Origin of the sequence: Devosia sp. CN2-171, assembly GCF_049354815.1 — a bacterium.
Taxonomy (GTDB): Bacteria; Pseudomonadota; Alphaproteobacteria; order Rhizobiales; family Devosiaceae; genus Devosia_A.
In genome coordinates this window covers 2977106-3030722 of record NZ_CP186479.1, presented here as the reverse complement: position 1 = coordinate 3030722, position 53617 = coordinate 2977106, and the positions used below count along the sequence as shown (strand labels likewise).

The 53617-nt window shown below is 65.1% G+C and carries 64 protein-coding genes and 2 tRNA genes (1 of these 66 only partly in view); 31 read left to right on the top strand and 35 right to left on the bottom strand.

All coding sequences use genetic code 11. From position 1 onward, the window contains the following. Window positions 1-190: 190 nt before the first annotated feature. The 3 genes from ACOYW5_RS15025 (at window position 191) to ACOYW5_RS15015 (ending at window position 1878) form a co-directional block, all read left to right on the top strand. Window positions 191-263: transfer RNA gene (locus tag ACOYW5_RS15025), tRNA-His, on the top strand. Between the two features lie 2 nt (window positions 264-265). Further along, a tRNA-Thr gene (locus tag ACOYW5_RS15020) sits at window positions 266-333 on the top strand. Window positions 334-729: 396 nt separating this feature from the next. Beyond that, window positions 730-1878, top strand: a complete 1149-nt coding sequence (locus ACOYW5_RS15015) for a slipin family protein (protein ID WP_423065697.1) — start codon at window positions 730-732, stop codon at window positions 1876-1878. A gap of 67 nt (window positions 1879-1945) precedes the next feature. Here ACOYW5_RS15015 and ACOYW5_RS15010 read toward each other — a convergent pair whose 3' ends face one another. Further along, window positions 1946-2842, bottom strand: coding sequence for a lipid kinase (locus tag ACOYW5_RS15010; protein WP_423065696.1), 897 nt, complete (start codon window positions 2840-2842; stop codon window positions 1946-1948). Window positions 2843-2965: 123 nt separating this feature from the next. Here ACOYW5_RS15010 and ACOYW5_RS15005 point away from each other — a divergent pair, with 123 nt between their 5' ends. The 3 genes from ACOYW5_RS15005 to ACOYW5_RS14995 all read left to right on the top strand — a co-directional run bounded on the left by ACOYW5_RS15005 (window position 2966) and on the right by ACOYW5_RS14995 (window position 7228). Then, the gene (locus tag ACOYW5_RS15005; RefSeq protein WP_423065695.1) at window positions 2966-3931 is read left to right on the top strand and encodes a phosphotransferase enzyme family protein; all 966 of its coding nucleotides are present in this window, start codon (window positions 2966-2968) and stop codon (window positions 3929-3931) included. Between the two features lie 192 nt (window positions 3932-4123). Further along, window positions 4124-5275, top strand: coding sequence for an FIST signal transduction protein (locus ACOYW5_RS15000; protein WP_423065694.1), 1152 nt, complete (start codon window positions 4124-4126; stop codon window positions 5273-5275). 3 nt (window positions 5276-5278) lie between these two features. Next, the gene (locus tag ACOYW5_RS14995; RefSeq protein ID WP_423065693.1) at window positions 5279-7228 is read left to right on the top strand and encodes a putative bifunctional diguanylate cyclase/phosphodiesterase; all 1950 of its coding nucleotides are present in this window, start codon (window positions 5279-5281) and stop codon (window positions 7226-7228) included. A 30-nt stretch (window positions 7229-7258) separates the two neighbouring features. Here ACOYW5_RS14995 and ACOYW5_RS14990 read toward each other — a convergent pair whose 3' ends face one another. From ACOYW5_RS14990 to hslV, 4 genes are all read right to left on the bottom strand, one after another. Further along, on the bottom strand, window positions 7259-8425 hold the full coding sequence (locus ACOYW5_RS14990) for a pyridoxal phosphate-dependent aminotransferase (protein WP_423065692.1): 1167 nt from the start codon (window positions 8423-8425) through the stop codon (window positions 7259-7261). Window positions 8426-8637: 212 nt separating this feature from the next. Further along, window positions 8638-9948: an ATP-dependent protease ATPase subunit HslU gene (gene hslU, locus ACOYW5_RS14985; RefSeq protein ID WP_423065691.1), complete on the bottom strand. Its 1311-nt coding sequence runs from the start codon at window positions 9946-9948 to the stop codon at window positions 8638-8640. 22 nt (window positions 9949-9970) lie between these two features. Next, the gene (locus ACOYW5_RS14980; protein ID WP_423065690.1) at window positions 9971-10465 is read right to left on the bottom strand and encodes a GNAT family N-acetyltransferase; all 495 of its coding nucleotides are present in this window, start codon (window positions 10463-10465) and stop codon (window positions 9971-9973) included. Window position 10466: 1 nt separating this feature from the next. Further along, complete coding sequence (hslV, locus tag ACOYW5_RS14975; protein ID WP_423065689.1) at window positions 10467-11024, bottom strand: ATP-dependent protease subunit HslV; 558 nt, start codon at window positions 11022-11024, stop codon at window positions 10467-10469. A 175-nt stretch (window positions 11025-11199) separates the two neighbouring features. Here hslV and hisB point away from each other — a divergent pair, with 175 nt between their 5' ends. After that, window positions 11200-11787 (top strand): imidazoleglycerol-phosphate dehydratase HisB, encoded by a 588-nt coding sequence (gene hisB / locus ACOYW5_RS14970; RefSeq protein ID WP_423065688.1) that lies wholly within the window; start codon window positions 11200-11202, stop codon window positions 11785-11787. Between the two features lie 59 nt (window positions 11788-11846). Here hisB and ACOYW5_RS14965 read toward each other — a convergent pair whose 3' ends face one another. After that, window positions 11847-11987 (bottom strand): hypothetical protein, encoded by a 141-nt coding sequence (locus tag ACOYW5_RS14965; RefSeq protein ID WP_423065687.1) that lies wholly within the window; start codon window positions 11985-11987, stop codon window positions 11847-11849. A 117-nt stretch (window positions 11988-12104) separates the two neighbouring features. On the opposite strand from ACOYW5_RS14965, the gene ACOYW5_RS14960 reads away from it, so the two are divergent. From ACOYW5_RS14960 to coaA, 9 genes are all read left to right on the top strand, one after another. Then, complete coding sequence (locus ACOYW5_RS14960) at window positions 12105-12455, top strand: DUF2628 domain-containing protein (RefSeq protein WP_423065686.1); 351 nt, start codon at window positions 12105-12107, stop codon at window positions 12453-12455. Further along, entirely contained in the window at window positions 12452-13102 is a 651-nt protein-coding gene (gene hisH / locus ACOYW5_RS14955) for an imidazole glycerol phosphate synthase subunit HisH (RefSeq protein ID WP_423065685.1), read from the top strand. Before ACOYW5_RS14960 ends, hisH begins: the two co-directional genes overlap by 4 nt. A 166-nt stretch (window positions 13103-13268) precedes the next feature. Beyond that, entirely contained in the window at window positions 13269-14006 is a 738-nt protein-coding gene (gene hisA / locus ACOYW5_RS14950) for a 1-(5-phosphoribosyl)-5-[(5-phosphoribosylamino)methylideneamino]imidazole-4-carboxamide isomerase (protein WP_423065684.1), read from the top strand. Beyond that, a complete protein-coding gene (locus tag ACOYW5_RS14945; protein WP_423065683.1) occupies window positions 14003-14311 on the top strand; it encodes a hypothetical protein in 309 nt (102 codons plus the stop codon). The genes hisA and ACOYW5_RS14945 overlap by 4 nt, the downstream gene beginning before the upstream one ends. After that, window positions 14308-14625: a hypothetical protein gene (locus tag ACOYW5_RS14940; protein WP_423065682.1), complete on the top strand. Its 318-nt coding sequence runs from the start codon at window positions 14308-14310 to the stop codon at window positions 14623-14625. Before ACOYW5_RS14945 ends, ACOYW5_RS14940 begins: the two co-directional genes overlap by 4 nt. After that, window positions 14618-14842: a hypothetical protein gene (locus ACOYW5_RS14935; RefSeq protein WP_423065681.1), complete on the top strand. Its 225-nt coding sequence runs from the start codon at window positions 14618-14620 to the stop codon at window positions 14840-14842. The genes ACOYW5_RS14940 and ACOYW5_RS14935 overlap by 8 nt, the downstream gene beginning before the upstream one ends. After that, the gene (gene hisF, locus ACOYW5_RS14930; protein ID WP_423065680.1) at window positions 14839-15645 is read left to right on the top strand and encodes an imidazole glycerol phosphate synthase subunit HisF; all 807 of its coding nucleotides are present in this window, start codon (window positions 14839-14841) and stop codon (window positions 15643-15645) included. Before ACOYW5_RS14935 ends, hisF begins: the two co-directional genes overlap by 4 nt. Then, window positions 15642-15968, top strand: a complete 327-nt coding sequence (locus ACOYW5_RS14925) for a phosphoribosyl-ATP diphosphatase (protein WP_423065679.1) — start codon at window positions 15642-15644, stop codon at window positions 15966-15968. The genes hisF and ACOYW5_RS14925 overlap by 4 nt, the downstream gene beginning before the upstream one ends. Then, window positions 15965-16915 carry a type I pantothenate kinase gene (gene coaA / locus ACOYW5_RS14920; protein WP_423065678.1) on the top strand — a complete coding sequence of 317 codons (951 nt, stop codon included), beginning with the start codon at window positions 15965-15967 and terminating at the stop codon, window positions 16913-16915. Before ACOYW5_RS14925 ends, coaA begins: the two co-directional genes overlap by 4 nt. Before the next feature lie 16 nt (window positions 16916-16931). Here coaA and ACOYW5_RS14915 read toward each other — a convergent pair whose 3' ends face one another. Beyond that, entirely contained in the window at window positions 16932-17933 is a 1002-nt protein-coding gene (locus ACOYW5_RS14915; RefSeq protein ID WP_423065677.1) for an adenosine kinase, read from the bottom strand. 75 nt (window positions 17934-18008) lie between these two features. After that, window positions 18009-18608: a TetR/AcrR family transcriptional regulator gene (locus tag ACOYW5_RS14910; RefSeq protein WP_423065676.1), complete on the bottom strand. Its 600-nt coding sequence runs from the start codon at window positions 18606-18608 to the stop codon at window positions 18009-18011. 82 nt (window positions 18609-18690) lie between these two features. Here ACOYW5_RS14910 and ACOYW5_RS14905 point away from each other — a divergent pair, with 82 nt between their 5' ends. After that, a complete protein-coding gene (locus ACOYW5_RS14905) occupies window positions 18691-19140 on the top strand; it encodes a DUF2214 family protein (RefSeq protein WP_423065675.1) in 450 nt (149 codons plus the stop codon). Between the two features lie 106 nt (window positions 19141-19246). Here the strand turns inward: ACOYW5_RS14905 and nth are convergent, their stop codons facing one another. After that, window positions 19247-19930 (bottom strand): endonuclease III, encoded by a 684-nt coding sequence (nth, locus tag ACOYW5_RS14900; RefSeq protein ID WP_423069476.1) that lies wholly within the window; start codon window positions 19928-19930, stop codon window positions 19247-19249. Between the two features lie 99 nt (window positions 19931-20029). Here nth and ACOYW5_RS14895 point away from each other — a divergent pair, with 99 nt between their 5' ends. Then, on the top strand, window positions 20030-20449 hold the full coding sequence (locus ACOYW5_RS14895; protein ID WP_423065674.1) for a DUF2244 domain-containing protein: 420 nt from the start codon (window positions 20030-20032) through the stop codon (window positions 20447-20449). Between the two features lie 58 nt (window positions 20450-20507). After that, a complete protein-coding gene (locus ACOYW5_RS14890) occupies window positions 20508-21371 on the top strand; it encodes a methylated-DNA--[protein]-cysteine S-methyltransferase (RefSeq protein WP_423065673.1) in 864 nt (287 codons plus the stop codon). A 121-nt stretch (window positions 21372-21492) separates the two neighbouring features. On the opposite strand, the gene ACOYW5_RS14885 is transcribed toward ACOYW5_RS14890, so the two are convergent. Genes ACOYW5_RS14885 through pyrF form a run of 4 tightly spaced genes read right to left on the bottom strand, consistent with a single transcriptional unit; the run spans window position 21493 to window position 24042 of the window. Then, a complete protein-coding gene (locus ACOYW5_RS14885; RefSeq protein WP_423069475.1) occupies window positions 21493-21837 on the bottom strand; it encodes an Imm52 family immunity protein in 345 nt (114 codons plus the stop codon). Window positions 21838-21858: 21 nt separating this feature from the next. Further along, on the bottom strand, window positions 21859-22473 hold the full coding sequence (locus ACOYW5_RS14880) for a 2,3-bisphosphoglycerate-dependent phosphoglycerate mutase (protein ID WP_423065672.1): 615 nt from the start codon (window positions 22471-22473) through the stop codon (window positions 21859-21861). 10 nt (window positions 22474-22483) lie between these two features. Continuing rightward, window positions 22484-23293: a 4-hydroxy-tetrahydrodipicolinate reductase gene (dapB, locus tag ACOYW5_RS14875; RefSeq protein WP_423065671.1), complete on the bottom strand. Its 810-nt coding sequence runs from the start codon at window positions 23291-23293 to the stop codon at window positions 22484-22486. Between the two features lie 50 nt (window positions 23294-23343). Beyond that, window positions 23344-24042 carry an orotidine-5'-phosphate decarboxylase gene (pyrF, locus tag ACOYW5_RS14870; RefSeq protein ID WP_423065670.1) on the bottom strand — a complete coding sequence of 233 codons (699 nt, stop codon included), beginning with the start codon at window positions 24040-24042 and terminating at the stop codon, window positions 23344-23346. Between the two features lie 117 nt (window positions 24043-24159). Here pyrF and ACOYW5_RS14865 point away from each other — a divergent pair, with 117 nt between their 5' ends. Then, a complete protein-coding gene (locus tag ACOYW5_RS14865) occupies window positions 24160-24600 on the top strand; it encodes a MarR family winged helix-turn-helix transcriptional regulator (protein ID WP_423065669.1) in 441 nt (146 codons plus the stop codon). On the opposite strand, the gene ACOYW5_RS14860 is transcribed toward ACOYW5_RS14865, so the two are convergent. The 5 genes from ACOYW5_RS14860 to ACOYW5_RS14840 form a co-directional block, all read right to left on the bottom strand. Beyond that, window positions 24597-25208 carry a histidine phosphatase family protein gene (locus tag ACOYW5_RS14860; RefSeq protein WP_423065668.1) on the bottom strand — a complete coding sequence of 204 codons (612 nt, stop codon included), beginning with the start codon at window positions 25206-25208 and terminating at the stop codon, window positions 24597-24599. The genes ACOYW5_RS14865 and ACOYW5_RS14860 overlap by 4 nt on opposite strands. Window positions 25209-25210: 2 nt before the next feature. Continuing rightward, the gene (locus ACOYW5_RS14855) at window positions 25211-25780 is read right to left on the bottom strand and encodes an NADPH-dependent FMN reductase (protein WP_423065667.1); all 570 of its coding nucleotides are present in this window, start codon (window positions 25778-25780) and stop codon (window positions 25211-25213) included. A gap of 49 nt (window positions 25781-25829) precedes the next feature. Further along, on the bottom strand, window positions 25830-26207 hold the full coding sequence (locus ACOYW5_RS14850) for a VOC family protein (RefSeq protein WP_423065666.1): 378 nt from the start codon (window positions 26205-26207) through the stop codon (window positions 25830-25832). A gap of 97 nt (window positions 26208-26304) precedes the next feature. Beyond that, window positions 26305-27432, bottom strand: coding sequence for a molecular chaperone DnaJ (gene dnaJ, locus ACOYW5_RS14845; protein ID WP_423065665.1), 1128 nt, complete (start codon window positions 27430-27432; stop codon window positions 26305-26307). Between the two features lie 177 nt (window positions 27433-27609). Next, complete coding sequence (locus ACOYW5_RS14840) at window positions 27610-28548, bottom strand: alpha/beta hydrolase (protein ID WP_423065664.1); 939 nt, start codon at window positions 28546-28548, stop codon at window positions 27610-27612. A 450-nt stretch (window positions 28549-28998) separates the two neighbouring features. Here ACOYW5_RS14840 and ACOYW5_RS14835 point away from each other — a divergent pair, with 450 nt between their 5' ends. After that, window positions 28999-29718, top strand: coding sequence for an outer membrane protein (locus ACOYW5_RS14835; protein ID WP_423065663.1), 720 nt, complete (start codon window positions 28999-29001; stop codon window positions 29716-29718). Between the two features lie 101 nt (window positions 29719-29819). Here the strand turns inward: ACOYW5_RS14835 and ACOYW5_RS14830 are convergent, their stop codons facing one another. The 3 genes from ACOYW5_RS14830 to ACOYW5_RS14820 all read right to left on the bottom strand — a co-directional run bounded on the left by ACOYW5_RS14830 (window position 29820) and on the right by ACOYW5_RS14820 (window position 32830). Continuing rightward, on the bottom strand, window positions 29820-30251 hold the full coding sequence (locus tag ACOYW5_RS14830; RefSeq protein WP_423065662.1) for a hypothetical protein: 432 nt from the start codon (window positions 30249-30251) through the stop codon (window positions 29820-29822). Between the two features lie 96 nt (window positions 30252-30347). Then, on the bottom strand, window positions 30348-32255 hold the full coding sequence (gene dnaK / locus ACOYW5_RS14825; RefSeq protein ID WP_423065661.1) for a molecular chaperone DnaK: 1908 nt from the start codon (window positions 32253-32255) through the stop codon (window positions 30348-30350). Between the two features lie 239 nt (window positions 32256-32494). Beyond that, entirely contained in the window at window positions 32495-32830 is a 336-nt protein-coding gene (locus ACOYW5_RS14820; RefSeq protein ID WP_423065660.1) for a hypothetical protein, read from the bottom strand. Between the two features lie 193 nt (window positions 32831-33023). Here ACOYW5_RS14820 and ACOYW5_RS14815 point away from each other — a divergent pair, with 193 nt between their 5' ends. The 3 genes from ACOYW5_RS14815 to ACOYW5_RS14805 are packed head-to-tail and all read left to right on the top strand — an operon-like array spanning window position 33024 to window position 34385. Beyond that, complete coding sequence (locus ACOYW5_RS14815) at window positions 33024-33386, top strand: hypothetical protein (RefSeq protein ID WP_423065659.1); 363 nt, start codon at window positions 33024-33026, stop codon at window positions 33384-33386. Window positions 33387-33400: 14 nt separating this feature from the next. Then, a complete protein-coding gene (pncA, locus tag ACOYW5_RS14810; protein WP_423065658.1) occupies window positions 33401-34033 on the top strand; it encodes a bifunctional nicotinamidase/pyrazinamidase in 633 nt (210 codons plus the stop codon). A 7-nt stretch (window positions 34034-34040) separates the two neighbouring features. Continuing rightward, on the top strand, window positions 34041-34385 hold the full coding sequence (locus ACOYW5_RS14805; protein ID WP_423065657.1) for a hypothetical protein: 345 nt from the start codon (window positions 34041-34043) through the stop codon (window positions 34383-34385). Here the strand turns inward: ACOYW5_RS14805 and ACOYW5_RS14800 are convergent. The 3 genes from ACOYW5_RS14800 to hrcA all read right to left on the bottom strand — a co-directional run bounded on the left by ACOYW5_RS14800 (window position 34382) and on the right by hrcA (window position 36991). Then, on the bottom strand, window positions 34382-35119 hold the full coding sequence (locus tag ACOYW5_RS14800; protein WP_423065656.1) for a class I SAM-dependent methyltransferase: 738 nt from the start codon (window positions 35117-35119) through the stop codon (window positions 34382-34384). The genes ACOYW5_RS14805 and ACOYW5_RS14800 overlap by 4 nt on opposite strands. Window positions 35120-35193: 74 nt before the next feature. Continuing rightward, entirely contained in the window at window positions 35194-35814 is a 621-nt protein-coding gene (grpE, locus tag ACOYW5_RS14795) for a nucleotide exchange factor GrpE (protein WP_423065655.1), read from the bottom strand. 91 nt (window positions 35815-35905) lie between these two features. After that, window positions 35906-36991 (bottom strand): heat-inducible transcriptional repressor HrcA, encoded by a 1086-nt coding sequence (hrcA, locus tag ACOYW5_RS14790; protein ID WP_423065654.1) that lies wholly within the window; start codon window positions 36989-36991, stop codon window positions 35906-35908. Window positions 36992-37102: 111 nt separating this feature from the next. Here hrcA and rph point away from each other — a divergent pair, with 111 nt between their 5' ends. The 7 genes from rph to ACOYW5_RS14755 all read left to right on the top strand — a co-directional run bounded on the left by rph (window position 37103) and on the right by ACOYW5_RS14755 (window position 44836). Continuing rightward, complete coding sequence (rph, locus tag ACOYW5_RS14785; protein ID WP_423065653.1) at window positions 37103-37816, top strand: ribonuclease PH; 714 nt, start codon at window positions 37103-37105, stop codon at window positions 37814-37816. After that, entirely contained in the window at window positions 37816-38478 is a 663-nt protein-coding gene (locus tag ACOYW5_RS14780; protein ID WP_423065652.1) for a non-canonical purine NTP pyrophosphatase, read from the top strand. The genes rph and ACOYW5_RS14780 overlap by 1 nt, the downstream gene beginning before the upstream one ends. Beyond that, window positions 38450-39658: a radical SAM family heme chaperone HemW gene (hemW, locus tag ACOYW5_RS14775; protein WP_423065651.1), complete on the top strand. Its 1209-nt coding sequence runs from the start codon at window positions 38450-38452 to the stop codon at window positions 39656-39658. Before ACOYW5_RS14780 ends, hemW begins: the two co-directional genes overlap by 29 nt. A 56-nt stretch (window positions 39659-39714) precedes the next feature. Further along, window positions 39715-41574, top strand: coding sequence for an adenine deaminase (locus tag ACOYW5_RS14770; RefSeq protein WP_423065650.1), 1860 nt, complete (start codon window positions 39715-39717; stop codon window positions 41572-41574). Next, complete coding sequence (gene guaD / locus ACOYW5_RS14765; RefSeq protein ID WP_423065649.1) at window positions 41571-42926, top strand: guanine deaminase; 1356 nt, start codon at window positions 41571-41573, stop codon at window positions 42924-42926. The genes ACOYW5_RS14770 and guaD overlap by 4 nt, the downstream gene beginning before the upstream one ends. Before the next feature lie 90 nt (window positions 42927-43016). Beyond that, window positions 43017-43586, top strand: coding sequence for a nucleoside 2-deoxyribosyltransferase (locus ACOYW5_RS14760; protein WP_423065648.1), 570 nt, complete (start codon window positions 43017-43019; stop codon window positions 43584-43586). 197 nt (window positions 43587-43783) lie between these two features. Then, on the top strand, window positions 43784-44836 hold the full coding sequence (locus tag ACOYW5_RS14755) for a serine hydrolase domain-containing protein (RefSeq protein ID WP_423065647.1): 1053 nt from the start codon (window positions 43784-43786) through the stop codon (window positions 44834-44836). A gap of 9 nt (window positions 44837-44845) precedes the next feature. Here the strand turns inward: ACOYW5_RS14755 and ACOYW5_RS14750 are convergent, their stop codons facing one another. The 11 genes from ACOYW5_RS14750 to trpS form a co-directional block, all read right to left on the bottom strand. After that, complete coding sequence (locus ACOYW5_RS14750; RefSeq protein ID WP_423065646.1) at window positions 44846-45892, bottom strand: hemolysin family protein; 1047 nt, start codon at window positions 45890-45892, stop codon at window positions 44846-44848. 44 nt (window positions 45893-45936) lie between these two features. Continuing rightward, on the bottom strand, window positions 45937-46416 hold the full coding sequence (gene ybeY / locus ACOYW5_RS14745; RefSeq protein ID WP_423065645.1) for an rRNA maturation RNase YbeY: 480 nt from the start codon (window positions 46414-46416) through the stop codon (window positions 45937-45939). Window positions 46417-46418: 2 nt separating this feature from the next. Beyond that, complete coding sequence (locus ACOYW5_RS14740; protein WP_423065644.1) at window positions 46419-47438, bottom strand: PhoH family protein; 1020 nt, start codon at window positions 47436-47438, stop codon at window positions 46419-46421. Window positions 47439-47513: 75 nt separating this feature from the next. After that, window positions 47514-48938 (bottom strand): tRNA (N6-isopentenyl adenosine(37)-C2)-methylthiotransferase MiaB, encoded by a 1425-nt coding sequence (gene miaB, locus ACOYW5_RS14735; RefSeq protein WP_423069474.1) that lies wholly within the window; start codon window positions 48936-48938, stop codon window positions 47514-47516. Window positions 48939-48991: 53 nt separating this feature from the next. After that, entirely contained in the window at window positions 48992-49792 is an 801-nt protein-coding gene (locus ACOYW5_RS14730) for a lysophospholipid acyltransferase family protein (RefSeq protein ID WP_423065643.1), read from the bottom strand. Then, on the bottom strand, window positions 49789-50238 hold the full coding sequence (locus ACOYW5_RS14725) for a Fur family transcriptional regulator (protein ID WP_423065642.1): 450 nt from the start codon (window positions 50236-50238) through the stop codon (window positions 49789-49791). The genes ACOYW5_RS14730 and ACOYW5_RS14725 overlap by 4 nt, the downstream gene beginning before the upstream one ends. A gap of 34 nt (window positions 50239-50272) precedes the next feature. Beyond that, window positions 50273-50749 carry a ribosomal protein S18-alanine N-acetyltransferase gene (gene rimI / locus ACOYW5_RS14720; protein ID WP_423065641.1) on the bottom strand — a complete coding sequence of 159 codons (477 nt, stop codon included), beginning with the start codon at window positions 50747-50749 and terminating at the stop codon, window positions 50273-50275. Further along, window positions 50746-51351, bottom strand: a complete 606-nt coding sequence (gene tsaB, locus ACOYW5_RS14715; protein ID WP_423065640.1) for a tRNA (adenosine(37)-N6)-threonylcarbamoyltransferase complex dimerization subunit type 1 TsaB — start codon at window positions 51349-51351, stop codon at window positions 50746-50748. The genes rimI and tsaB overlap by 4 nt, the downstream gene beginning before the upstream one ends. Before the next feature lie 143 nt (window positions 51352-51494). Next, window positions 51495-52052 (bottom strand): NifU family protein, encoded by a 558-nt coding sequence (locus ACOYW5_RS14710; protein ID WP_423065639.1) that lies wholly within the window; start codon window positions 52050-52052, stop codon window positions 51495-51497. A 70-nt stretch (window positions 52053-52122) separates the two neighbouring features. After that, window positions 52123-52611, bottom strand: coding sequence for a universal stress protein (locus tag ACOYW5_RS14705; protein WP_423065638.1), 489 nt, complete (start codon window positions 52609-52611; stop codon window positions 52123-52125). Between the two features lie 57 nt (window positions 52612-52668). Next, on the bottom strand, window positions 52669-53617 hold the 3' portion of the coding sequence (gene trpS, locus ACOYW5_RS14700) for a tryptophan--tRNA ligase (RefSeq protein WP_423065637.1). It continues 95 nt past the right edge of the window; only the last 949 of its 1044 coding nucleotides appear in the window; the start codon falls outside the window, past its right edge; it ends in the stop codon at window positions 52669-52671.

Sequence of the window (53617 nt, the reverse complement as noted above, 5' to 3'; positions counted from 1 at the left end):
TGCAAGGCAACAGTGATTTGCCGTACCCAAAAGTACTGCAAAGTAATCGCTTGCAGATGCGCGAACAAAGGCCTAGACGCCCGCTCCCGGCGACTTGCCGGTGATTGGCAAAGGGTCGAGCTCGTGAGCTCTCGCCTGGCGCGGATGGCGTTGCCTCCCCGTGTACCGCCCGTCACAGGAAACCGGGATTGCGCACCTAGCTCAGTGGCAGAGCGCCGGAGATGATCCGGAGGTCGCGGGTTCGATCCCTGCTGTGTGCTCCATGGATGTAGCTCATTGGGTAAGAGCATCAGATTTGTAATCTGACTGTAGAGGGTTCGAATCCCTCCATCACGGCCCTGTAAACGGCCGCCAGCTTCAGGTGCTGGTTATTGAGACTTAGGGTTTCGGGGCCGGTCCTGTGGGACCGGTCGCGGCAGCGAGGCGGCTTCGGCCTCCGAACTGCCAAAGCCGGAACCGCCCTCCGGGGGCCGCCAGGCTCCGGCTGAAGGATGAACGTGGTTCTGGCCCGGTCCGCGCACGCGTTTGCGCCATGGCTTCGCCATTCCATCGCCATCCCGCTCGCCGTGGTCCGCGACTCCGGTCGGTCGGCCGCCCCGAAGCTTGATCTGCAGAATTCGACCGGTCCCGCATGGTGCGGGCTGGCGAACCACCGGGCCAATCGGCCCAAACGAGTGAAGGACGAGCTCAGGGCATGACCTAGAGGCTTGAGACGCAGGAGGTACGACCATGGTGATCGAAATTCTGGATCGCGTGCGCGGTGTGCAGCGCGTGATAGTCAAGGAAAACCAGCGCGCGATCGCGCTGTACAAGGGCAAGTTCCGTGGGGTCCTCACCCCGGGCGAGCACGTGCTGCGGGCTGACCGCGGCCGGCTCGAGATCGAATGGCACGATCTCGCGCGTCCGGAGTTCGTCTCGATCTTCGACAAGGCGCTGTTCCGCGACCAGGCTTCGGTGGTGGCGCAGCACCTGACCGAGATTCGCGCCGGTGCCGACGAGGTGGTTGTCGTCTCGCGCGACAAGCGCCTCCATGCGGTGCTGAAGCCGGAGGAACGAGCAGTCTTCTGGACCGAAGCCGGTCCGTGGACTACCGAGCACCTTGCGGTCGACGGTGACCTGGCGGTGCCGGACAAGGTGCAGAAGCGCCTCAGCGGTCTCGCCAAGCTCGCCCTCGTCACCTCCGTCGACGTCGCCGAAGGCCATGTCGGCCTGATGTTCGTCGACGGCAAGTTCGTCCGCGAGCTCGAGGCGGGCGCGCACATGTTCTGGGCAGTGACGAAGAAGGTGGCGGTGAAGGTCATCGACCTCCGCCGGCAGTCGCTCGATGTGACCGGCCAGGAGATCCTGACGCGTGACCGTGTCACGCTGCGGGTGAACCTCGGCGCCGACTACCAGGTGATCGACGCGATCAAGGCCGCGACCACGGTCAAGGATTTCGCCGATGCGCTCTACCGTGCCCTGCAGTTTGCGTTCCGCAAGTCGCTCGGTACCAAGAGCCTCGACGAAATCCTCGCCGACAAGGTAACGGCCGAGGCCGAGGCGATTGCCGAGGTCCGGACGCAGATGGCCGCGATCGGTGTCTCGGTCGGTGAGATCGCCATCAAGGACGTGATCCTGCCCGGTGAGATGCGCGACATCCTCAACAAGGTTGTCGCGGCCGAGAAGGAGGCCGAGGCCAACGTCATCCGTCGCCGCGAGGAGACGAACGCGACCCGTTCGCTGCTCAACACGGCGCGCGTAATGGCGGAGAACCCGGTGATGCTGCGGCTCAAGGAGCTCGAAGCCCTGAGCGATATCGCCGGCAAGGTCGAGCGCCTGACCATCCACAATGGTACGGCGGGCCTGATGAACGATCTGGTCAAGCTCCGCGAGGAGTAACCACTCAAGCCGCCGGGGGGAGCGATCTCCCGGCGGTGTTCGCTCTGGATTCACGTGAAACGGTGGGTCAGCTGCCGGCCGGCACCGGCGCGAACACTTCGATCGCGGCGGGGCGGATCAGGAAATGTGCCGGCGTCGAAGTGACGATGTCGCCATCGGTGTTGACCGCCATCGGCTCCCTGGTGCGGATGTCGAACTCCACCGATTTGTCGGTGCGCACCTCTTCCCAGGCGCCGTGGGTGCCGCGGCGGAAGTGGCCGAACAGCAGCAAGAGCTTGAACACATTATCCTGCTCGAGGCTGTAGAGATCGAGATGGCCGTCGTCGATCGCGGCATTAGCCTCGATCACCGTGCCGCCGCCATAGTGCCGGCCGTTGCCGACGGCGATCTGCAGCGTCTTCACCTTCTCCTCGCCGCGGGCGGAGATGATCGTCGCCTTGAACGGCTTGGCGCGGGCGAGGACCTTGAGCGCGGCGAGTGCGTAGCCGAGCTTACCCCAGCGGCGCTTGGCTTCGCGGCTCAGTCCGTTGGCGAGCGCGACGCTGAGCCCGATGCTGGCGACATTGAAGAACGGGTGCTCGTTCACTTCGCCGAGGTCGACCCGCCGCGTCTTGCCGGCAATGATCACGTCCGCGGCCAGCAGCAAGTTGTCGGAGATCTCCAGCGTCCGGGCGAGGTCGTTGGCCGTGCCCATCGGCAGGATACCCATGGGCAACCCGGTTGCGAGCACGCCGCGCGCCGCCGAGTTGAGCGTGCCGTCACCGCCGCAGACGATGACGAGATCGAATTCTCCGCCGCGCCGGATGATGTCGGCGCTGACTTCGTCCGGCGAATCGAAGCGCTCGATGCTGACCTCGATGTCGCCCGCCTTCAGGCGGTCGATCACCGGTTCGAGCGCTGCCGTGCCGCGGCGGGCGTTCGGATTGACCAGCATGAGGGCGCGGCGCGGGGTGTTCGTGGGCATCGTTCTCGGGGGGTTCGAAAGTTCGCCTCACATGGGCGAGGCCGGGAGTTTGCGCAACCGGGAAAACCTAAACTCTTGGCAATCCGATGGCCGGCATGCCCTATGCCTGCCCTGGGGGGCGTGATGCTCAAGCTCAGACACCTGTTCGACAATCGCGCGCTGGCCGAAACGCTGGCGGCCGAGTGGGTGCCCGACCCGGAGCCCTTTCCCTGGTACCGGATTTCATCCAACGCCATCTATGTCTTCCTCCGCGGCGGCGAACCGCACTTCCTGCGCTTCGCGCCACAGGCCGAGAAGGATCCGCAGAGTGTGGCGGCGGAACTCGCCTTCATCGCCTACCTGCGCGATCGCGGCTTTGGCGCACCCGAGGCGATAAGCAGCCGCAGCGGCGAACAGATGGTTGTGTCCGAGACCGAATGGGGACCGTTCGTCGCCACCGCATTTCGCCGGGTTCCCGGCCAGCAGCTCGGTCGGACTGGCCTCGCAGACGAGATCGTCGCAGCGCATGGGCGTGCATTGGCGGAGTTGCACACGCTGTCGCGCGACTACGCTCCACCCGGCACGCAGCGCTGGTCCCATGTCGAGGCGCTCGACTGGATGGCGCCGTGGTTCGAGACCGACGCTGCTCGGGCCGAAGCGAAGCTGGTGGCCGGCGCGCTGGCGGCACTGCCGCGGGACGCCGACGCCTACGGGCTCTGCCACTACGATCTCGAGTGTGACAATGTCTTCTTCGATGCCGCGTCCGGCCGCTGCCATGCCATCGATTTCGACGATGCGATGTACCACTGGTTCGCCATGGACATTGAGCAGGCGGTGGCGAGCGTTCGCGAGGAGATCGATCCGGAGCGGGCCGACGCCGGCGAGGCGGCATTTCTCGCCGGCTACGCTTCGGCACGGCCCCTGCCACCCGATCTCGACCGCGCACGGGGCATTTGCCGACGCTTCGCCGATCTCTACTGGTACGCCCGGGTGCGCCGCTCGCTGGCCGAAACCTTTGCCGACGAGCCGTACTGGATGGTGGACCTGCGCAGCCGGCTCGCCGAGGGGCTAGCTGAGCGCGAAGCCCGGTTCGGTGCGCCGAACGGTTAGTGCCCGGGGAGGGCGCGGAGCGGCGTGTTGCCGCCGGCATGTTCGTGTCGGCAAATCGTCGCGGCACCGTAAACGGCGGCATACGTAGTTGCGGGCGATGCCTTGCAAGCAAACTGGCGAGGACTCTACGTTGAAGCGTTAAGGTTTGTTCTGTCACAATTTGGTGGTGAGGCCGGATAGTGGGAGGGACCGATGCGCGCGGCGCAGATGTTCTGGGACAAGGCAGGCCACTGGTCGGGCACCGACGGCGCGCCCGCCGATGCAGGGCTTGTTTTCTACTTCGGCCGCCGGCAGATGCTTGCCGACGGTGCACCCTACGAGCAGTTGCGGGAGCGCTTTCCGCGCGCGCACGTACTCGGCTGCTCGACCGGCGGGCAAGTCACCGGCACCGATGTCAGCGATGATGTCGTCTCGGCTGTCGCCTTGGACTTCTCCAGCACCAGGGTGCGGGTCGCGAGCGCTCGCATCGCTCGCCCCACCGACTCGAGGAGCGTCGGCGCAACCCTCGGGGCCGAACTCAACGACAAGGATCTGGCCGGCATCTTCGTTCTCTCCGACGGCTTGGGAGTTAACGGCAGCGCGCTGGTCGAAGGTATTGCCAGCCGGATCGGAGCGTCCGTCCCGGTGAGCGGCGGCCTTGCCGGCGACGGCCCCGATTTCGCCCAGACCATTGTCGGCTGCGACGCGCCGCCCGAGCCCAACACCATCGCGGCGGTTGGCTTCTACGGCGACGCTATCCGGATCGGGCATGGTAGCGCTGGCGGCTGGAACGTATTCGGCCCTCTGCGGCAAATCACGCGCTCGGCCGGCAACGTCCTGTTCGAGGTCGACGGCAAGCCGGCCCTCGATCTCTACAAGCTCTATCTGGGCCCCGAGGAAAGTCAGAAGCTGCCGGGCTCAGCCCTGCTGTTTCCCATGCGCATCTTCGATCCCAAACACCCCGACCAAAGCGTCGTGCGTACCATCCTGGGCGTCGACCATGTCGTCGGCTCCATGACCTTTGCTGGCGACATGCCGGAGGGCTGGTCGGCCCAGCTGATGCGCGGCAGCTTCGATAGGCTATGCGCCGGTGCCGCCGAAGCAACGCATCGTGCCGTGGAACGGGCCGCGCCTGGACCGGATGCGCAGAGCGTCGCCATCCTCGTCAGCTGCATCGGCCGACGCCTGCTCATGGGCCAGCGCATTGACGAGGAGCTGGAGGCGGCGGCTGCCGAGCTCGGGCCCAACTGCCTGCCGGTCGGGTTCTACTCCTATGGCGAGATCTCCCCGCATGAGCAGTCGGGCTTCTGCCAGCTGCATAACCAGACCATGACCGTGACCTTGCTGACGGAACAGGCGGCCTGACGCGTGCGTAAACTGTTCGACCGGCAGCTCGAAAAAGCCACTGACGACACCGGCCATGTCGACCTCGACACCCTCGGACGGCTGGTCGCAGCCGCCTATGAGGAAGTCGAGCAGGATCGCGCCCGCACCGACCGCTCGATCGAGCTGATGGTCGGCGAGCTGATGGAGTTCCAGGTCGGGCTGCAGGCCGAGATCAAGAGGCAAACCGGCAAGCTGCGGCTCAGCCAGGAGCGGCTGCGGACCCAGAACACCCGGTTCGCCACCGCGCTGGAGAACATGGCGCAAGGCCTCGCCATGTTCGACAGGCACGAGCGCCTCGTGGTGTGCAACCAGCAGTATCTCGAAATGTACAGCCTGCCGCGCCGTTTCGGCCGGCGCGGCACCTCGCTCACCGCCATCATCAAGGCCCGCATCGTCGCCGGGACCTCGGCCGGCAACGATCCCAAGGCCTATCTCGAGGAGCGGCTGGCGGCGGCACGCGATGGATTGAGCTCATCGGCGACGCACCATCTCAACAATGGCCGCGTCGTCTCGGTCAGCCACCGCGCCATGCCGGATGGCGGCTGGGTGACGATGCACAAGGACATCACCGAACTCCACAACATGCAGGCCGAGCTCGCCTTCCAAGCCTATCACGACCCGCTGACCGAGCTGCCCAACCGCAACCTGTTCTACCAGCGCCTCGGCCTCGCCTTCGAAACGCTGCCGCCGGGCGGCAGCTTTGCCGTGCTTTGCCTCGATCTCGACGGCTTCAAGGCGATCAACGATTCCATGGGCCATGCGGCCGGCGACAACCTGTTGCGCCAGGTCGCGGCGCGGCTGCGCCATTGCCTCGGCGACGGCGGCACTGTGGGCCGTATGGGTGGCGACGAGTTCGCTGTTCTGCTGCCGGGCGCCACCGATGACAGTGCAACGGCGCTGGCCAAGCAGATCCTCGAGGAAATCCGCCGGCCCTTCGAGATCGACGCGCATGCGGTGCTGGTCGGGGTCAGCATCGGCATCGCCATGGCGCCGCGCGACGGCGGCGGTCCGGATCGGCTGCTGCAGAACGGCGACCTCGCGCTCTATTCGATCAAGCGCGGGCGGCGCGGCGGGCAGCGCTTCTTTGCCCCAGATCTCGCCGGCGCTATTTCCGACCGCAGCCGGCTGGAGCGCGACCTGCGGCATGCGCTGGCGGGCGACGAGCTGGAGCTGCACTACCAGCCGGTGCTCGACCTCACCTCGCGCACCATCACCGGCTTCGAGGCGCTGCTACGCTGGCACCATCCGACCGCCGGCATGATCCTGCCGGCCGATTTCATCCCGCTGGCCGAAGAGTTGGGCCTTATCGCCCCGATCGGCGAATGGGCGATCCACGAAGCGCTGGCCGAGGCGGCGCAATGGCCCAGTGGGCAGCGCATCGCCATCAATGTGTCACCTGTGCAGTTCGAACGTGGCAATCTCGTCGGCGTGGTGGTCGACGCGCTGGCCGCGAGCGGCATCGCCCATGAGCGTGTCGAGCTCGAAATCACCGAGAGCGCGTTGCTCGCCGCCACGGGCACCAACATCGAGATCCTCAAACAGCTGCGCGGACTTGGCCTGGGGATCGCGCTGGACGATTTCGGCACCGGCTTCTCGGCGCTGAGCTACCTGCTCGATTTCCCCTTCGACAAGCTCAAGATCGGCGGGCCGTTCGTTGCTGGCGACGACGGCAGCCGGGCTGCGATCGTTCTGGGCGCCGTCGCCGATATCGGCCGCCGCATGGGCATACGCACCACGGTCGAGGGGATCGAGACCGCGGCGCAGCTCGATCGGGTCTGCGACATGGGCTTTGCCGAAGCGCAGGGGTTCCTCATCGCCAACCCGATGCCGCGCGAGGCGGTGCATCGGTTGCTGCGCATGTCGGATGCCGCGCCGGCAGCCCCGCGCCGCGGGCCCGAGCGCCGGGCCACGGGAGCGATGCGCGGGACGTGAGCTGTTCCGCGGATTCACGTGGAACAACCCTCAGCTGAGAAAAGCGCGGAGGCGCCTGATCCCCTCGTGGAGTTTCTGCGGTTCTGTCGCGTGGCACCAGCGCAGCCAGCCATTACCTTCCGGCCCGAACGCACCGCCCGGGGCAAGCCCGAGGCCCGCCTCCTCGACGAGGCGCTTCGCCAGCGCCAGCGTGTCGTCCTGGCCTTCGATGCGGAAGAACACATACATCGCCCCGCCCGCCTCCGGCACGACCACGCCCGGGAGTGACCGAAGCTCATCGACTAGGAGGTTTCGCGTTGCCGTGAGGTGGGCGCGGAGCTTTGCCACTTCCGGTTCGCCGTGGGTGACGGCGGCGGTGGCGGCGCGCTGGATCGGCTCGAGGATGCATGAGGTGTTGTATTCGATGATCTTGCCGAGATCGTTGGTCAGCGTCTCGGGCGTGACGAGCCAGCCGATGCGCCAGCCGGTCATCGACCAGGCCTTCGAGAAGCTGTTGACCGAGATGATCCGGTCGCCCGGCTGATAGCGGCGGAGGAACGACGGCGCGGATTTGCGGGCAGGGTCGTGCACCAGCCGCTCGTATACATCGTCGCTGAGAATCCAGATGCCATGCTTGCGGCAATGGCTGAGGATCGCGTCGACCTCGGCTTCCTCGATGGTCCAGCCGGTCGGATTGTTCGGTGAGTTGATGATCACCATGCGGGTGTCGGGGGTCAGCGCGGCCAGCAGCCCGTCGAGATCGAGCGACCACTTGCCGTTGGCGACGGTGAGCGGGACGCGGTCGACGGTGGCGCCCAGGATCTTTGGGATCTCGACGATATTGGGCCAGAGCGGCGTGACGGCGACGACACGATCGCCGGGCGAGACCACCATCTGCGCGGCGAGCATCAGGCCGGAGACGCCGGACCCGACCGCGGCGATGCGGCCGGCATCGACCGGCGTGCCGTGAAGGTTGGTGAGGTAGGTGCCGATCGCTTCGCGCAGGTACGGCCGGCCGAGATTCTGCGAGTAGAAGGTCTCGCCGCTGCCGAGCGAGGCCATCGCGGCTTCGCGGATGAATTGCGGGGTCGGCTGGTCGGATTCGCCGAACCAGAACGGGAGGACGTCGGTCCGGCCCATCGCGGCATTGGCGACGTCGCGGATGAGGGAGGATTGCAGGGACTGGACGGCGGGGCGGGCGGCGGCGAAGAGGGTCATGCGATGGGTATCGCCGAAGGGGAGGATTTCGACAAGCTGGTGGGTGGTTGCGGCATCGCGTTGCAGCCATTCGCAGACGGCCCCCTCCCGGCCTCCCCATAAAGGGGGAGGTGAAGAGTCGAGTTTCGGTCTTCGATTTGTGCCAAACACACCGGCGGGACACCTCCCCCTTTAGGGGGGAGGATGGGGGGGCCGTCTCGGCCGCAGTCAGTCTACAGCACGAACCGGCTCAGGTCCGTGTCCGCCGCCATCTTGCCGATGCGGTCGTCGACATAGGCCTTGTCGATGCGAATTGTCTCGCCTGACTTGTCCGGCGCATCGAACGAGATGTCCTCGACCAGCCGCTCAAGGATGGTGGCGAGGCGGCGGGCGCCGATGTTCTCGACCGTCGAGTTCACATGCACCGCGGCATCGGCGATGGCCTCGATCGAGTCCGGCGTGAAATCGAGGGTGAGGCCCTCGGTCTTCATCAGCGCCACATACTGCTTGATGAGGCTGGCGTCGGTGTCGTTGAGGATGCCCACCAGGTCGTCGCGGGTCAGCGCCTTGAGCTCGACGCGGATGGGGAGGCGGCCCTGCAGCTCGGGCAGGAGGTCCGAGGGCTTGGCAACGTGGAAGGCGCCCGAAGCGATGAAGAGGATGTGGTCGGTCTTCACCGGGCCGTACTTGGTCGAAACGGTCGTGCCTTCGATCAGCGGTAACAGGTCGCGCTGCACGCCTTCGCGGCTGACGCCACCACCGTAGCCGCCCTCGCGATTCACGATCTTGTCGATCTCGTCGATGAAGGCGATGCCGTGGTTCTCGACGAGGTCGACGGCTTCCTTGTTGAGCGCATCCTGGTCGAGCAGCTTGTCGGCTTCCTCGGCGATCAGCGGCTGGTGCGCGTCCTTCACCTTGACCTTCCGCTTGACGCCGCGGCCGCCAAAGGCCTTGCCGAGCATGTCCTGGATGTTGATGACGCCGATATTGGCGCCCGGCATGCCGGGAATCTCGAAGCCGCCGGAATTGCCCGAGGGCTGCATCTCGACCTCGATTTCCTTGTCGTCGAGCTCGTTGTTGCGGAGTTTTGCGCGGAAGGCGTCGCGGGTCGAGGGGGAGGCGGATGAGCCGACCAGCGCATCGAGGACGCGCTCCTCGGCATTGTGATGGGCCTGCGCCTGGACTTCGGCGCGCTTCTTGTCGCGCAGGAGCGAAATGCCGGCCTCTACTAGGTCGCGCACGATCTGCTCGACATCGCGGCCGACATAGCCGACCTCGGTGAACTTGGTGGCCTCGACCTTGATGAACGGCGCCTGGGCGAGCTTGGCCAGCCGACGCGAAATCTCGGTCTTGCCGACGCCGGTCGGCCCGATCATCAGGATGTTCTTGGGCGTCACCTCGGCGCGGAGATCTTCCGGCAGCTGCTGGCGGCGCCAGCGATTGCGCAGCGCCACGGCGACGGCGCGCTTCGCATCGTGCTGGCCGACGATGTAGCGGTCGAGTTCGGCGACGATTTCGCGCGGGGAGAAATTGGTGTCACTCATTCATCATCACTTTCCGCTGCCCTCACGCGAGGCGCAGCATCATCAGGTAGTCCTCGTGCATGACCCCGTCGACCATCAGGCCGCCCGGGTCCTTGCCGTAGACAACAAAGCCCATGCGCTCATAGAGCCGTACGGCCGGTGTGTTGGCTTGCGTCACCTGCAGGTAGAGAAACTGCACGTGCTCGCGGGCCGCGCCGATTACTGCATCGAGCAGCAGCCGCGACGCGCCGGTAGCGCGGAACGCCGGGCGCATATAGACGCCGACGAGGTGTCCGCGATGCCTGGTTTTGGCGCCGCCTTCGGCGAAGAACCCGGCGATGCCGCCAAGTTCACTGCCGTCGAAGACGCCATAGGCGAAATTCCGCGTGAGCCGGGCCTTCCACTCCTCGTCAGGCAGCGCGGTGTCTTCCGCGAGAGAGGCACCGAACGCCGCCGGCGCATCCTCCAGCCCATCGAGCCGGATGGTCCGATAGGCCAGGGAATCGTCGGCGCTGAGGCGGCGGACGGTGTAGCTCACATCAACGCTCGATCGACTCGAGCGTGACGTTTTCGTTGGTGTAGATGCAGACCTCGGCCGCGATCTTCATCGCCTTGCGCGCGATGTCCTCGGCGTCGAGATCGGTATTTTCGCTCAAGGCCAGCGCGGCCGAGTAGGCGTAGTTGCCGCCCGAGCCGATGGCGATGGTGTCGTGATCGGGGGTGAGGACGTCACCTGTGCCGGTGAGCACCAGGGTCGTGTCCTTGTCGGCGACGATCATCATGGCTTCGAGGCGGCGCAGGTACCGATCGGTGCGCCAGTCCTTGGCGAGTTCGACGGACGCGCGCATCAGCTGGTCCGGGTACTGGATCAGCTTGGCTTCGAGCCGCTCGAACAGCGTGAAGGCGTCGGCCGTGGCGCCGGCGAAGCCGCCGATCACCTTGCCGTCGGCGAGGCGCCGGACCTTCTTGGCATTGTGCTTCATCACGGTGTTGCCGACCGAGACCTGTCCGTCACCGGCGACCACCACCTTGTTGCCCTTGCGGACGGCGACGATCGTCGTGCCGTGCCAGCCGGGGAACTCGTTGTCTTTCGACATGGGGAAATAACTCCAGAACTGTTCCGCCTTATTTAGGCGCGGGGCGGGGGAATGCAAACCGGGCTAGACGGTTGGGTAGTTCCCCGGAGGTTACCGAGGGAGAGCGGGCCTTCACCGCATCTTCACCGCTCCGGCGCTATCTGCTAGAGCCGCCGCGACAACCGGAAATTCTGCCATGCGTACCGCTGAAATCGCCCGCAAGACCAATGAGACCGAGATCACCGTCTCGGTGAACCTCGACGGTACCGGCAAGCACGATATGCAGACCGGCATCGGTTTCCTCGACCACATGCTGGACCAGCTGAGCAAGCACTCGCTGATCGACATGACCGTACGCGCCAAGGGCGACCTCCATATCGACTTCCACCACACGGCCGAGGATGTCGGGATCGCGCTGGGCGAAGCCGTGAAGAAAGCGCTCGGCGACAAGAAGGGCATCCGCCGCTATGCCTCGTCGGACCTGCCGATGGACGGCACACTGACCCGCGTCGCGCTCGATGTGTCGGGGCGGCCGTTCCTTGTCTGGAAGGTCGAGTTCACCCGCGACAAGGTGGGTGAGATGGACACCGAGCTTTTCCGCGAGTGGTTCCAGGCCTTCGCCATGAATGCCGGCATCACGCTCCATGTCGAGACCTTCTACGGCGACAACAACCACCATATCGCCGAGAGCGCCTTCAAGGCGCTGGCCCGGGCATTGCGAAGTGCCGTGGAGATCGATCCGCGCACCGCCGACGTGATCCCGTCGACCAAGGGCACGCTCTAGGGCTTAACTGGTCGCGCCTTCAGGAAAAGCCTGCAGCTTTTCCTGAAGGCGCTCCGCGCTTAGCTGAAGCCGTACATGGCCGCGGCGCCGAGGACGCCGAGGGTGAACACACCCATGAACACCAGCAGGCCGACGGCGCACCAGCCGAGAAATGTTGCCTGGGCATGCTCGCCATGGCTGTCGTGAGCGTCGTGTGTCATCAGGCTCTCCTCGTGCTTCAGACCAATGCCGGGCGTAGCGGCTGGTTCCCTCATCTTCCAACCGCGGCGGTTTTGCTCTAAGGCGAACCGCATAGCCCGATCCCCAGAGGTTAGCCTGTGTCGCTCTATTCCGTCTATGCGCGTAAAAGCGATGGCCCGGTTGCGGTCGCCGATCGCTTTTCATGGTCCGCCGCCCTCGTGCCGCCGGTCCATGCGCTCGTCCATGGACTGTGGCTGCTGCTCGCCGGCTGGGTGTTCGCCACCGTCGTGATCGTGGCGCTATCCTTCGTGATCGGCGGCGAGGCGGCGTTCTGGCTCTACGTGCTGCTGGCGATCCTGATTGGCTTCGAGGCGCCGGCCTTCCGCCGGGTGAAGACGGCAAAGACCGGCGGCGACTACCAGGGCGACTTTGTCGCCCAGGGCGAAGATTTCGCCCTCGTCGAATACCTGAAGCGGCAGGGCAAATGAGCACCGTCACCATTATCGACTACGGCTCGGGTAACCTCCGCTCGGCCGCCAAGGCCTTCGAACGCGCCGCGCGCGAGACGGGAACCGGCGACGAAATTCTCGTCACCGACGACGTCGAGGCCGTCCGCCGAGCCGACCGGATCGTGCTGCCGGGCGTCGGCGCCTTCGCCGATTGCCGCGCCGGGCTCGATGCCGTGACCGGCATGGTCGAGGTGCTCGAGGAGCGCGTCATCAAGGGTGGGGTACCGTTCCTCGGTATCTGCGTCGGCATGCAGCTGATGGCGACCGAGGGGCGCGAGAAGGCGATCACCAAGGGGCTCGGCTGGATTCCCGGTGCGGTGGTGCGGCTGGAGCCCAAAGGTGCACTCAAGGTGCCCCACATGGGCTGGAACACGCTGCGCTTCGGCGCGCCGCATGTGCTGCTCGACGGCATCCCGGATGGCGAGAATGGGCTGCACGCCTATTTCGTCCACTCCTATCACCTCGCGACGGACGGGCCCGAGACGCTGGTGGCGTCGGCTGACTACGGCCAGACCGTCACCGCCATCGTCGGTCGCGACAATATGCTGGGCACCCAGTTCCATCCTGAGAAGAGCCAGACCCTCGGCCTGACGCTCATTGGGAATTTTCTGCGGTGGAAGCCGTGAGTTTCGTGATCGCCGCTCCCCCCCTCCCAACCTCCCCCGCGAGGGGGGAGGTGTCTGCCGGTGCTTTTGGCAGGATCGAGGGTCAGCCACTGAACGGCACCTCCCCCTTGACGGGGGAGGTTGGGAGGGGGTGTGCCCCACGCTCGATGCAGGCAGGAGCCTCCGCATGATCCTTTTCCCCGCCATCGACCTGAAGGATGGCCAGTGCGTCCGGCTGAAGCTGGGCGACATGGCGCAGGCGACCGTGTTCAATGACGATCCCGCCGCGCAGGCGAAATCGTTCGAGGACCAGGGGTTCGAGTACCTGCATGTCGTCGATCTCAACGGCGCGTTCGCCGGCGAGAGTGTGAATGGCGTCGCGGTCGAGGCTATCCTCGGCGCGGTGAAATTTCCGGTACAGCTCGGTGGTGGTATCCGGACCATCGCGCATATCGAGAGCTGGCTGGGCAAGGGTCTCGCCCGCGTCATCCTCGGCACGGTCGCGGTGCGTGATCCGGGGCTGGTGCGGGAAGCGGCGCGGCTGTTTCCGGGGCAAGTCGCGGTCGGCATCGATGCGCGTGGCGGCAAGGTGGCGGTCGAGGGTTGGGCGGAAACGTCCGAGCTGACGGCGATTGAGCTCGGCCAGCGTTTCGAGGGGGCCGGGGTCGCGGCGATAATCTACACCGATATCGACCGTGACGGCGTGCTCAAGGGCATCAACTGGCCCTCGACGCTGGAGCTTGCGACGGCGGTGTCTATCCCGGTGATCGCCTCGGGCGGGCTTGCCTCGATGGATGATATCCGGACCATGACCGAACCGCAGTACCAGGTGCTCGAAGGCGCGATCTCAGGTCGTGCGCTTTACGACGGGCGCATTGATTCACGTGAAGCGCTGGCGCTGCTCAAGCAGGTGAGGGCGGCGTGAGTGACCCACGCTTCCCAATGCGTCGGTATTGGTGGTGGCTGGCTGTAATTCTGGTGCCGTTTCTCGTGCCGTTGGCACTGTCCGTCGGTGCCGACTGGATACTGCAACTCAATGGCTGCACCTTCGATTTGAAGGGGGGCACAACCTGTGTGATCGGCCGGACGGAATTGGGACCAATTCTCGGCAGTACCCTTCTCTGGTCCAGAGCCGTCGCGTTCACTTGGATGTGGTTTGCCTTCATCGCGTTGCCCATATGGCTGACGGTGCTGCTGGTTCATCGACGCCGGTGGAGGAATGCCGCATGACAGCCCCGCGCTTTCCGTGGTGGCCCTATCTGATCGCACTGGTGCTTATCTTTGTCGGCGCCATGGCGCCGATCGCGCTGACGGTCTATGCGGCCAATGTCGCGCAAAGCCATGGCTGCACGGTCAGCAATGGCGTGCTCGATCCCTGCATCGTCGATGGTGTCGACAAGGCGGGCGAGCTGCAGGCGATGGCCAATACCTTCTGGTATGCGCTGGTGACCTGGCCGGCCGGGATCCTGCTGATCTTTGCCTGGCTTGGGGTGCTCTACTGGCATCGCGGGCGGTGGAAGCGGAAGGCGGGTTTCGATGCCTAGGCTGCGCAACAAGCCGGTGCTGATTGGCAAGGTCGACCTGTGGTGGTACGGCATCGCCATCCTGCCGATCCTCCTGCTCGTCTATCTCGGCTTCACGGGGATCCTGTCGCCTCTCATCGGCCTGATGGGCCTCTTCGCCTTCTTCTTCTGGCTGTTCAGCTTCATCGGCGCGATCTGGAGCAAGCTGAAGAAACGCCCCAAGGACCTGCCTCGATGACCCTCAAGACCCGGATCATTCCCTGCCTCGACGTCAAGGACGGCCGCGTCGTCAAGGGCGTGCAGTTCGTCGACCTGATCGATGCCGGCGATCCGGTGGAGGCGGCGATCGCCTATAACGCTGCCGGCGCGGACGAGTTGACCTTCCTCGACATCACCGCGAGCTCGGACAATCGCGAAACCATCTACGACGTGGTGGCGCGCACCGCCGAGCACTGCTTCATGCCGGTGACGGTGGGTGGCGGGGTGCGGCGGATTGAGGATATCCGCAAGCTCCTGCTCGCCGGTGCCGACAAGGTGGCGATCAACACGTCGGCCGTGAACGACCCCGATTTCATCGCCCGCGCCGCCGACAAATTCGGCGACCAGTGCATCGTCGTTTCGGTCGATGCCCGCCAGCGCCAGAACCGCGCGCCGGGCCAGCACAACATGGACGAGTGGGAAATCTACACCCATGGCGGCCGCAACCCGACCGGGCTCGATGCCGTGGAATTCGCCGCGAAGATGGTCGAGCTTGGCGCCGGCGAGCTGCTGGTGACCTCGATGGATCGCGACGGCACCAAGTCCGGCTTCGATCTGAAGCTGACCCGCGCCATCGCCGACAGCGTGCATGTGCCGGTGATCGCTTCCGGCGGCGTCGGCACACTCAACGATCTCGTCGACGGGGTGAAGGAGGGGCACGCCTCGGCGGTGCTCGCTGCCTCGATCTTCCACTTCGGCACTTTTACGGTGGGCGAGGCCAAGGACTACATGGAGCGCCACGGCATCCCGATGCGGCGCGATACCAACGCGGGAGAGATTTGATGAGCTTCACACTTGAAGACCTGGACCAGCGCATCGCCGCCCGCGCGAGTGCGTCGCCGGACGAGAGCTATACGGCCAAGCTCCTCAAGGACGGTGTCGAGCGCTGCGCCAAGAAGTTCGGCGAGGAAGCGGCCGAGATCATCATCTCGTCCGTCACCAAGGACAGGAAGGGCACCGAAAGCGAAGCCTCGGACGTGCTCTACCACCTGCTCGTGCTATTGCGCGCCGCCGGGGTGCCGCTCAGCGACGTAATGGCACAGCTCGAGCGCCGCACTGCGCAGTCGGGCCTCCAGGAAAAGGCGTCGCGGGGGCAGGGCAAGTGACTGCTGACGACAGGAAGCTCGAGCCCTACCACTATTTCACCAAGGCCGAATGGAGCCGCTTCCGCGCCGACGAGCCGATGACACTGGAGCCGGCTGATATCGAGCGGCTGCGCGCGCTGACCGACCCGATCTCGTTTGTCGAGGCCGAGGAAATCTACCTGCCGCTGAGCCGGCTGATCTCGCTCTATGTCGAGGCGACGCAGCAGTTGCACGACGCATCGACGAAGTTCCTCGGCGCCGATGGACGGAAGGTCCCGTACATTATCGGTGTTGCGGGTTCGGTTGCGGTGGGGAAATCCACCACCTCGCGCATCCTGCGGGCGCTGCTCAGCCGCTGGCCGAGTTCGCCCAAGGTCGATCTCGTGACGACGGACGGGTTCCTGTTCTCGAATGCCAAACTGGACGAACTGAAGCTCGCCGACCGCAAGGGTTTTCCAGAGAGCTATGATCGCACCGCGCTGATCCGGTTCCTCAGCGACATCAAGTCCGGAAAACCTGATGTGAAGGTGCCGGTCTACTCGCATCTCGTCTACGACGTCGTGCCGGGGCAGTTCACCACCATCGATCGGCCAGACATCCTGATCGTCGAGGGGTTGAATATCCTGCAGCCGGGCGAGTTGCCAAAATCCGGCCGCCCGATCCTCTTCGCTTCCGACTTCCTTGATTTCTCGATCTTTATCGATGCCGCCGAGGCGGACCTGAGGGCTTGGTTCATGGAGCGCTTCCGGCGCTTGCGTCAGACCGCCTTTGCCGACCCCAAGAGCTTCTTCCACCGCTTCACCCAGATGAGCGCCGAGGAAGCGGAAAAGTTCGGCATGTGGGCGTGGACCGAGATCAACCTGCCGAACCTGCGGGACAATATCCAGCCGACGCGGAGCAGGGCTGACCTGGTGCTGACCAAGGGGCGCAGTCACACGATCGAGCGGGTGGCGTTGCGGAAGGTGTGAGTTTCACCTGCCCAGCCTAAACTCCGACCCCATGCTCGGCGGCCATTGCCTGCAGATCCGCCACCGGTCGTGCGCCGATATGCGAGATCACTTCGCTGGCCGCGAGGCAGCCGGCCTGGAGCGCCGTGCGGAGGTCGCGTTCACGCGCCAGCGCCAGCAGGAAGCCTGACGCGAAGAGGTCACCGGCGCCGGTGACATCGACCACTTCGGGCACGGCGTAAGCCGGCACGGTGATGATCTCGCCATTGTGGATGGCCATGGCGCCCTGGGCGCCCATGGTGATGGCGGCAAACTCGGCATCCTGGGCGATGGCCTGCACCGCGCCGTGGAAATCGGTCTGGTACAGCGACTTCAGCTCTTCGATATTGCCGAAGACGATATCCATGGTCTTACTTCGGATGAGGTCGAGGAACTCGTCGCGGTAGCGGTTGACGCAGAACGGGTCGGAGAGGGTGAAGGAGGCGGCCTTCTCGTGCTTGTGCGCATAGTGCGCGGCCATCACGAAGGCCTTCTTGGCTTCGGTCGGATCCCACAGGAACCCTTCCATGTAGGTGATGGTGGCGCCGCCGATCTCGTCTTCCTTGATGTCGGCTGTGGTGAGCTGGTGGCAGGCGCCGAGATAAGTGTTCATCGTCCGCTCGCCATGCGGCGAGACGAGGATCATGCAGCGCGCCGTGGCCGGACCGTCGACGAGGCGGGAAACGCCGTAGTGGACGCCGATGCGCTTGAGGTCGTCTTCGAACACATCACCAAGCGCGTCGTCGGCCACCTTGCCCACGAAGGCGGCGCGCCCACCGAGCGACGCAACGCCGGCAGCCGTATTGCCCGAGCTGCCACCCGAGATCTGCTGCTTCTCCGCAGGCATGCGCTGGTAGAGGTATTCGCTGCGCTCCGCGTCGACGAGATGCATGATGCCTTCGGAAAGGCCTTCACGCTCGAGGAAGCCGGGTTCGAGGGGTGCAATGACGTCGACGATGGCATTGCCGATGGTCAATACGTCGAACCGGGCCTCGGCCATCGGTAATCCTTGTCTCAAACGGAGAAAACGAGCCGGCGCCGGACTTAGAGGAGATTTGCGCGAGGCGCAACGGACTCAGGGACTTCGGCCTCGCCTAAGCTGGTCGGCGCTGCGGCGGGTGAGCTTGCGGATCAACGGATCGGCGGTCTCCGGGGTGACCCCGAGCAGCTGCCCGTCGAGCAGCAGCATGGAGAGCCCGTGGACGAAGGCCCAGGCGCTGATCGCCGCTTCACCCGGTGCGTCGGGATCCTCCCTCGCCGCGGCGACAGCGAGACTCGCATAGGCGGCGTCCGCGGCGCGGCGCAGTTCGGGGTCCTCGAACTTGCCCAGCTCGGACGAAAACATCAGCCGGTACAGCCTGGGATTCGCCAGTGCGAAATGCACATAGGCCTCGGCCATGGTGGCGAACTGGTCCTCGGGCGCCACGCCGTCCTTGGCGCCGCAGACTTCGGCATCGAACTTCTCGAACCCCGCCGCCGCCACGGCCTGGATCAGTGCCTGCCGGTCGCGGAAGTGCCGATAGGGCGCGGCCGCGGACACGCCGACCCGGCGCGCCAGCTCACGCAGGCCGAGGGCCTCGGTGCCGCCCTCGGCGAGCAGGTCGAGCGCGGCCTCGACCAGGGCGCGGCGCAGGTCGCCGTGATGGTAGCGGTCGGATTCTGTGGATGTTGACATTGATCACATATGGGACTATCTCGATGCGTACAGTGTTAACATGCTGCCTCGGCTGGGTCGAGGCGGAAGGGACGCGACACAAATGCTCGACCTGATCCTCGCCATCCTCCACCACCTCGCCGTGTTCAGCCTGGTCGGCATATTCGCCGGCGAGTTCGCGCTCTTGCGTCCGGGTATCGAAGGCCGGCGGCTTGGCCAGCTCGGCTCCCTCGACGCCGCCTATGGCGCGGCGGCTGGTCTCGTCATCATCGTCGGCATCGTCAGAGTGATCTTCGGCGCCGCCGGTTGGGAATATTACGTCGGCAACTGGGTGTTCTGGGCCAAGATGCTCGCCTTCGTCGCCATGGGCATCGCCTCGGTGCCGGCGACGATAGCGATAGCCCGCTGGCGGCGGACGGCACAGGCAGACCCCGGGTTCGTCCCGCCGCCCCCGGAGGTAGCAAGGGCCCGCCAGTTCCTGTGGCTGCAGGTGGCGATCTTTGTCTTCATCCCCAGCTTCGCCGCAGCGATGGCGCGGGGGTATGGGGTGTAGATTGCAACCATCGTAGAATCCTCCAGCACGCCTCACTTCAAGCACTGGTGGGATTTCACCCGACCGGAGAAGGGGCAATCTTTCGGAGTTCAAGCGCGGGGTGGGGTTAGGTCCCCTTCGGGGCCGGCGTCTTCGGCTCGAACCGGCACCATTCGCGAATGATGCAGCGCCAGCAATCGGGTTTGCGGGCCTTGCAGATGTAGCGGCCGTGGAGGATCAGCCAGTGATGCGCGTGCAGCATGTACTGGTCGGGGGTGACCTTCATGAGGCCCGTCTCCACCTCGAGCGGAGTGTTGCCGGGGGCGAGCCCCGTGCGGTTGGAGACGCGGAACAGGTGCGTGTCGACCGCGATGGTCGGCTGCCGGAACGCGATGTTGAGGACGACATTGGCTGTCTTTCGTCCGACGCCCGGCAGACTTTCGAGCGCCTCGCGGTGCTCGGGCACCTTGGAATTGAACTTTTCGATCAGCTGCTGGCTGAGCGCGAAGGTGTTCTTGGCCTTGTTGCGGAAGAGCCCGATCGTTTTGATCCGCTCCTCGATCCCGGCGACGCCGAGGGCGACCATTTTCTCGGGCGTATCGGCGAGCTGGAACAGTGTTTTGGTCGCTTTGTTGACGCCGGCGTCCGTTGCCTGGGCAGAAAGGACCACCGCGACCAGCAGCGTGAACGGGTTGACGTAGTCGAGTTCACCCTTCGGTTCGGGGTTGCTCGCCGCAAGAGCGCCGAAAATCGCTTCGACATCTGCCTTTGGAAGCCTTTTGGGCGACCGTTTCACTTTTTGCTGCGCCATTTCCGCCAACCCGATTCTCGGCTTATAGTGATGCCCAGGATGACGACGCAAACGCAAGCGAGGCCGCTCTTTGCGGCAAAGCTGACGCCCCATCGTTCGATGGGGCGCCGGGGCTTTCGCGCGGTCATCGTCATGGTCGCCGTGCTCGCGACCATTCCCGGCATCATCTTTTTCTCGATGGGCGCCTGGCCGATTGTCGGCTTCATGGGGCTCGATGTCGGGCTGATCGCCTGGGCCCTCTTGGCGCATCAGCGCGACGGCAAGCGCTATGAGCAGGTGACGCTCTGGCCCGACCAGCTCGAGCTGAAGCAGGTCGACGGCACCGGCAAGGAGACGCTGACGCGGTTCAACCCGTTCTATGTGAAGCTGGTGATCGACCGCGATTTCAACGAGCGGACCACCGGGCTGCACCTTAGGACCGGCGAGCGGGACATCGAGGTGGGGACGTTCCTCAATACCGACGAGAAATCGAGCTTTGCCAAAGCCTTTGGCACTGCGCTGAAGCGAGCGCGGGTTTAGTCCCGCAACCCGTCAAAACCGGGTCGCATCGGATACCTCGGGTGCCTATGTTCAGCCCATGAGCAAGCACGAAACCATCATCGCCAATTCGGACTACGAGACCGTGCAGGCGGCCATCGCTTATCTCAGCGAGACCCTGCCCGATGAAACCGACCTGCCGCGCTTTGCCCGCGCACTCGGGCTGACCGAGCGGCAGCTCACCGACCTCTTCCGCCGCTGGTGCGGGCTGAGCCCCAAGAGCTTCGCCCAATGCGTGGCGCTGAACCACGCCAAGAAGCTATTGGCCGACAAGCAGAGCGTCTTGGATACGACCTACGAGGTCGGCTTCTCCTCGACCTCGCGGTTACACGACCTGTTCGTGACGCACGAAGCCATGCCGCCCGGCGCCTATCGCAACAAGGGCGAGGGGCTGGAGATGACCTGGGGCATCGCGCCTTCCCCCTTCGGCACGGCCGTGCTGACCATGACCGAATACGGACTCTCTGGCATCGGCTTTGCCGATGAGCACACCAGCGTCGAGGCGGCCTTCGAGGACCTCGCCAACCGCTGGCCGAACGCGAGCTATCGACGCGATGACGCGGCTGTGCGGCCGGTGGCGGCGCGGGTGTTCGACCCCCAGCGCTGGAATGCCGAGGAGCCGGTGCGGGTCGTGCTGATCGGCACCGATTTCGAGATCAAGGTCTGGCAGACGCTGCTGAAAATCCCGGTGGGGAAGGCCACGACCTACCAGACCGTCGCCCAGCATATCGGCAAGCCGACCGCGGCTCGGGCCGTGGGGGCGGCCGTGGGCAAGAACCCGATCAGCTTCGTCGTGCCGTGCCACCGGGTGGTGGGTTCGACCGGGGCGCTCACCGGGTACCACTGGGGCGTGCCGCGGAAGCGGGCGATTCTGGGATGGGAGAGTGGGGTGGTGGGGGCTTAGTTCGGCAGGGGGCTCACTTCGGTGTTATTGACCCACGCGTGTGCCGTCCCGGCGGTCCAGATTTCTTTTAGCCCAGAAACGGTGGGCAGTATCACTGCCGGGTCGAATGAACCTTCGAGGGTTAGCGTCGCGTAGTTTCCAACCCAGACGGAATAGCATCCGCAATGAACGTCCGTCTGGCACGGGTTGCCGCTTGATAGCCGTTCCAGAGATGAAGCTGCCAGCCAAGGTCGACGATGGGCTCCCGGTTGTCGTCTCGCCTGTTCACTCCTCGCCCGAGTAAACGAACGAGATCATTGTGGCTGGCAAGCGAAGTTGGCACGCTCCCCTTTCGTACCGAGTTCGGCCGACGGTACCAAACGCGCGTCCACTCAGACAATTCACTGAGCAGATCGAAATGCCTGCGTAGACGTTCCGCGCACGCGTCAAGTGACTCCTGCCGCGCTGCCCAGTAGACGCCGACCATGATCCGCATGGTTGGTTGCCCTCAGACCGCCACCGTCCCCGCCAGCTTCCCATCAGCCCCGATCTTGTAGACCACCGGTTCCCCCGTCGCGAGTTCGCGCTTGAGGATCTGTTCGGGGGTCAGCCCCTCGATGGCCATGACGATCGAGCGCAGCGAGTTGCCGTGCGCGGCGACGAGGACGGTCTTGCGGGCCTTGAGCAGCGGCAGGATTTCGGCGTCGAAATAGGGCAGCGTGCGGGCCGCCGTGTCCTTGAGGCTTTCGCCGCCCGGCGGGGGGACATCGAACGAGCGGCGCCAGATCAGCACCTGCTCTTCGCCCCACTTCTTCCGCGCATCGTCCTTGTTGAGGCCCGAGAGGTCGCCATAGTCGCGCTCGTTGAGGAGCTTGGAACGGGTGATCGTCACCTCGGTGATGCCCTGGGTCTCGAGGATCAGGTCGAGCGTGTGCTGGGCCCGGCGCAGTGCGGAGGTAAAGTAGGCGTCGGGCTTGAAGCCGGCCGTCTTGAGGCGCTCGCCGGCGGCTTTGGCCTCGCTGATCCCCTTCTCGGTGAGGTCCGGGTTGCGCCAGCCGGTGAAGAGGTTTTTCAGGTTCCACTCGCTCTCGCCATGGCGCACGAGGATCAGCGTACCGGTCATCGATCAGTTCCTATGAGTTGAAGCCGAGCACGTCGGCCATGGAATAGAGGCCGGGCCGCTGGTCGCGGGCCCAGAGCGCCGCCCGCACCGCGCCTTCTGCAAAGAGCGCGCGGTTGTCGGCGATGTGGTTGAGTTCGATCCGCTCGGACGGGCCGGCGAGGATCACCTTGTGCTCGCCGACGACATTGCCGCCGCGTAGCGTGGCAAAGCCGATGCTGCCAGCCTCGCGCGGGCCGGTATGGCCGTCGCGGACACGCACCGAATGGGTCTTGAGATCGAGATTGCGGCCGCGCGCGGCGGCTTCGCCGAGCATCAGCGCTGTGCCCGAGGGCGCGTCCACCTTCTTGTTGTGGTGCATCTCGAGGATTTCGATGTCGAAGCCCGGCAGCGCCGCGGCCGCCTGCTTGACGAGGCCGAGCAGCACGTTGACGCCGAGCGAGAAATTCCCGGCCTTGACGATGCGGGCGCCGTTTGCGGCGGCATCTGTGATGGCCGCATCATCGGCCTCGATGCAGCCGGTGGTGCCGATGATGTGGATGAGGCCGCGTCTGGCCGCCTCCTTCGCCAGCGCCACAGAATTGGCGGGGGCGGTGAAATCGATGATTGCTTCGGCGCCGGTAAGGGCGGCGTCGACATTGTCGGTGATGGCGACGCCGAGCGCATCCACGCCGGCCAGCTCGCCCGCATCCCGGCCGATGGCGGGGCCGCTGCGATCAAAAGCCGAAAAGACCGCGAGCCCCGGTGTCGCCGCGATCGCGCGGATATTGGCGCCGCCCATGCGTCCGCCGGCTCCCGCGATTGCGACCTTGAGATCAGACATGCCCGGCTCCCGACTAACGCTTGCGATGGGCTATAGCGCAGCGGCCGGCGTCATGCCAACCGCGTCCCGCCACCCATTTCGGCGAGGATGGCCTTCGCCGCCGCGACCGGATCGGGTGCCGCGGTGATCGGGCGGCCGACGACGAGGTGGCTGGCGCCGGCCTTCAGGGCTTCACCCGGGCCGGTAACGCGCTTCTGGTCGCCGTGCGTGCTCCCGGTCGGACGGATGCCGGGGGTGACGATGGCGAGCCTGGGCCCGACGATCGAGCGCACCATCTCGGCTTCATTGGGCGAGCAGACGATGCCGCCTATCCCGGCCGCCGTGGCCTGTTCGGCGCGGAGCGCCACGAGCCCGGCCGCATCGCGCGAATAGCCGGCCTCGATGAGGTCGGCATCGTCCATCGAGGTGAGGACCGTGACGCCGAGCACTGTGAGGCCGGAACCTTCGGCCGCCCTGGCCGCAGCGCGCATGGTCTTGGGGTAGGCGTGGACCGTCGTCATTGTGGCACCGGTCCGGGCGATCGCACTGACGCCTTTTTCGACCGTGTTGTCGATATCGAGCATCTTGAGGTCGAAGAACACCCGCTTGCCGGCGGCGAGGAGGGCCTTGCCGAGGTTCAGCCCGTCGCCGCCATAGAACAGCTGGTAGCCGATCTTGTAGAAATCGACGGTGTCGCCGAGTTCCGCGACCAAGCGTTCGGCCTCGTCTCGCGTGTCGAGATCGAGCGCCACGATGAGCGTTCCTGCCATCAGATGTCTCCGGATTTTCTGGCTAGTGCCACGCGTCGCGGTCCGAGGTCAAGGCTTGCGCCGCTCTGGCGTGACACTCAGTATGCCGCCATAGCAAGTCAGATTCGGTTGGGTTTCATGCAGCAGCAGGCGCTTTCCGCCACCGTCGCCTGGGTGCGGCTCGAACGCGCCATGGCGGCATTCGAGGCGGACTTGCGCAAGCGCTTCGGCATTACCGGGCTGCAGCTGCAGGTGCTGCGCATCTGTGCCGAGCGCCCGCAATTGCCCTTGGCCGCGCTGCGCAAGGCGCTGGTGATGCATCCGGCGACGCTGGGTCAATCGATCGACGAGCTGCGCCGGCTGGACCTTGTGACGGTGCGGACCGATCCGAATGATCGCCGGGCCCGGCTGGTGGGCCTGACAGAAAAGGGCACTACGCTGGTCGGCGAGGCTCCCTCGGCGGGGCCGGTGCGGCTGCGCGAGGTGGATCATGACATCGCCCGCCTCGACCGGCTGAAGGCGGCGCTGGAAGATGCGATCGACCTGTTCGGCGTCGGCGAGTGGGCGCCCGGCCGCTAGAGGCCGGGGATCGTCTCGGGCAGAGCTTCCATCGCCGTCCACCCGGTGAGCAGCGCCATATCGCTCAGCCGGAAGACGAAGACGTTGCCGCCACCGGGGTCGCCATGCCGGCTCTGGTCTTCGCTGCGAGCGATGTCACGCTTGCCGAGGTGGCACTTGAGCAGCGTGCCGACGGCGCCGTGGCCGGCGAAGGCGATTGGCCGGCTTGCATCGTGCTCGTGGAGCACGGCCTCGACCGCGCCGACGACGCGCCCCTGTGCGGACCGGGCTGTCTCCCAGCCCTCGACCGATGTGTCGGGGTGCGCGAAGAACGAATCGGCCAGCGCTTCGAACCGCTCGCGCGGAACAAAACCAGTACTGCTGCGATCGTTCTCGCCGAAGTTTTCCCCGCTCTCCACAGGCGCCTTACACAGCGCTGCAAGAATTGCCGCGAGCTCGAGGGCCTTGGTTTCGCGGCTGGATACGATGCGTATGACAGCACGCATCAATACGTGGTTCGCGAATCGTTCTGCGCGCCGACGGCCGAGCTCAGAAAGCCCCCATCTGGGGACCGGAATCGCCGGGTCCTGCACCACCTGTGGGTGGGTGACGTAAAGTGCGTAGGTCACGCTCAGATGCCGCCGCGCGAGAAGTGGGTCAGTTCGCGCACCATCTGCCCGACCTTCCACTGGATGTTGCCTTCGTTGGGCGCGCCATTCTCGTCGAACACGTCCGGATAGGGCCCGATCCCGAGCAGTGTCGGCACCACCAGCGCGCCAACCTTGCTGAGGCTGTCGCGCAGGTGCGAGAGGGCGAAGATCGTCGCGTACTTGCCGTCGCTGACCCCGCCGATACCGAAAATGGCGTGCCGGAACGGGCTCGGCTTCTGCCGGCTGATCCACGAGATCACGTTGGCGATCAGCGGGGTGATGCCGCCATTATACTCGGGCGAGATGATGAGGACGATGTCGTGCGAGCGGAACAGGTCCGCGAGGCGCTTCGCGGCCTCGGGCGTGTGTTCGGCCTCGAAATCCTGGTTGAAGATCGGCATCTCGAAATCAGCGAGATCGAGATCGGTGACGATGACACCGGCCTCGCGGAGCTTTGCCGACATGTGCCGGCGGAGCGGTTCGTTGATGGAATCCTTGCGGAGCGAGCCGCAGATGGTGATGGCGGTCTTGGGGGCGGTAATATCGGTCATGAAGCAGTGCTAGCGGCACGACGGCGCCGCTGGCAAGTGCGGGCACTTCTCAGCTGTTGGGTCGGGAGAAAATGTTGACGATTGCTCCGTCAGGGTCGCGGAGCAGCATCGAACGATTGCCCCACGGCATGGTGGTTGGCTGCTGGACGACCTGAGCCAGCGACGTCGCACGCTCGAGCAGGTCGTCGACGTTGTCGACTTCGAACTCGAGCATCAAGGAACGGTTGGCGTTGGGCACGACGGCGCCGCCGTTCACGCGCTCGATGATCTCGCGCGACGAGATGGCCAAGGTGCAGCCTTCGAGGCGGATCTCCCCAAAACCGGGAGCGAGGCGCGTCGGCCGCACGCCGGTGAGCCTAGCGTAGAAATCGACCAGGGCGTCGAAGTCGAACTGGTCGGTGACAACACGGACTGAGGCGAACTTCATTTGGGGCCTGGAGCTGGTGGACAATGCCGCCACGCTAGTCCGGGCCACGACCAGTTTTTGTCAGCAGGCTGCGCGCCGGACGCCGGCCGATCCCGTCTCAGCCCTCGAAAATGCTCTTCAGCTTGGCGAAGAAGCCCTCGCTGGTCGGCGAGTTCTCGCGCGTCGATTCCTTCTCGAACTCTTCGAGCAACTCGCGCTGGCGCTTCGACAGGCTCTGCGGCGTCTCGACGTCGAGCTGGACGTAGAGATCGCCAAAGTCCTTCGAGCGGAGGATCGGCATGCCCTTGCCCTTGAGGCGGACGCGCTGGCCCGGCTGCGTACCGGAGGCGACTTTCACCCGGGCGCGGGCGGCGTCGAGCGTCGGTACTTCGAACTCGCCACCCAGCGCTGCCGTGGTCATGGCGATGGGGACCCGGGCATAGAGGTCAGCGCCGTCGCGCTGGAACAGGTCGTGCGGCTTGATCGAGATGAAGATGTAGAGATCGCCCGGCGGTCCACCGCGCAGGCCCGCTTCACCCTCGTTGGCGAGGCGGATGCGGGTGCCGTCCTCGATCCCCTTGGGGATATCGACGCTGAGCGTGCGGTTCTGCTGGCGACGGCCCTGGCCACCGCAATCGGTGCAGGCCTGCTCGAGGATCTGGCCGCGGCCGTTGCAGATCGGGCAGGTGCGCTCGATGGTGAAGAAGCCCTGCGCCGCGCGGACCTTGCCCTGGCCGTTGCAGTGCCGGCAGGTCGACATGCCGGTGCCGGGCTTGGCGCCCGAACCGTCGCAGGTATCGCAGGTGGCGAGTGTCGGCACGTCGATATCGACGGTGCGGCCGGTAAATGCCTCCTCGAGCGAAATCTCGAGATTGTAGCGCAGGTCCGAGCCGCGGAGGCGCGACTGGCCGGAGCGGCCGCGCTGACCGCCCATGAAGTCCCCGAAGATATCCTCGAAGATATCGGACATCGACGAGGTGAATTCCGGCCCGAAGCCGCCCGGACCGCGTCCGCCGCCATTCTCGAAGGCGGCATGCCCGAACCGGTCGTAGGCCGCGCGCTTCTGCGGGTCCTTCAACGTGTCGTAGGCTTCGGAGATTTCCTTGAACTTGTGCTCGGCATCGGCGTTGCCCGGATTGCGGTCCGGATGGAACTGCATCGCAAGCTTGCGGTAGGCGCCCTTCAGCACCCCTTCGTCGGCGCCCTTGGGCACTCCGAGCACTTCATAAAAGTCGCGTTTGGCCAATCCGTCTCGATCCCAGCTGCCCAGTGCCCCGTCCCAGGCATTCCGGCTAGATAAGTACTGCTGTGCGCTCTTACCATAGGTGCGGACCGCTTCAATGGTATCCAACGCATACCGTTCGACGAAGAGCCGCGGTGTGGCTTATCCACCGCGGCGCGCGAGGCGGTAACCCCGAAGCGATCAGCGATCGAAGGCGGCGGCGAGGTTCCGGCTCAGCTGGCCATGCGCGAACATCGCCTTGTTGACCACCCGGTAGAGCCCGAAGAAGCCGTGCGTCACGCCCTCGTAGAGCGTGGCGTCGACCCAAACGCCTGAGCGGCGGATGGCGTCGGCGAGCGCCTCGCCTTCCGATCGCAGCGGATCGGCTTCGGCGAGGATCACCGTCACCGGCGGCAAGCCGTCGAGATCGAACCGGCCGGCGATGTTCATGCGCGCGTCGTGCGCCTCGTCCTTGTGGCGGAAGAGTTTTCGTGCCGCCCATTCGAGCGTGGCGGTGGAATAGGGGAAGGTCGTGGCGTTCTGCTGATGCGAGGGCAGGTCGAACAGCATCGCCGCCATGGGGGTGACGAGCCCGAGGTGGATCGGGGCCTGCTTGCCTTCGACCTTGGCGCGGAGCGCCGTGTTGACCGCGAGATTGGCGCCCGAGCCTTCGCCGACGATCGCGGCACGCTTCGGATCGCCACCGAGCGACTGGGCATGTTCGATCAGCCATTGCCAGGCCGACCAGGCATCCTCGTGCGCGGCCGGAAAACGGTGCTCCGGCGCCTGCCGGTAATGCGCCGAGACCACCACCGCACCGGTGCGCGCCGCGAGGGCTCGCGGGCTCGCATCGTAATTGTCCACGTCGCCGAGCACGAATCCGCCGCCATGGAGGAAGAGAATCATCGGCCGCGGGCCGGCGACGATATCGTTCTGCGGCACGTAGATGCGGGCCCGCACATCGCCGGTATGGCCGGTGATGAGCCGCATCTCCATGCTGACATCCATGTCGTCGACCTGATCGCGGAGGATCCGGCGCAGGGCCATGTCGAGCGTCGGCAGAGCGCGCGCTTCGGGCGACTTGCAGGCCTCGATGCGCTTGCCGCCCATCTGCTCGAGCACGCCGAGGACGTGACGCATGTCCGCGTCCAGCCGTTCGGCCGGCGGCTCAAGGGAAGCCGTTGCATCCGGTCCGCTGTTCTGAGCGTACCGCCGCACCTCTACCGATGACATCCAATACCCTTTCGAAGTCGCCGCCCCGGCATCAGGTCCGTGGCCTGGACCCCTTTGCCCTCTCTGGATGCACCGCTGCTGACGGTTCCCGCATCCACTTCTCAACACGTCCCACCTTAGCGCGCGATGTGAAGACATTTGGGCCGCCTTGCGGCGAGATTGGGAAGAGTCCGCAGTTGCATCGGCTCTCATCCCTCGTTGCCGCCCGCTGATTCACGTGAAACCGCCTGAAGTCCCAAGAATCGGCTGGGTCAGGCGCCTTCTGCACATCTGCTCGGCCCGGCGAGCTTGTAAAGCGCACCGCGTTGGCAGACGCTGCGACCTATTATTTGATCCATTCGTTCGTAGGGGCCCATAGTGAGAATTCTAAGCAGTGCTCTCGCACTGGCGCTGATGACAACGGCCGCCAGTGCCGCTGACCTGATCAGCGCCGGTGTCGTCGAGGTTGCGATGACCGATGAGGTCGCGTCCTGGTCCGGTTGCTACGTCGGCGCGAGCCTCGGATATGCCGCGCAGACGACAGCCACGGTGCTGGCGGCCGGCTATTACGATGGCGGCAGCCACGTCGCCGAAGGCTTCAACGTGGGCGGGCGCGTCGGCTGTGACGTGCAGCTCGGCGAGATGGTGCTGGGTGTCGTCGGCACGATCGAGTTGACGGACCTGTCGGGGAGCAATGCCTTTTACCCCGTCGGTCCGGGCTTCCCGGAGTACACAACGACCGAAACGAGCGCGATCGCGACCATCAAGGGGCGGCTCGGCTACCTGGTCGATCCGGCACTGCTGCTCTACGGCACGGGAGGCCTCGCCGTCATTCGCAACCGGCACACCGACTACGACACAACGCCGGTGATGAGCTTCAACGGCTCGGTCGAGGATACGCGCGTCGGCTATGTCGTGGGGCTGGGCGCTGAATATGCCGTGGCGGATGGATGGTCGGTCTTTGCCGAGTACAACTACGTGGATTTCGGCCAGAAGGACCTGACGCTGGTCGACGGCGTGATTTACCCCGGCAACTGGGTCAACCGATACGACAACACGGCTCACGCGTTTGCCGTCGGCCTCAACTTCCGCTTCTGAGCGAATCACAGCGCAAATGCCAAGGGGCTCGGATCATTCCGGGCCCCTCGCACATTCAGGTGTCGAGCTTGGCGGCGGTGGCCACGTGGAACAGCCTAGCTTCAGCTTGCGGCCGTTTCGACGCCGTTGGCGGCAAGTTTAACCCGCGCGCTGGCGAGGGCCTCGGCGGAAAAGACGTCGGGATGACGGAGCACGATGGCTTCGCCGGTCAGGTCCGGCCGGCCGGCGGCGAGCAGAATGCCGAATCCGTCGGTGACATCGGGATCCAGCGCCCAATCGGAGAGGCATTGCACGGCGCCGACGCGCTTGTGCTTCTGGCGGGTGCGGGACAGGCGGGTGGTCTTGCCGTTCTCCGCGGTCTTGAATTCCTCGGCGCAGGCGACTGCGGTCCAGAATTCACGCTCGATCGGATCGGAAAAAGAAAGTCCGGCCAGTTCGGCGATCCTGAGCTGTATTTCAACCGCGTATTCGGCGTGGCCGAGCCGCTTGGCATTTATCATCAGCTTGCGGAGCTTTTCCGGGTCGCTGAACAATTTAAGGTCTGGAAACATAGGGCACGCTATCAGAACGCGGCGCAAACAAATAGGCCCGGCATTTCTGCCGGGCCTATTGTTTCGATTTAACGGGGATCAGGCCGACTTCTTGTCGTCCGGAACTTCCTCGAACTCGGCGTCGACGACATCGTCGTCCTGCGACTGGTCCGAGCCGGACGCCTTGGCTTCAGCCTCGGCCTGCGATGCCTTGTACATGGCTTCGCCCAGCTTCATCGAAGCCTCGGCCAGCGTCGCGGACTTTTCCTTGATCGCCTCGGCGTCGTCGCCTTCGAGCACGCCCTTGAGGTCGGTGATCGCCGTCTCGATGGCGCCCTTCTCCTCGGCGGAGACTTTGTCGCCGTAATCCTTCAGCGACTTCTCGGTCGAGTGGATCAGCGATTCGGCCTGGTTCTTGGCCTCGACGGCGTCGCGCTTCTTCTTGTCGGCCTCGGCATTGGCCTCGGCTTCCTTGACCATGCGCTCGATATCGGCGTCCGACAGGCCACCCGAGGCCTGGATGCGGATCTGCTGCTCCTTGCCGGTACCCTTGTCCTTGGCCGAAACCTGCACGATGCCGTTGGCATCGATGTCGAAGGTCACTTCGATCTGCGGCACGCCGCGCGGGGCCGGCGGAATGCCGGCGAGGTCGAAGTTGCCGAGCAGCTTGTTGTTGGCTGCCATTTCGCGCTCGCCCTGGAACACGCGGATGGTCACCGCGCTCTGGTTGTCCTCTGCGGTCGAGAAAGTCTGGCTCTTCTTGGTCGGGATCGTGGTGTTGCGGTCGATCAGGCGGGTGAACACTCCACCCAGCGTCTCGATGCCGAGCGACAGAGGGGTCACGTCGAGCAGCAGCACGTCCTTGACGTCGCCCTGCAGCACGCCGGCCTGGATGGCGGCGCCCATGGCGACCACTTCATCCGGGTTGACGCCCTTGTGCGGCTCCTTGCCGAACAGCTGCTTGACGACTTCCTGGACCTTGGGCATGCGGCTCATGCCGCCGACCAGCACCACTTCGTCGATCTGCGCGGCGGTGACGCCGGCATCCTTGAGCGCCTGCTTGCAAGGCTCGATGGTCTTCTGCACGAGGTCGTCCACCAGCTGCTCGAACTTCGAGCGGGTGAGCTTCAGCGTCAGGTGCTTCGGACCCGAAGCGTCGGCGGTGATGAATGGCAGGTTGATCTCGGTCTGGGTCGCGCTCGAGAGCTCGATCTTGGCCTTTTCCGCCGCTTCCTTCAGCCGCTGCAGCGCGAGCTTGTCGTTGCGGAGGTCGATCCCCTGGTCCTTCTTGAACTCGTCGGCGAGGTAGTCGACGAGGCGCATGTCGAAGTCTTCACCGCCGAGGAACGTGTCGCCGTTGGTGGACTTCACCTCGAACACGCCGTCGCCGATCTCGAGCACCGAGATATCGAAAGTGCCGCCGCCGAGGTCATAGACCGCGATGGTGCCGGTGTTCTTCTTGTCGAGCCCGTAGGCCAGAGCGGCGGCCGTCGGCTCATTGATGATGCGCAGCACTTCGAGGCCGGCGATCTTGCCGGCGTCCTTGGTGGCCTGGCGCTGCGAATCGTTGAAATACGCGGGAACCGTGATCACCGCCTGGGTGACCGGCTCGCCGAGATACGATTCGGCGGTTTCCTTCATCTTGGTCAGGATCATCGCCGAGATTTCGGACGGCGAGGACTTCTTGCCGTCGACCTCGACCCAGGCGTCGCCATTGTCGGCGTTGACGATCTTGAAGGGCACGAGGCCCTTGTCCTTTTCGACCATCGGGTCGTTGTAGCGGCGGCCGATGAGGCGCTTCACCGCGAACAGCGTCCCTTCCGGATTGGTGACGGCCTGGCGCTTGGCCGGCTGGCCGACGAGCCGCTCGCCATCCTTGCTGAACGCGACCATGGAGGGCGTGGTGCGCGCGCCTTCCGCATTCTCGATGACCTTGGGCGTGCTGCCGTCCATGACTGCGACGCAGCTATTGGTCGTACCGAGATCGATACCGATGACTTTACCCATACCTACTGCCTCTTTGTTGGCGAACCCGAATGAAACCCCTCACGGCAGTTTCTTCACGTCCCTCACTGGGGTTCGGATTCCCGTGTTTGAAATTGACCCGTCGCCGGGCCTTGAGCGCTATATAGGAGGGGGTGTTTGGGCCTGCAAGCGCCGTGCGAGACAAACTCACGAAGGCGCGTGGCACAAAGGCCGAAAGCGCCGGCCCGAGGCCAGCGCTTCCAAGAGGCAAAACGGGAGTGTTACTGCGCGTCCGAGAGCGTGTATTCGCCCAGTTCACACAGGTCGACGCCCTTCTCGATGAACTCGGAATCGTCTTCCATGATGAACTTCATGTCGTAGGTGCACTGCTCGCGCCCGTCGCCGATGGTGACGGTGACGTAGTTGCCGGCCGGCAGGTAGTTCTCGCCGAACACGTCTTCTTCCCAGGTGTCGACATCGGCCGGCGAGGTGAAGAAGCTCTTCACCGCAAAGGACGAATTGTTGGTGAGGACGAAATCGAGGTCCTCGGCCAGCACCGGCGTGCAAAGCACCGCCAGTGCAAGGGCGATCGCGCCGCCCGCTACTGCACGTTTCATTTCTGTAGCCCCCAAAAGCGCCCGCTTCTGCTGGCGCTGAGGATTTGGATAGCATTTTAGGTGCATAAGCCTCAAAGGCCGGCTGTCGGTGTAGTTATCCAATTCTTCCCGGTTCGGATGGCCGCAGTCGCGGCTTGTCGCCGGCACCCGGGTCATGGTCTAAAGAGCGCGTTTGCCTCCCCAAGGAACGACAATGCCGAGGTTCCTCGTCTTCGCCCTGGTGCTTCTGCCGGCCGCCGCGCTGGCGCAGGAAGTGCCGGAAGAGGCGCGGCGGGACCTCTGGTGCGGCACCGCGTTCGAGCTGATGACGCGTGACACGCCGGCCGACGCCACCCCGCAGAAGCTCGCCTCCACCGCCGCCTTCGCCGAGGGTGGCCAGCGCCTCATCGACCGGGCCTTGCCGATTTTTCTCGAGCAGGGCTATTCCGACACTGCCCTTGCCGAATATCGCAGCAAACTCGAAGACTCCGTCGGTCGCATCGTCAATGGCTCCGCCCGGGCCGGCGAGGATGTCGCCTATTCTTTTCAGGATTGTTCGGCCTTGATCGGCCAGTGAGACAAAAGACCCGCATGGCCTTCACCCCCCGCTCCGACGACCTGCTCCTCGTGGTCGACCTGCAGTATGATTTCCTGCCCGGCGGCAACCTTGCCGTAACCAATGGCGACGAGATCATCATCCCGATCAACCGGCTCGGACGGCAGTTCAAGCATGTGATCATGACCCAGGACTGGCACCCCGACGGGCACATTTCCTTTGCCTCGAGCCATCCGGGCACCAGGCCATTCGAGGTGATCGAACTGCCTTATGGGCCGCAGGTGCTGTGGCCCGACCATTGCGTTCAGGGCACTCATGGCGCCGAGTTCTCATCGGAGATCGAGTTGCCGCATGCCGAGATGGTGATCCGCAAGGGCTACCACGACGTGGTCGATTCCTATTCCGGCTTCCGCGAGGCCGACCGCAAGACCCGCACCGGGCTCGAGGGCTACCTCAGGGAACGCGGCTTCAAGCGGCTGTTCATCGCCGGACTCGCCACCGATTTCTGCGTCAACTGGACGGCGGTGGACGCGGCCAGCGCGGGCTTTGACACCTATGTGATCGAGGATGCCTGCCGCGCCATCGATACGGGTGGCTCGCTGGCCCAGGCCTGGGCCGACATGAACGCGGCTGGGGTCAAGCGGATCGCCGCCGGGGAGATCGCCTGAGGGAGCCATGCGCGGGGTCGTATTGGGGCTGATGCTGATCGGGGCGCTGGCCGGCAAGGCCGGGGCGGAGGAACTTTCACCCGCCGCCGACCGCCTGCTCTGGTGCGGCAGCGCCTTCTACTGGCTCTCGACCGACGCCTACGATGCCGGCAACGATGCCGAGGGCGACCAGTACGAAGCCTGGTCCGAGGACCTCGCCAGCCGCGCCGACATGATGCTCGAGGCCGAGGGCAAGGACGAAGCCGCCATCACCCTCATCCGCGAGGACTACGACAGCCGCGTGGTCGCCGAACTGGGCCGGCCGGGTGCGAAATACGACGTGACCATGTGCCCGGATTTGGTGGCGCACTAGGCGGCGACGGCCACGCAGACCTGGCGGCGGCTCTGTGGTGTGAGCGGTGAGCGATCGAACCCGCCGTATCGGGCTTCGAGCCGCAGCCCGCCGAGCTCCAGCAGCAGCGGCAGTTCCTGCGGGAAGACCTGGCGCATCTCGAGTTGCGTATGCCGGAAATCCGGGGCGGCGGCGGTCGACCAGTACCAGTCGGCACGGCTGACCTGGGTGATCGGATCGTAGGCGATCGTCTCTTCGATCGCGACCTCGCCCCGTTCCGGATGGCCGAAGACGCCCAGTAGCTGGCGCTCGTTCTGCCGCAGGCTCAGCAGCCGAGGGCTCGGAACGAAGATGTCGAACGCCAGCCGTCCGCCCGACGCGAGGTGCCGCCGAACCGCCGAGAAGGCGCGGACGAAATCTTCGCGTGTGTGGAGGTGGAGGAGCGAGTTGGCCGCGACGACGACGGTGTCGAACCGACGTCCGAGATCGAGTTCACGCATGTCGGCCTCCACCAGCTCAGCCGCGGACCCGGCCAGCACCGCCCGGGCGCGATCCAGCATGGTGGCGGAAATGTCGACGCCGGTGACCTCTGCTCCGCTCCTTGCGAGAGGCGCGGTGATCCGGCCCGAGCCGCAGGCAAGTTCGAGGACAGTACGGCCGGGTCCACCTGCCGCCTCGACATAGAAGCGCTCCATCTCGTCGTCGCGCGGGGCGACGAGGTCATAGAGGTCGGCATCGTCGTAGAGGCTGTCCATCGGGCTCCTCCCAGTCTCGCGGACAACGAAAAGGGCGCCGCAGCGCCCTTTGAAATCACATCTTTCCAGATGTGTCAGGCGCTCTTGTCGATACTGCCTTCGGCCGGCTGGCCCTTGGCCCCGCCGCCCTTGGCGACGCCGACCATGGCCGGTCGCAACACGCGGTCGCCGATGGCAAAACCGGCCTGGACCACCTGGACCACGGTGCCTTCCGGCCGCGACGGATCCGGGACCTCGAACATTGCCTGGTGCTTGTGCGGGTCGAACTTCTGGCCCTCGGCCTCGATCGGCTTGACGCCGTGCTTGGCGAGGAGCCGCTGCATCTCCCGCTCGGTCATCTCGATGCCCTCGATCAGCGACTTCATCGCCCCATCGGCATTTTCGCGTGCCTCGGCTGGCAGCACGAGCAGGGCGCGGCTGAGCGAATCGGTCGCCGTCAGCATGTCGCGGGCGAAACCGGCGATGGCATAGGAGCGGGTGTCGGACACCTCGCGCTCGGTGCGCTTCCGGAGATTTTCCATCTCGGCGACGGTGCGCAGCAGCTTGTCGCGCAACTCGGAGTTCTCCGCCTTGAGCGTCTCGGTGGGATCGACCGCTGCTGCTTCCTCGGTCGGAGTATTGGTTTCGGCGCCCTGAGTTTCGGTAGCCGCGGCAGCAGCCTTGTCGTCCTCGGGCTTGGTCGTTTCGTCGTTCATGCGTGACCTTGATGCTTGTCGCTGGTGCGTTGCCCCGCATATCGGCCAATGGGACATAAGATTCAAGCCTCGGGAAAGGTTCCCGGCGGCTTCAACCCTTCCGCGCCATCATCGCCGAGACGACATTGGCGGTATAGTCGACCACTGGCACGATGCGCGCGTAATTGAGCCGTGTCGGCCCGATGACGCCGAGCACGCCCACCACCTTTTGGTTGGCGTCCTTGTAGGGCGAAAGAATCACTGAGGAGCCGGAGAGCGAGAACAGCTTGTTCTCAGAGCCGATGAAGATCTTCACGCCCTGCGCCTGCTCGGTATCGCCGAGCAGCTCGATCAGGCCGTCGCGGCTTTCGAGCTCCTCGAACAGTTGCCGGATCCGCTGCAGCTCTTCGGACGCCATGGTGTCGTTGATGAGATTGGCGCGTCCGCGCACGATCACCGTCGGCGCGGCGGCGGCGCCGCTGTTCGAGAGCGTCGCGAGGCCGGCTTCGACAAGCTTGCGGGTCAGTTCGTCGAGTTCGTGCTGCGTCTCGATGCGTTGCGCGCGCAGGGCCTTCAGCGTTTCGCCGATGGTTTTTCCAACAGCGAAATGGGCGAGGTAGTTCGAGGCCTGGGTCAAGGCGCTCGCCGTCAGCCCCGGCGGCAGTGGCATGATGCGGTTTTCGACCGAGCCGTCCTCGCCTACCAGCACCACCATGGCGCGTTCGGCATCGAGCCGGACGAACTCGATATGCTTGAGCACGAGGTCCGACTTCGTTGCGATGACGACGCCGGCGCCGTGGCTCAACCCGCTGAGCAGCTGGCTGGCTTCGGTCAGGAGATCCTCGACCTGCCCGTAGGCGGCGGGCCCCTCGATCTGCTTGGCGATCTGGGTCTTTTCGTCCTCGTTGACCGCGCCCACTTCGAGCATGGCATCGACGAAGAAGCGCAGCCCCTGCTGCGTCGGCAGCCGGCCGGCCGAGGTGTGCGGAGCGGCGATCAGGCCGAGATCCTCGAGATCGGCCATGACGTTGCGCACCGAAGCCGGCGACAGACCGACGCTCAGCATGCGGGCGAGATCGCGCGACGCCACCGGCGTACCGGTGTCGAGATAGCGCTCGACGAGCTTTCTGAAAATGTCCTGGCTGCGGGAGTTCAGCACCGCGAGCACGTCTTCGGGGGCTTTGGTGCGATCGGCCATGTTCACCATTTAGGGCGAAAGCGGTGTGCCGCCAAGCCGGGCTGCCTTGTTCCGGACTGCCGCGAGGGTTAAGAGGCGGTTAACAAGTACTTTCCTAGGTGATTTGACCATATGCGCCCTTCCGGACGCCAGCCAGACCAGATGCGGGCCGTGACGCTCGAACGCAATGTTTCCCCCAAGGCCGAAGGCAGCTGCCTCGTCAGCTTTGGCGGCACCCGCGTCTACGTGACGGCGACGGTCGAGACGACGCTGCCGAGCTGGCGGCGCGGTTCGGGCCTCGGCTGGGTCACGGCCGAATACGGCATGCTGCCGCGCGCCACCGACTCCCGCACCCGGCGCGAAGCCGCTGCGGGCAAGCAGTCGGGCCGCACGCAGGAAATCCAGCGGCTGATCGGCCGCTCGCTCCGCGCCGTGGTCGACATGCAGGCGCTCGGCGAGAACCAGATCACGCTGGATTGCGACGTGCTTGAAGCCGATGGCGGCACCCGCACCGCCTCGATCACCGGCGCTTACGTGGCGATGGCCGATGCCATCACCTGGCTCAAGGAGCGCAAGCTGACCAAAGGCGAACCGCTGCGCGATTCGGTGGCGGCGATCAGCTGCGGCATCTATCGCGGTACCCCGGTGCTCGACCTCGACTATCTCGAGGACGTCGAGGCGCATACTGACGCCAATTTTGTCCTAACCGGCAGCGGCAAGTTCGTCGAAATCCAGGGCACGGCAGAGCAGGAGCCGTTCAGCCGTGACGAGCTGAACCAGCTGATGGGGCTGGCGGAAAAGGGCATCGCCGATCTGACTCTCATCCAGAAGGCGGCGCTCGCGTAATGGCCGACAAGCTCACATTGCGGCGTGGCGACCGGCTGGTGCTGGCGACCCACAATGCGGGCAAGCTTATGGAGTTCAAGGAGCTCCTCGCCGGCTTCGGGCTGGACATCGTCTCGGCTGCCGAACTCGGACTGCCCGAGCCGGAAGAGACCGGCACCACCTTTGTCGAGAACGCCCGTATCAAGGCCCATGCCGCGGCCAAGGCCGCCAACGGTATCGCCTTGGCCGACGACTCCGGTCTCGCCGTCGATGCGCTCGGTGGTGATCCCGGCGTCTACACGGCGAACTGGGCCGAGACGGCCAACGGCCGCGACTTCAAGATCGGCATGCGCCGCGTCGAGGATGCGCTGCAGGCGGCTGGCGCCCAGGGCCCGTCGGAGCGGCACGGCTCGTTCAACGCTACGCTCTGCCTCGCCCATCCGGACGGGCGCGATCAGCTCTATATCGGCAAGGTCGAGGGCACCATCGTCTGGCCGCCGCGCGGCGACCAGGGGCACGGGTTCGATCCGGTGTTCATGCCGCAGGGTTTTGACATCACCTTCGGCGAGATGCCGCCGGAGATGAAGCACTCCTGGGCGCCCGGCAAGGTCGGCCTCTCCCATCGCGCCAAGGCTTTTTCCAAATTCGTCGACGATGTCCTGGGAGGCGGCGTTGAGCACTGAAACGCTCGGTCACAACTCGGTCGATCCGCGCTCCAACGGGCTGTTCGGGGTCTACGTCCACTGGCCCTTCTGCGCCGCCAAGTGCCCCTATTGCGACTTCAACTCGCACGTCCATCGCGGCGAGTTCGATGAGCCGGCCTATGTCGAGGCTTACGCCAGGGAACTGGCGCATTTCGCCCGGCAAACGCAGGGCCGGACCGTGCAATCGATCTTTTTCGGCGGCGGCACGCCCTCGCTGATGGATCCGCGCTCGGTCGAGGGCATTCTCGATGCCATTGCCCAGCACTGGACCATCGATTCGCGTGCCGAGATCACGCTCGAGGCCAACCCCACCTCGGTTGAGGCAGAGCGCTTCCGCGGCTATCGCAGCGCCGGGGTGAACCGGGTGTCGCTCGGCGTGCAGAGCCTGCGCGAGGGGCCGCTGGCCGAACTCGGCCGCCGGCATACGGTCGACGAGGCGATCGCCGCGGTGCGGCTGGCGCAGTCGATCTTCCCGCGCTCGAGCTTCGATTTGATTTATTCGCGGCCCAAGCAGACTTTGGCTGACTGGGAAGACGAGCTGACGGAGGCCCTGTGGCTGGCCGAGGCCGGGCACCTGTCGCTCTACCAGCTCACCATCGAGATGGGCACGCGCTACTATGACCTGTTCAACGCCGGCAAACTGAAGATGCCGGACGAGGACCTCAGCGCCGACTTCTACGAGCTGACGCAGGAACTGACGCAGAAGGCCGGCCTGCCGGCTTACGAGATTTCGAACCACGCCCGTCCCGGCCAGGAAAGCCGGCACAACATGATCTACTGGCGCTACGGCGAATATGTCGGCGTCGGTCCCGGCGCGCACGGGCGGCTGCTGATCAACAACCAGCGTCACGCCACCGCGACCGAAAAGATGCCGTTCGACTGGCACAAGAAGGTGCTGGCCCGCGGCCACGGCCTCGTCACCGACGACATCCTCACCTGGGAGGAAGAGGGGGACGAGATGCTGGTAATGGGGCTCAGGCTCCGCGAGGGCATCGATCCGCGCCGCTTCCACCGTATCGCCGGCCGCGCCATTTCTGAGCGCCAGATCAACGAGCTCAAGGCCATCGGCTTCGTCGAAACCCTGCCCAACGGCTTTATCAGGGTGACCGACAAGGGCTGGCCGGTGCTGGATGCGGTCGTGGCGGACTTGGCGGCCTAGTTGCACTCCGGTTCGTAAACCGCTTTACTAAAGCCGTTTAGCCACCGGACCTGCCGATGACCCTGCCCGACGATCTGATCCTCTCGCCCGAGGATGAAGTCTCCATTCGCCAGCATCTGCTGCTGGTGGCGCTGGCCAAGCGACCGGCGGACCTGGCGATCGAAGTCGGGCGGCTGCTGTCGGTGCATTCGCGGCACTGGCTCGAGGACCAGGAGATCGTCATCTCCGGCCGCCGCATCGCCTATATCGGGCCGCGCGGCAGCTATCGCGGCGAGGTGAAGGCGCGGGTGAGCTATCCGAACCTGAGCGCCGTGCCTGGCTTCGGCGAAGTGCACAAGCATATCGAATCGACCCACATCACCCCGGAATATGAAGCCGCCCTGGTCATCCCGCGTGGTAACACCTGGACCTGCGAGGCGAGCCACGAGTTCGCCAATGTCAACGGGCCGAAGAACCAGGAGTTTTGGCAGAAATCGCGCCTCGCCGGCTCGCCGCTGAAGATCTTCATCCAGCCCGGCTCGGCCGTGCCGCCAAGCGCCTGGGAAGAATCGGGCGGGTACTACGGCTATGAGGAACAGGCCGATTTCCTCGAGCACGACATGGGGACGGTCAGCCTCGACGAGGTGATGGACTGGCCAGCGGTGTGGAACCCGGACAACCCGGGCTATAGCCGCATGTGGGGCATGATCGGCGCCACTTTCGAGAAGCGCGGCGTGGTCGAGGGGCATGGCTCGGGGCTGATCGACCCGCATGACCTCTCGGCTTTTGCGGCCGCCGGCATCTCTTCGGACCACGAGGTCTGGGCCTTCCAGGAGGCCTGGGAGCGGCTGAGCCACGGCATCTTCACGGAGCTCCGGCCGTTCTCCTATGACGTCATAATGCCCCAGCTGATCGAGAAGCTCGAGGATTGGCAGAACGTCGCCTTCACCACCGACGATCGCTCCGCCACCGAGACGCTGGAGAAGGGCGCGTCGGACTACAATGTGCGGCTCGCCATCGAATATGGGCTGGCGCCCGAGATCGCTATCCAGTGTGCGACCATCAATCCGGCCCGGCATATGCGCATCGACCAATGGGTCGGCTCGATCTCGCCGGGGCGCTATGCCGACATAGTATTGCTCGAAGACGTGAAGACCCTGTCGATCCGGCATGTCTATGCCGACGGCCAGCTCATGTCGGAGGGGAAGACATTCCTCGGCCCGCTGGCCCCCATCGACTGGCCCGAGTGGACGACCAAGACCATGAATGTCGGCCGGACGTTGAGCGCCGCGGACTTCGCCATCAAGGCCGAGCCGGAGCGCGAGACCATGCAGGCGGCGGTGCTCAGGCCCTTCCATTGGAACGAGGATTTCTGGGTCCGCACCCTGCCGGTCGAGGGTGGCGAAGTGCAGCGCGACACCAAGGCGCTGATCACCAAATGGGCGCTGGTCGACCGATATCGCGGCGATGGTGCGGTGGCGAAGATGTTCTGGGCCGGCTGTGGACCGGTGGACGAGGACACGGCGCTCTGCTCCTCGGTGGCGCATGACAGCCACAATGTCTGGTGCGTCGGCTCGTCCGATGCGGCGATGGCCAAGGCCGTGAACCGGCTGCAGCAGATCGATGGCGGCTGGGTGCTGGTGCATAAGGGCGAGGTCGCCGCCGAGATGCGCTTCGAGGTCGGCGGGCTGATGACGGCGCGCTCGGCCGAGGCCTATGATGTTGATATGCAGGCGTTTTATGCTGCGGCAGCGAAGGTTGAATGGATGTATCTGGCGGGCGGCGACAACCTGTGGAAGCCCGGTTTTCCCGAGCACCTGAAATTCGCGACGCTCACCTGCTCGCCGTGGCGCTGGGTGCTGGTGGCGCCGTCGGAAGCGTGTCCGGAGGGGTTCGTCAACGTCCAGACCGGCGAGCAGCACAAGGTGGTCTGGTGACGGGGGTTCGCGGGCGGGCCATCCGCGGGACTTTCGTCCATGCGCCGAAGCGCGGCGCGGTGGAGGTGCTTGAGGATGCGTTGATCTTCGTCGGCGAAGATGGCCGCATCGAGCGCATCGCGCCGGCTGCCGGCGGGGTGCCGGAGGGAACGCTGGAGCTGCCGGCTGCGCAGATCGTGATTCCTGGTTTCGTCGATCTGCATGTGCACGCGCCGCAATATCCACAGCTTGGGCTGGCGCTCGACGAGCCGCTGGAAGTGTGGCTGGGCAAATACACCTTCCCGCTCGAGGCGCGCTATGCCGACCTCGATTTCGCCCGCGAGGCCTATGGCACGCTGGTGCGCGACCTGCTGGCGGGCGGTACGACCACGGCGCTGTATTTCGCCACGGTGCATAGGCAAGCGACTGAACTGCTTGCGGAAATGTGCCTCGCGGAGGGTCAGCGGGCCCTGGTCGGCAAGGTGGTGATGGACCTCGCCGAGAGCTGCCCGGACTACTATCGCGATGCCTCGCCCGAGGCAGCGATTGCCGACAGCCGCTCCGTGATCGAAGCGATTCGCGCCCTGCCGGACAATGACCGGGTTCTGCCGGTGATCACACCGCGCTTTATCCCCTCATGCACCGACGAGGCGCTGGCGGGGCTTGGTGCGCTTGCCGCGGAGTGCGCTTGCCACGTGCAGACCCATTGCTCGGAGAGCGATTGGGCCCATGGCTATGCGCTTGAAAGATATGGAAAAACGGACGCCGAGGCGCTGGACGGTTTTGGGCTTTTGACCCGTAAGACCGTGCTGGCGCACTCGGTGTTCCTCACTGATGCCGACATGGACCGGGTCAAGTCGCGTGGCGCCGGTGTGGCGCATTGCGCTCTCTCCAACGCCTATTTCGGCAATGCCGTGTTCCCGCTGCGCCGGGCGCTGGAGAAGGGCGTGCATGTCGGCCTCGGGACCGATATTTCGGGTGGCCCGTCTGCCTCGATGCTCGACGCGGCGCGGATGACGGTTGCCGTGTCGCGTATGCTGCAGGATGGCGTCGACGCGACGGATTCACGTGAAACGCGTGGCGTGGCGAACTCGCGGGTCGACCTGCTGACGGCGTTCCATCTCGCCACCGCGGGTGGTGGTGTTGCGCTCGACCTCGATATCGGCCTTTTCCGTCCCGGTTATCACTTCGATGCCCTGATCATAGACGCCACGGCGGAGGCGGGGACTATTCGGTTGTTCGGGGCGCAAGCAGCTGATCGGATTGAGCAAATTCTCTACACTGCGAGCAAGCCGAACATCGCGGCGACCTTTGTCGGCGGCGATCTCGTGAGCGGTCGCCCCGAAAGCACCACCGCTTCGCCGCCGAGCTGAACGGGTCCTGTCAGTTCGATCAGGTCAGTTGAGCTGACCTGCTGAAACAGCCAATCTGAACCGATCATCAACGTCACCTGAACGGGAAAAATGCCCAGATCCGTCTATCTCGCCGGCCCGGAAGTCTTCCTGCCCAATGCGCGCGAAATCCTCGATTTGAAGATCGCGCTGACGCGTGAGGCGGGGCTGGTGCCGATTTCGCCCGGCGACCTCGAATTTCCCAAAACCGATAGCAAGTGGGAGCTCGGGCTGGCGATCAGCCGGATCGACGAGCAGCTGATGAACTCGGCCGACGCGATCATCGCCAACCTGACACCGTTCCGCGGCATCGCGGCGGACACGGGCACGTGCTTCGAGCTCGGCTTCATGTGCGCCCAGGGCAAGCCCGCCTTTGCCTATACCAATGTGCGGGCCGACCATGGCGAGCGCACGCGGCATCACTTTGGCGGCGAGTGGTACGCCGATGCGGAGGGCAAGCCGCGCGGACCGGATCATCTGCTGATCGAGGATCTGGGGTTCGCCGACAACCTGATGTTGCATGGCGGGGTCGTGAACCGCGGTGGCGAGATGGTGGTGGGCGATGCGCCGGTGGGGCAGGAACTGACCGATATGACCGCGTTCCGGCGCGTGCTCGCGGTGGTGGCGGCGCGGCTGGCGTAAGCCGCGAGCACCAGGAAGACGGCGGGAAAGCGCGCCCCGACCAGGATCAGGCACCGCCGTCAGCCATGGCTCAGCATCACGGTCTGGGCGAGCCGGGTCATGCAGTGCTCGAATCGAGGGGCATGTGGCAAAGTCGGGAGACGGAGGCGCAGGGTGAAGGCTTGCGGATCCGCGTTGCGGGGAGTTGGGAGCGGAACGTGACGGTTGAATGGGAAACGACGACCGCTGGAGAGGCAGGCTTTGCAGAGAATTTCGAACGGAAGTTCGATGCGGGGCTCGAGTCCGGGCTGCTCCGCGACTTCCACGCCGTCGCCTTCAGCCGCAACGGCAAGCTGGTGAGCGAGCACTATTTCGAGGGGCGCGACGAAGCGTGGGGCGAGGACCTCGGCCACATGGTGTTCGGACCCGATACGCTGCACGACCTGCGGTCCGTGACCAAAAGCATCACCAGCCTGCTCTATGGCATCGCGCTGGAACAGGGCCTCGTGCCGGAACTCGACAGGCCGGTGGTCGACGGCTTTCCCGAATACCCAGACCTCGTAGCCGACTCTGATCGCCGCAAGGTGACAGTCGAACACACCTTCAACATGGCCATGGGCATGGAGTGGGACGAGAGCCTCCCCTACACAGACGCAAGGAACTCGGAAATCATGATGGAGCAGGCGCCCGACCGCTATCGCTTCATCCTTGATCGCCCAATCATCGAGCCACCTGGCCAGCGGTGGATCTATTCGGGCGGCGCCGTGGCGCTGATCGGCGCACTGATCACCCGCGGCACGGGGCAATCGTTGACCGACTTTGCGCGGGCCAACCTCTTCGAACCGCTCGGGATCGACGCCTTCTTCTGGTGCGCCGGTGCCGACGGAGAGGAATCGGCGGCTTCGGGACTACGGCTGACGACCCGCGGGTTGCTGCGGATCGGTGACATGCTCGCCAACGGTGGAGCATTCGGGGGTCGGCAGGTGGTACCGCAGAGCTGGATCGATGCCTGCCTGACCCCGGCGATACAGACCTCCTTCGATACCGGGTACTCGCGCCTGTGGTATCTCGAAACTGCTTACGCTCCGGCGTTCGAGGGTACCCGCCCATGGGCCGGCGGATTCGGCAATGGCGGCCAGCGCTTGTGGTTCTCGCCTTCGACCGGCATTGCCGCGGTAGCGTACCTCGGCAAATACAACGACTGGTCGAGCTGGATCATGCCGACGCGCTTCTGGCACGAAATGGTGATGCGCAACTTCGAGCGAGCGTAGTGCGGCGGATTACTCCGCCGCAGGTGCTGCCGTATCAGCCGGCGTCTTCACCACCGGCGGCTTTGGTGGCCGTGGGGCGCGTTGCTTCACGCGCTTGATCTTGACGCGCTTCACCTGACGGCTGTCGGACTGCAGGACCTCGAACTCGAAGCCCTTGATGCCGTTGACGTGCTCGCCCTTGGCCGGAACGTGGCCGGCGAGTTCGAAGACGAGGCCGCCCAGTGTGTCGACTTCGTCCGCATGCTCGCCCGGATCGAAATCGGGGCCGATGACGTCGCGGACTTCGGTCAGCTCGGCGCGCGCCGAGGCGATGAAGACGTTGGAATTGACCTTGCGGACCAGCGCCACGTCGTCGTCGTGCTCGTCCTCGATCTCGCCGACCACTGCTTCGAGCAGATCCTCGATGGTGACGAGCCCGTCGGTGCCGCCATACTCGTCGATGACCACGGCCATGTGGACGCGTTTGAGCTGCATCTGCTGCAACAGGTCGCCCACCGGCATCAGCGGCGGCACGAACAGCACCTGGCGGACGATATCGAGCTTTTCGAGCCTTGAGCGCAGCGGGGTCGAGACCAGCTTGACCGGCAGGGGCGCCTCGGGGTTGGCGACCGGCTCGGTGATGCGGCGCAGCGCATCCTTGACGTGGATGAAGCCGGTGATGTTGTCGAGGCTGTCGGAATAGACCGGCATGCGCGAGTGTCCGACCTGGCGGAACCGCGCGACCAAGGTCGCCAGCGTCTCGGTGGTTTCGATCGCCTCGATGTCGGCGCGCGGGATCATCACGTCCTCGACCCGCTTTTCGGCGAGATCGAGCACGTTTTTCAAGATTGTGCGTTCGGACTGGCTGAAATCGGCCGTGCCGCCGGAGGCCTCGCTCTCGAGCGCGACCTCGAGGTCGTCGCGCAGCGAAGCCGTGCGCATGGCGAGGAGGCCGCGCATATAGTGCCAGATTCGCTGCCCCCACGACGCGGTGGGGGCGGGACTAGAGGGAGGCTCGGTAATGGACTTGGTGGCCGGCTTCTTGGCCGGGGCAGACGGAGTATCGGTCTCGTTCATCTCTATGGCCGCATCGCGGCCTTCAATTCATCGGAGCGCCTAATCTAGTCGTCGGCATAGGGATCGGCAATGCCGAGACTGGCAAGGATTTCGGTTTCGAGCCCCTCCATCTCCTCGGCGTCCTCGTCCTCGATGTGGTCGTAGCCGAGCAGGTGCAGGAATCCATGCACCACGAGGTGGGTGAAGTGGGCTTCGAGCGTGATGCCCATGTCGTTCGCTTCGTTCTGCACCGTACCCAGCGCCAGCGTGATGTCGCCGACGAGGCCCTCGACGGGACCTAAGGGCTCGATTTGCGGGAAGCTCAGCACGTTGGTTGATTTGTCGATGCCGCGCCACTGGCTGTTGAGCTCGCGCTGCTCGGCGTCATCGGTCAGAACGACCGAGACTTCGGCGACGCCTGTAACAGGCGCCTCGGACTGCTTCAGCGCCTCGCGGATGGCGCGCTCGGCGACGGCCTCGAGACCATCGGGCCAACCTTCGGCATTCACCGCGAAGGCGATCGACAGGGGAGACTTGGTAGGCAAGTTCAGGCCTTGTTCTGTTCCGCCAACCGGCGTGCGGTGTCGGCTTCATAGGCCCGCACGATCCGGCCGACAAGCGCGTGGCGCACCACGTCCTTGTCGTTGAAGCGCGAGATATGGACGCCCTCGACCCCATCGAGGAGGTGCACCGCTTCGACCAGTCCTGACTTCTCGCCGCGCGGCAGGTCGACCTGGGTCGGGTCGCCGGTGACGATCATCTTGGAGTTTTCACCGAGGCGGGTGAGGAACATCTTCATCTGCATCGACGTGGTGTTCTGCGCCTCGTCGAGGATGACCACGGCATTGGCGAGAGTACGGCCGCGCATGAAGGCGAGTGGCGCCACTTCGATGATACCCGAGGTGATGCAGCGCTCCACATGCTCGGGGCGCATCATGTCGTAGAGCGCGTCGTAGAGCGGGCGGAGGTAAGGGTCGACCTTGTCCTTCATGTCGCCGGGGAGGAACCCGAGGCGCTCGCCGGCTTCGACGGCCGGACGGGAAAGGATGATGCGGTTGATGTCGCCGCGCTCGAGCAGCGAAGCAGCATGGGCGACGGCAAGGTAGGTCTTGCCGGTACCGGCCGGGCCTACGCCGAACACCAGTTCGGCCCGGTCCATGGCGCGCATATAGGCATCCTGCGCCGGCGTACGGGCGACGATGGTGGCCTTGCGGGTGGCGATCTGGGCCATGCGGACGCGGCCCTTTTTCTCGAGTGTGGGAAGCGTGAGCTGGCTGTCCTCGGTCTCGATCATGCGGATCACGCCATCGACGGTCGCCACGTCGAGGGCCTGGCCCTCTTCGAGCTGGCCGTAGAGCGATTCAAGGACGCGCCGTGCCTGATCGACCGCCGACGCGCCGCCGCGCAGCATGACGTGATTGCCGCGCGGTGTAGCCTGCACGGAAAGACGCTGTTCGATGAGGGCGAGGTGCTGGTCGAAATCGCCGTAGAGTTGGGCGGCGAGCTTGTTGTCTTCGAAGGCGAGTTCAAGCTGTGAGGACGGGCCGTGGTCTAAAGACGGGGGCAAATGCCTGCTCAAATCTCTGTGGGCTCCTAGTGCCGTTGTTGGTCCCCTGGTCGGGGACCAGGCTCCATTTCGGCCTCAGATATGGGCCGCTATGGCTTGAGACTCAATAACGCTAGCAGGATTCGGTTCCGCCACTGTGACAATCTTGCCGATCAGCGAATTATTCCGGGCCTCGACGATTTCGACCGGAATGATCTGGCCGATGAGTCGCGTCGGGCCATCCATGTGCACGGCCTGCAGGTATGGCGAGCGGCCGCCGATCTGGCCGGGATGCCGGCCCGGTTTCTCGATCAGCACCGGCAGGGTGCGGCCGACCACCGAGCGATGGAAGGCGTGCATCTGGGTATTGATCTGCTCGTTGATGCGGGTGAGGCGCTCGGCCTTCTTGGCTTCGGGGACCTGGTTTTCCATCGTCGCGCCGGGCGTGCCCGGGCGGATCGAGTATTTGAACGTGTAGGCCGAGGCGTAGCCGACCTCGCGCACGACCTGCATCGTCGCTTCGAAATCGGCGTCGGTCTCGCCGGGGAAGCCGACGATGAAATCGCCCGACATCGCCATATCCGGCCGCGCCGTCTTGATGCGCTCGATGACAGCCATGTACTCGGCGACGGTGTGCCGGCGGTTCATCGAGCGGAGGATCGCGTCCGAGCCCGACTGGATGGGGAGGTGCAGGTAGGGCATCAGCGCATCGAGGTCGCGATGCATCTCGATCAGCTCGTCGGTCATGTCGAGCGGGTGCGAGGTGGTGTAGCGGATGCGGGCGATGCCGGGGATCAACGACAGGCGGTAGCACAGTTCGCCGAGGCCGACCGTACGGCCACGGGAATCGAGCCCGTGATAGGCGTTGACGTTCTGACCGAGCAGCGTCAGCTCGCGCACCCCACCTTCAGCTAGCGTCTCGGCTTCGCGCAGTACCTGTTCGAGCGGGCGCGAGGTTTCGGAACCGCGGGTGTAGGGCACGACGCAGAACGAGCAGAACTTGTCGCAGCCCTCCTGCACGGTGAGGAAGGCAGTGAGGCCGCGCTTGAGCGTCACTTCCTTCTTCGCCGCCGGCAGGTGCTCGAACTTGTCTTCCTCGGGGAAGTCCGTGTCGACGACACGGGCGCCGTTGTGGGCGCGGGCGAGCAGTTCGGGCAGGCGGTGGTAGCTTTGCGGGCCGAAGACGAGGTTCACGGCCGGGGCACGACGGACGATCTCGTCGCCCTCGGCCTGCGCCACGCAGCCGGCAACGCCGATCATCAGGTCGCCGCCGGTGAGCCGGCGCTCGTCGCGCATCTCGCGGAGGCGCCCGATCTCGGAGAACACTTTCTCCGAGGCCTTCTCGCGGATGTGGCAGGTGTTGAGCACGACGAGGTCGGCATCCTCGGCCGCCTGTACCGGCTCGTAGCCGTGCGGAGCGAGGGCGTCGGCCATGCGATCGGAATCGTAGACGTTCATCTGGCACCCGTAGGTCTTGATGAACAGCTTCTTGGACGTGGGCTCGGGCGTCGTCTCGGTCATGGGGCGGAAATACACCGGATGGCGGTGGAAGGCAAAGGAAGGGCGGCCCACCCCTACTCCGCCGCTATCGGCAACGGGGTGCCGCGGTTCAGCGCCACCAGCATCCTCCGGACTTCGTTCTCCGTCTCCCGCGCCAGCAGCTTTCTGTCGGCGCCGGCGGTGAGCGGGCGGGGGGTGCCGAAGGCGAGGGTGACTTCGCGGGTGCCGCCGGTGAGGATTTCCCTGATGTTCTGCTTGACCGACTTGGACTTGATCCAGGCGATCAGCGAGCGGTCGGTCCGGCCGACCGGGAGGCCCTGGAGCTTGGTATAGGCGATGGTCAGCGGCTGGATCATCACCTCGCCGGCCCCGGCTTCCTCCATCGCATGCTGCGCCGCGCCGATCAGGGCCGAGCGGAAAGGGAGGACGTGCGTGCCGAGGTCGGATTGCCCCTCGGCGAACAGCAGGACCGCGCCGCCAGATGCCATACGCTTGCCCATCTCCTGGCTGACCCGCTTCGCATCGGAGCGCTTTTTGCGATCGACATAGAGCGTGCGCTGCAGCGAGGCCATGAAGCCGACAAAGAACCAGTTCCGGATTTCGGACTTGGCGACGAAGGTGACATCGGCGCGCGAGCCGACGGCGATGATGTCGGTCCACGACACGTGGTTCGAAACGATCAGCGTGGCCCGGTCATGCGCCGGCTCGCCGACGACCCTGACCTTCATGCCGAGGAAGCGCGCGCCCATTGCGTGAAACCAGCGCGGGATCTGGTTGTTGAACCACGGACTGCGCGACACGAGGAACTGCAGCGGCACGAAGACGATGAGGAACGGGATGTAGAGGAAGACGAGGAACAGGAGGCGCAGGATCATTTCTTGTTGTCCCCGCTTTCCTGGGTCTTGAGCGGCACCGCGTAGAGCTCGAGCCGGTGATCGACCAACTGGTATCCGAGGCGCTTGGCGATCACTTCCTGGATGGCCTCGATTTCCTCGTTGCGGAACTCGATGACCTTTCCCGAGCGGATATCGATCAGGTGGTCGTGGTGCTCGTCCGGGATGAGCTCGAAGCGGGCCCGACCGTCTTTGAAATCATGCTTGGTGACCAGACCCGATTCCTCGAAGAGGTTGAGGGTACGGTAGACGGTCGACAGCGAGATGCGCGCATCGATGGCGCTGGCACGGCGGTAGAGCTCTTCCACATCGGGATGGTCGACAGCCTGCTCGATCACCAGCGCGATGGTGCGGCGCTGATCGGTCATGCGCATGCCCTTCTGGGCACACTGCTCTTCGAGGGTCTGCTGGACCTGGGGTCTGCTCATCGCGTGCCCGGTCTCCGTTAACGCTGATTTCGGGTTAGCCAAGATCGCGCGCCATGACAATAGCGGTGGCGGGCGTGCCGTCGGGGCGGGGGTAGTAGCCCTTGCGCTCGCCGACCTTCTTGAACCCGAGCTTGCCATAGAGCTTGAGCGCCGGCGTGTTGTCGTCGGCAACTTCGAGCAGCATGCGCTTGGCCGGGCTCATCAGCAGCGCCTCGAATAGGGCGCGCATGAGCATGAGGCCGACGCCCTTGTTGCGCCACTTCTTGTCCACCGCGATGGTGATGAGTTCGACCTCTTCGCCGAGGTACCGGAGCATGGCGAAGCCGGCGATGTTCCGCTTGCTGTCGCAGGCGACATAGACCGGCGTGCCCTCGCCGGTGATGTAGGCGGCGAATTCTTCGCGCGTCCAGCCGCGGTAAAAGCCGGCGGCGTGGAGACGGGCGACGGTATCGGCGTCGCTGGCGCGGGCCGGTTCGACGTGGAGCGTTGCCGGGGAGAGCCAGAAGTTCATGAGGTGACCCTCGCGACGCGGAACTTCTCCTGCGGCTTGGCATCGGCGTCGCGGATATAGGCCGCCTCGGGCGGGAAGTTTGCGGGATCGGCGGTGGCGGCGAAGCGAGCGAGGGCAGCGATATCGACCAGCGGACTGGTTAGCGTCTCGGTGCCGGACGGAATGCGGCGGCGCGCTTCGTCCATCGGCAGGATGGCTGGGACGCCGATCGGGATAGCCGGGCCAGAAAAGAGCTGGAAATAGGCCTCGTCGCGGCGGGCATCGAGCAGCACTGCGGTGGCGTCGCAACGGGTGACAAGCGACAGCGCGAGGAGGCTGGGCACGCCGATCACCGGCAGGCTCAACGCGAGGCCGAGGCCGCGTGCGGCGCTGAGCCCGATGCGGAGGCCGGTGAAGGAGCCGGGGCCGGTGGTGACTGCGATACGGGTGAGATCGGCATAGGTCGTGCCGTTGCGGGCCAGCAGCTCGTCGATGGCCGGAAAAATCCGCTCGGCCTGGCCCTGCGCCATGTCCTCGACGAGGGTGTCGGCGAGGTCGCCGACAAGCAGCGCAAGCTGCAGGCGGGGCGCGGCGGTGTCGATGGCGAGGAGCGCGGTGGGCATGCGGGAGAGATAGGGGTTCGGACGGGGGTTGTCACGGGGGGATCCTCCCCTGCGCAGCGGGGGAGGATCACGAGAGGCCGGTGCCCCAAAAGCAAAACGCCCGACCAATGGCCGGGCGCTTCAAAACTCATGTCCGTCGCAGGTCAGACCTGCTGCACGGTCTCGACGCCGGGGACAAAATGGCGGAGGAGGTTCTCGATGCCGGATTTGAGCGTCGCGGTCGAGGACGGGCAGCCCGAGCAGGCGCCCTGCATGTGGAGGTAGACCGTACCTTCCTTGAAGCCCTTGAAGGTGATGTCGCCGCCATCCATCGCGACCGCCGGGCGGACGCGGGTGGCGAGCAATTCCTTGATCACTTCGACCGTCTCGGAATCCTCGGCCTCGAAGAACTCGTCGCCGGTCGAGACCGCGGCGGTGCCGTCGTCGAGCACCGGGCGGCCGGAGAGGAAATGCTCCATGATCACGCCGAGAATGGCCGGCTTGATATGGCTCCACTCGGCGCTGTCCTTGGTCACCGAGATGAAATCGGAACCGAGGAACACGCCCTCGACGCCGGGGACCTCGAACAGGGCATTGGCGAGGGGCGAGATGGCAGCGGATTCGCGGCCGCGGAAATCGCGCGGTTCACCCACCAGCACATCGCGGCCGGGGAGGAACTTCAGGGTCGCCGGGTTGGGCGTCGCTTCGGTCTGGATGAACATGGCGCCGGAAATCTCGTGTTAGAACGGTTCCAAAGTAGTGTTTTGGAGCCGGAAACGCAAGGGTTCGGCTTTACGTTACCGCGACGATCTGCTCGTCGGTCATGGCACCGGGGATGATGGTGACGATTACCGGCAGGGCCAGTTGCCCGGCGCGGCTGGCGAAGGCGCTGACGAGGGGTCCAGGTCCGTCCTTGCCCGAGGAGGCGGCGAGGACGAGGATGGCGATACCGGGGTCCTGGCGGATCAGGTTCTCGATCTCGTTGACGAGGTCGCCTTCGCGGATGACGGTTTCGGTGCGGATGCCGGCGCCGATCTGGTCGATGCGCGCGCGCTTGGCATCAAGCAGGCGCTCGGCTTCCTCGCGGGCTTCGGCGCGCATCACCTCCTCGACGCCGAGGAACTGGGTGAAATCCTGGTTGTCGATGACCGAGAGCAGCACCACCGTGCCGCCGGTGCGCTTGACGCGGTGGGCGGCGAAGGTGATGGCGCGATCGGCTTCCTTGCCCTCGTCGATGACGACGAGGAACTTGCGCTTATACTCGTTCAGGATATCAGCCACGCCACACCCGCCAGGAAGTTGCCCGTCATTGTCCCAAATGGGAGTCTCGGCGTCCAGTCAGCGCACGAAGCCGACGATCTTGCGGACATCGTCCATGATCGGCATGGCGATGGCACGGGCCCGATCGGCGTTCCTCCTGAGGATCTGGTCCATCTCGCCCCGGTCGGCGACGAGCCGCTTCATCTCGGTGGCGATCGGCGACAGCACCGAGACCGCGAGATCGGCCAGCGCCGGCTTGAACTTGCCCCAGCCCGAGCCTCCGAACTCTGCCAGCACTTCGTCGACTGACTTGTCGGCAAGCGAGGCGTAGATGGCGACGAGGTTCTCGGCCTCGGCGCGGCCGGCTAGGCCAGCGGCCTCGGTCGGCAGCGCATCGGCGTCGGTGGTAGCGCGCTTGATCTTTTTCGCAATCGTGTCGGCGTCGTCCATCATGTAGATGGTCGACATGTCGGAGGCGTCCGACTTCGACATCTTCTTCTTGCCGTCCTTGAGCGACATGACGCGCATGGCCGGGCCGGTTGAGAGTGTCTCGGTCAAGGGGAAGAAGTCGTCCTTCACGCCCAGGCCTTTGATCTGCTTCTTGAAATCGTGGTTGAATTTCTTGGCGATATCGCGCGTCAGCTCAAGATGCTGGCGCTGGTCGTCTCCGACAGGCACGGCGGTCGCCTTGTAGAGCAGGATGTCCGCGGCCATCAGCGAGGGATAGGCGAAGAGGCCGAGCGACACCGCCTCCGAGTTCTCGCCGCCTTCGGCCCCGGCCTTGTCCTTGAACTGCGTCATGCGCGTCATCCAGCCGACGCGCGCCACGCAGTTGAAGATCCAGGCGAGTTCGGCGTGCTCGACCACCTGGGACTGGTTGAAGATGATCGAACGGTTGGGATCGAGCCCGGCCGCGATATAGGCGGCGGCGATCTCGTAGGTCCAGCGCCTGAGGTCCTCGGGCTCCTGCCATACCGTGATCGCGTGCATGTCGACGACGCAATAGATCGTCTCGTGCGTTTCCTGC

Bases quoted from the DNA above. Each gene is read 5' to 3' on its own strand.
- ACOYW5_RS15015 (WP_423065697.1), top strand. From the start codon at position 730: ATGGTGATCGAAATTCTGGATCGCGTGCGCGGTGTGCAGCGCGTGATA.
- ACOYW5_RS15010 (WP_423065696.1), bottom strand. From the start codon at position 2,842: ATGCCCACGAACACCCCGCGCCGCGCCCTCATGCTGGTCAATCCGAAC.
- ACOYW5_RS15005 (WP_423065695.1), top strand. From the start codon at position 2,966: ATGCTCAAGCTCAGACACCTGTTCGACAATCGCGCGCTGGCCGAAACG.
- ACOYW5_RS15000 (WP_423065694.1), top strand. From the start codon at position 4,124: ATGCGCGCGGCGCAGATGTTCTGGGACAAGGCAGGCCACTGGTCGGGC.
- ACOYW5_RS14990 (WP_423065692.1), bottom strand. From the start codon at position 8,425: ATGACCCTCTTCGCCGCCGCCCGCCCCGCCGTCCAGTCCCTGCAATCC.
- hslU (WP_423065691.1), bottom strand. From the start codon at position 9,948: ATGAGTGACACCAATTTCTCCCCGCGCGAAATCGTCGCCGAACTCGAC.
- hslV (WP_423065689.1), bottom strand. From the start codon at position 11,024: ATGTCGAAAGACAACGAGTTCCCCGGCTGGCACGGCACGACGATCGTC.
- hisB (WP_423065688.1), top strand. From the start codon at position 11,200: ATGCGTACCGCTGAAATCGCCCGCAAGACCAATGAGACCGAGATCACC.
- ACOYW5_RS14965 (WP_423065687.1), bottom strand. From the start codon at position 11,987: ATGACACACGACGCTCACGACAGCCATGGCGAGCATGCCCAGGCAACA.
- hisH (WP_423065685.1), top strand. From the start codon at position 12,452: ATGAGCACCGTCACCATTATCGACTACGGCTCGGGTAACCTCCGCTCG.
- hisA (WP_423065684.1), top strand. From the start codon at position 13,269: ATGATCCTTTTCCCCGCCATCGACCTGAAGGATGGCCAGTGCGTCCGG.
- ACOYW5_RS14940 (WP_423065682.1), top strand. From the start codon at position 14,308: ATGACAGCCCCGCGCTTTCCGTGGTGGCCCTATCTGATCGCACTGGTG.
- ACOYW5_RS14935 (WP_423065681.1), top strand. From the start codon at position 14,618: ATGCCTAGGCTGCGCAACAAGCCGGTGCTGATTGGCAAGGTCGACCTG.
- hisF (WP_423065680.1), top strand. From the start codon at position 14,839: ATGACCCTCAAGACCCGGATCATTCCCTGCCTCGACGTCAAGGACGGC.
- ACOYW5_RS14915 (WP_423065677.1), bottom strand. From the start codon at position 17,933: ATGGCCGAGGCCCGGTTCGACGTATTGACCATCGGCAATGCCATCGTC.
- ACOYW5_RS14910 (WP_423065676.1), bottom strand. From the start codon at position 18,608: ATGTCAACATCCACAGAATCCGACCGCTACCATCACGGCGACCTGCGC.
- ACOYW5_RS14905 (WP_423065675.1), top strand. From the start codon at position 18,691: ATGCTCGACCTGATCCTCGCCATCCTCCACCACCTCGCCGTGTTCAGC.
- nth (WP_423069476.1), bottom strand. From the start codon at position 19,930: ATGGCGCAGCAAAAAGTGAAACGGTCGCCCAAAAGGCTTCCAAAGGCA.
- ACOYW5_RS14895 (WP_423065674.1), top strand. From the start codon at position 20,030: ATGGGGCGCCGGGGCTTTCGCGCGGTCATCGTCATGGTCGCCGTGCTC.
- ACOYW5_RS14890 (WP_423065673.1), top strand. From the start codon at position 20,508: ATGAGCAAGCACGAAACCATCATCGCCAATTCGGACTACGAGACCGTG.
- ACOYW5_RS14885 (WP_423069475.1), bottom strand. From the start codon at position 21,837: ATGGTCGGCGTCTACTGGGCAGCGCGGCAGGAGTCACTTGACGCGTGC.
- ACOYW5_RS14880 (WP_423065672.1), bottom strand. From the start codon at position 22,473: ATGACCGGTACGCTGATCCTCGTGCGCCATGGCGAGAGCGAGTGGAAC.
- dapB (WP_423065671.1), bottom strand. From the start codon at position 23,293: ATGTCTGATCTCAAGGTCGCAATCGCGGGAGCCGGCGGACGCATGGGC.
- pyrF (WP_423065670.1), bottom strand. From the start codon at position 24,042: ATGGCAGGAACGCTCATCGTGGCGCTCGATCTCGACACGCGAGACGAG.
- ACOYW5_RS14865 (WP_423065669.1), top strand. From the start codon at position 24,160: ATGCAGCAGCAGGCGCTTTCCGCCACCGTCGCCTGGGTGCGGCTCGAA.
- ACOYW5_RS14855 (WP_423065667.1), bottom strand. From the start codon at position 25,780: ATGACCGATATTACCGCCCCCAAGACCGCCATCACCATCTGCGGCTCG.
- ACOYW5_RS14850 (WP_423065666.1), bottom strand. From the start codon at position 26,207: ATGAAGTTCGCCTCAGTCCGTGTTGTCACCGACCAGTTCGACTTCGAC.
- ACOYW5_RS14840 (WP_423065664.1), bottom strand. From the start codon at position 28,548: ATGCGTCACGTCCTCGGCGTGCTCGAGCAGATGGGCGGCAAGCGCATC.
- dnaK (WP_423065661.1), bottom strand. From the start codon at position 32,255: ATGGGTAAAGTCATCGGTATCGATCTCGGTACGACCAATAGCTGCGTC.
- ACOYW5_RS14820 (WP_423065660.1), bottom strand. From the start codon at position 32,830: ATGAAACGTGCAGTAGCGGGCGGCGCGATCGCCCTTGCACTGGCGGTG.
- ACOYW5_RS14815 (WP_423065659.1), top strand. From the start codon at position 33,024: ATGCCGAGGTTCCTCGTCTTCGCCCTGGTGCTTCTGCCGGCCGCCGCG.
- pncA (WP_423065658.1), top strand. From the start codon at position 33,401: ATGGCCTTCACCCCCCGCTCCGACGACCTGCTCCTCGTGGTCGACCTG.
- ACOYW5_RS14805 (WP_423065657.1), top strand. From the start codon at position 34,041: ATGCGCGGGGTCGTATTGGGGCTGATGCTGATCGGGGCGCTGGCCGGC.
- ACOYW5_RS14800 (WP_423065656.1), bottom strand. From the start codon at position 35,119: ATGGACAGCCTCTACGACGATGCCGACCTCTATGACCTCGTCGCCCCG.
- grpE (WP_423065655.1), bottom strand. From the start codon at position 35,814: ATGAACGACGAAACGACCAAGCCCGAGGACGACAAGGCTGCTGCCGCG.
- hrcA (WP_423065654.1), bottom strand. From the start codon at position 36,991: ATGGCCGATCGCACCAAAGCCCCCGAAGACGTGCTCGCGGTGCTGAAC.
- rph (WP_423065653.1), top strand. From the start codon at position 37,103: ATGCGCCCTTCCGGACGCCAGCCAGACCAGATGCGGGCCGTGACGCTC.
- ACOYW5_RS14780 (WP_423065652.1), top strand. From the start codon at position 37,816: ATGGCCGACAAGCTCACATTGCGGCGTGGCGACCGGCTGGTGCTGGCG.
- hemW (WP_423065651.1), top strand. From the start codon at position 38,450: ATGTCCTGGGAGGCGGCGTTGAGCACTGAAACGCTCGGTCACAACTCG.
- ACOYW5_RS14770 (WP_423065650.1), top strand. From the start codon at position 39,715: ATGACCCTGCCCGACGATCTGATCCTCTCGCCCGAGGATGAAGTCTCC.
- ACOYW5_RS14760 (WP_423065648.1), top strand. From the start codon at position 43,017: ATGCCCAGATCCGTCTATCTCGCCGGCCCGGAAGTCTTCCTGCCCAAT.
- ACOYW5_RS14750 (WP_423065646.1), bottom strand. From the start codon at position 45,892: ATGAACGAGACCGATACTCCGTCTGCCCCGGCCAAGAAGCCGGCCACC.
- miaB (WP_423069474.1), bottom strand. From the start codon at position 48,938: ATGACCGAGACGACGCCCGAGCCCACGTCCAAGAAGCTGTTCATCAAG.
- ACOYW5_RS14730 (WP_423065643.1), bottom strand. From the start codon at position 49,792: ATGATCCTGCGCCTCCTGTTCCTCGTCTTCCTCTACATCCCGTTCCTC.
- ACOYW5_RS14725 (WP_423065642.1), bottom strand. From the start codon at position 50,238: ATGAGCAGACCCCAGGTCCAGCAGACCCTCGAAGAGCAGTGTGCCCAG.
- rimI (WP_423065641.1), bottom strand. From the start codon at position 50,749: ATGAACTTCTGGCTCTCCCCGGCAACGCTCCACGTCGAACCGGCCCGC.
- tsaB (WP_423065640.1), bottom strand. From the start codon at position 51,351: ATGCCCACCGCGCTCCTCGCCATCGACACCGCCGCGCCCCGCCTGCAG.
- ACOYW5_RS14710 (WP_423065639.1), bottom strand. From the start codon at position 52,052: ATGTTCATCCAGACCGAAGCGACGCCCAACCCGGCGACCCTGAAGTTC.